This is a genomic window from Erwinia wuhanensis (assembly GCF_030484085.1).
GTDB classification, from domain to species: Bacteria; Pseudomonadota; Gammaproteobacteria; order Enterobacterales; family Enterobacteriaceae; genus Erwinia; species Erwinia aeris.
The window spans coordinates 382,434-440,104 of sequence record NZ_JAUJUH010000004.1; the positions used below are offsets into that span (position 1 = coordinate 382,434).

Here is a 57,671-nt window from a genome sequence, read left to right on the forward strand (position 1 = left end):
GCCTTATGATGGATGAGCCGCAGAAGGCCAGCTTGTCACATTGCGCGCGAATGATTTAGCCAAAGGCGCGCGCAAGACCAGCGCGCAGCACGACGCCCTGGTGGATAAGCTACGCGGCGATCGTAGCCATAACGCTGTTCAGGACCGGGCCGCTAAGGGTGAACCTGGCCGTCGCGCTTTTCGTCCAGGCCAAACAGCTTCAGCCGCGTCTCCGACGGCTGCGGGCGGCCAAAATAATACCCCTGGAACAGCGTGCAGCCTTCGATTTTCAGCTGCTCGAACTGCTCGCTGCTCTCCACCCCTTCCGCCGTGATTTGAATATCCAGGCTGCGGCTCATGCCCGTAATGGCCCGGATAATGGCCAGCGCCTCGCGGCTCTCTTTCATATCGTTGATAAACGACTTGTCGATTTTGATCTTATCGAACGGGAAAGAACGCAGATAGCTGAGCGACGAGTAGCCGGTGCCGAAGTCATCCAGCGCGATGCGCACGCCCAGCTTTTTCAGCTTTTGCAGAATGCGGATATTGACCAGGGTGTTGTCCAGCAGCACCGACTCCGTGATCTCCACTTCCAGCCGGTGCGGGGCCAGTCCGGAATCCTTCAGCGCCGCTTCCACTACCGACACCAGCGAACTGTTTTTAAACTGGAGCGGCGAAAGGTTGACCGCCACGCTCTGATGCGCCGGCCACTTCGCTGCCTCGCGGCAGGCTTCGTACAGCGCGAAGGCGCCAAGCGAGTGGATCAGCCCGGTTTCTTCCGCCACGGGAATAAAGTCCAGCGGCATAATCAGCCCCTGTTTCGGATGGTGCCAGCGCATCAGCGCTTCGTAGCTGATGATCTCCTGGCCCAGACTATCGGTAATCGGCTGGTAATACAGCTTGAGATGGCGATGGGTCATTGCCTCGCGCAGATCGGTTTCAATCATGCGGCGCTTGCTGGCGGCTTCGCCCATTTCGCTGGAGAAATGCTCAAAGCGGTTGCGGCCGTTGCGTTTGGCTTCGTACAGCGCCATATCGGCACAGCGCAGCAGCTCGGCGGGGGTGGTCAGACCGCCTGCGACAATAGAAATGCCGATGCTCAGCCCTACCGTCAGGCTATGTCCGTCGACGTTGAAGGTCGGACGGATCGCCTCAATCAGCCTTTGCGCCACCGCTTCGGCTTCCTGTAAATGCGTCAGGCCCGGCAGTACGATAGAGAATTCATCGCCGCCGTTGCGCGCCAGCGTATCCTGTTCACGCAGCACGCCGCGCAAACGGCTGGCGACGGCGCGCAGCAGATCGTCGCCGACCTGATGGCCCAGCGCGTCGTTGACGTTCTTGAAGTTATCCAGATCCAGACAGAGCGCCGCCGTCTGTTTACCATTATCGAAATCGCAGCGCAGCGCCTCGTTCAGCCGCTGGCTGAACAGCACGCGGTTCGGCAGGCTGGTCAGGTTATCGTGATGCGCCATATGATGAATGCGCGCATCAGCCGCGCGCTGATCGGTAACGTCGTCAGCAATCAGCAGCACGTAGTTAGTATGGGCGTCGTTGCCGTTAATAATCGAGGCCGAAGCGTTGATGATCCGTTCGCCGCCACGGGTACGCAACAGCTGCTCGTTTTTATGCACGCCTTCATTGCGCTGTGCGGCGGTCGCCAGCTGAGAAAAATAGCCGCTCAGCTCTGAGGGCATGTAATCGTCCAGCCTTTTGCCGGCAAGCTCCTTCATTTTTACGCCCAGCAGCTGCTCCGCTTTGCTGTTCAGCAGCAGCACCTCGCGCGATACCACGTCTTCCACTATCACGCAGCAGGGAATATTGCCGATAATGGTGTCGAGAAACTTCGACAGCGCGGCCATCTTATTGCTGTTCTGCTCTGCCAGATCTTTTGCCCGCAGGATCTGCTGTTCGTACTCGCGCAGTTCAGTGCAGTCGCGGGTAATTTTGGCAAAGCCAAGCAGGCGGCCTTCTTTAGTATGAATCGCTTCGATCACCACGTGCGCCCAGAAGGCGCTGCCGTCTTTGCGATAGCGCCAGCCCTGATCTTCAAAACGCCCAACGCTTTGCGCAATCGCCAGGTTTTTGTCGGGCAGGCAGGCAAAGCGATCCTGCGCGCTGTAAAAGCAGGAGAAGTGTTCGCCGACGATTTCCTCCGCCGTATAGCCTTTGGCGCGATGCGCGCCGGCATTCCAGTTCACCACATGGCCCTGGGGATCGAGCATATAGATGGCGTAGTCGGTGACGCCCTCCACCAGCAGACGGAACACCTGTTCTCTTTCGCGCTGTTCTTGCAGCACGCGCTGTTGTTCAGTGCAGTCGCGGGTGATTTTGGCATAGCCGATTAGCCTGCCATCGTCGTCGTGCACGGCGTCAATGACCACGTGCGCCCAGAAAGAGGTGCCGTCTTTACGATAGCGCCAGCCCTGCTCTTCGAATCGGCCGGTACGGTAGGCGGTTTTCAGGTTGGTTTCCGGGAGCTTAGCCAGCCGGTCTTGCGTGCTGTAAAAGCAGGAGAAGTGTTTGCCGACGATTTCTTCCGCCGTATAGCCTTTGGAACGCCTTGCGCCTTCGTTCCAGTTCACCACATAGCCGTCGGGATCGAGCATGTAGATGGCGTAATCGACCACGCCTTCGACCAGCAGACGGAATTTCTGCTCCTGGGCGCGCTGTTCGGCAAGCTGAGCCTGCTGTTCGGTGCAGTCGCGGGTAATTTTGGCGAAGCCGATTAGCCCGCCGTCGTCGTCGTGCACGGCGTCAATCACCACATGCGCCCAGAAAGCGCTGCCGTCTTTGCGGTAGCGCCAGCCTTCGGTTTCAAAACGTCCTTTTTCGCGGGCGATGGCCAGGCCGCGCTGCGGCAGACCTTTTTCTCTGTCTTCCGCACTGTAAAAACAGTCAAAATTTCTGCCGATAATTTCATCCGGCAGATAGCCTTTCGCCCGCTCCGCGCCCGCGTTCCAGTTGGCTACGGTGCCGTCAGGTTTCAGCATATAAATGGCGTAGCCGACCACGCTTTGCACCAGCAGTCGGTACATCACATCATTATTTTCGTTCATTTTCTTTCCGCCTGAGGGACGCTGCCCCGAAGAAGGCCTGGCCTGCAGATAAGCGGCCCTCCGCTGCAGGCCCGCCTTTTCTGAAGCAATCCCGCGCCGCTATTCCCTGTAAAACCTTGCTGTATCAGGCTCCGCTGCCTGAAAGTGCCTTATCGTTATCGGCCTCGTTTAAATAACATTCAGCATTTATTTTGCCGGGCCAGGGCGGGGAGGACTATGCAGGGTTGAACGCGTGGCTGCAACCCGCGATCGCTACAATCCCGGGATAAGATGTTTGCAGAATATTAAAATAATGGCCTGTAATTTATTAACGCTTCGCGACCGCTATTCACGTTAATGACTGGCGTAACGGAAACACCCGCCTGTTGCAAAGGCGGCGGTCAGACATCAGCGGATACAAAACCGGTAAGACCATTAACGAGTAATCGCGTTAGATGGTGGCCTTACCGTTCTGGAGTCGCTATGTTTAAATCCTTTTTCCCCCGCCCCGCGCTGTTCTTCAGCAGCGCCGCCGTCTGGTGCGCGATCGCCATTCTCGTCTGGTTTGCCGGCGGCAGGCAGTTTCTTACCTCATTCGCCCATGCCGGCCCGCTGCCAAATAACGCCTTGCGCTTTATCGCGCCTTCCGCCCTCGCTTTTTATCTTTATTATTTTGCGGCTTTCGCCCTGTTCGCCGGGTTCTGGCGCGTGTTCAGTCCGCATCCCTGGCAAAATTGGTCGGTAAACGGTTCGGCGCTGATTATTTTTGTAACCTGGTTTTCGGTGCAGATGAACGTTGCTATCAACGCCTGGTATGAGCCGTTTTACGATCTGATCCAGCGCGCGCTGACCCATCCCAATTCGGTACCGATCGCCACGCTTTATCAGCAGCTGATCGGCTTTCTCAGCATTGCGCTGATCGCCGTGCTGGTGGATGTGCTGAATATGTTCTTTATCAGCCACTATGTTTTCCGCTGGCGCACGGCGATGAACAACTATTATATGGCGCACTGGTCGCGGCTGCGCGGCATTGAAGGCGCGGCGCAGCGCGTGCAGGAAGACACCATGCGCTTCGCCTCGACGCTGGAGGATATGGGCGTCAGCCTGATTAACGCTGTTATGACGCTTATCGCTTTTTTGCCGGTGTTGATTGGGCTATCGGTGCATGTGAAAAACGTGCCGCTGCTGGGTGACCTGCCCTACGCGCTGGTGATTGCCGTGGTGCTCTGGTCGCTGCTGGGCACCGGGCTGCTGGCCGCCGTCGGCATCAGGCTACCGGGCCTGTCGTTTCGTAATCAGCGGGTGGAGGCGGGCTACCGTAAAGAACTGGTCTATGGCGAAGACGATCCCGCACGCGCCAGTCCGCCCACGGTGCAAAATTTGTTCGGGCTGATCCGTAAAAACTATTTCCGGCTCTACTTTCACTATCTCTATTTTAATATCGCCCGCTCGCTCTATTTGCAGCTGGACGCCGTTTTCGGCCTGGTGGTGCTGTTCCCTTCTATTGTCACCGCCGCCATTACCTTCGGGCTGCTCCAGCAGATCAATAACGTATTTGAACAGGTGCGCGGCGCCTTTCAGTATCTGGTTTATTCGTGGAGCACGCTGGTTGAGCTGTTGTCTATTTATAAACGTCTGCGGCTGTTTGAACAGGTACTGGACAGGGAAGCGGAGGGAGAGCTTTAACAGGGCGCGGAAGGAACCGCGCCCCGGAAGGGCCGCTTATTGTTGCGCGGCCAGCCTGGCGAAGACCTGCTCTACCGCGTAAGCGCCCGGATCCTTCACGCCGTGCAGGCTTTCCTGGTTAAGGTAAGACGAGCGGCCCGCCTGCGCTTTGCTCATCTGCGCCGTTTTTTCCGCGCCCGCTTTTGCCGCCTGCGCCGCCTCTTCTCTACTTTTACCCGCCGTCAGCGCGGCAAAGGCCGGATCCAGCGCGTCAATCATGGTGCGATCGCCCGGCCGCGCGCCGCCGTAGTGCTGCATCCGTTCCAGCCCGTAGCTCAGCGCCTGCGGCAGCGCCTCGCCTTCTTCCAGCTTCTGTCCGGCGGCGGTAAACATAATCGACATCAGCACGCCGCTGGATCCGCCCATCACCACCGCCAGCTCTTCGCCAATCAGCGTTAGCAGGTTTTCTGGCTCGTTCAGCGGCAGCCTGTTCGCTTCCAGCTCGGCGAGGATTTTTTTCGCCCCGGCGGCAAAGGTCGAGCCGGTGTCGCCATCGCCCACTTTGGCATCCAGCTGGTTAAGCTCGGTCTCCAGCTCTGCCAGCGTGCGGCAAACGGTAGCAACTATGGCGGCCGTTGATGCATTTTCCGAAGGCGCAAAATGCTGCTGCCGCGCGACTTTTTCGCCCTGGCGCGTATTAAGCGGCGCAGGCTTGCTCGCGGGCTGCCAGCCGCTGGCCTCAACCGGCGCCTGCAACGCTTCCGCCAGCGCGTCGGTCAGCAGCAGCGTCGACAGCGAAAAGCCTTTCATATCCAGCGCGCTAACCAGCGTCGCCGGGCCAATCAGTAGATCGACCTGTTTTCCCAGCGGCGAACGCAGCACCTCGCGCGTCAGCACCGCCATTTCCAGCGAAGAGAATCCGCCCAGGTTATTGATTAACAGCGCCGTTTTTTTATTGTCCGGATTGTGCTCCGCCAGCTTCGCCGCCATCAGCGCAACGATCTCGCGGCTGTCCTGCGTTTTCAGCGTAGAGGCGCCCGGTTCGCCATGAATGCCCATGCCTAACTCGCTTTGGCCTTCTTTAACCCGCTCGTCCCGCTTTTCGCCGGGCACATGGCAGCTGCTGAAGGCCAGACCAAGGCTGGCGGTGGCGGCAATGGCTTCGTTGGCCGCTGCCATCACCTCCTCCAGCGATTTTCCGCTGGCGGCGGCGTAACCGGCGACTTTATGGATCAGCGCCGTACCGGCAATCCCGCGCGGCTGCGGATTATCCGGCAGCGCGATATCATCGGTCACCATCACCAGCTCGACCTTAAAGCCCAGCTTTTTGGCTTTTTCCGCCGCCAGGCCGAAGTTCAGCCGATCGCCCGTGTAGTTTTTAACGATCAGCAGGCAGCCTTTTTCACCCGTGACGTTGATGATAGCGCTGAGTACCGCCTCCACGCTCGGCGAGGCGAAGATATCGCCACAGACGGCCGCGGTCAGCATTCCTTTTCCGACAAAGCCCACGTGGGCCGGTTCATGCCCGGAGCCGCCGCCGGAAATCAGCGCTACGTCCTTTTTATCCCAGTCGTTACGCACCACCACCCGAATATCGGGGCCGGCGTCAAGCAGGCTAAGGCTGTGCCACGGGTTGCCGATCAGCGCGCCTTCAATGGCTTCACTGACCAAATCGCTTTTTTGATGCATGAAAAACTGACTCATAAATCTGTTTTCTCCTGGCTGAAAAGAGCGGACTGAGTCACTAACTGTAGTTGAATTCCTGCGGCGGCCGCGCAGGAAACAGGCAGGGCAAGGAGAAAGGCAGTAACTTAAAATGGACGTGATTTCCCTTTTTTCAGCAACAAACGTTGGTAAAAGCTAACGGAAAAACAACAGAATATTTTATATTTTTTATCACTTTTTGCCGTGGGAGAGTCGTTGCCCTTCTGGTCGGGCCTCTGCGTACCCGCCACAGGAAAACTCCGAATAACCGAAAACAGTACCATGATTACTAAAGAATTTATTATTTCAAACCCCGGCATTATTCCTAATTGTTTCTCTGCGCTGGTTTTGAGATTGCAGTATATCAGTCAATTATTATACAGTTTTGGTTATCGTTCTGCGGCGTTCGGGAAAGCTTCTTTTATCCGACAGCGCTTTCCCCCTTAACGCAGACGATCCCCCTCTGTAGCAGGATAAGCTTCACCACGCCACCACCAGGGCGTTATGCGGAGCAGGTCGCAAGGCCTGCTCTTTTTTATCGCTGTTTTGGCTGTAAAAAGCCCGGAGGGGCCGCCCGCCTTAAAGCGTTATATCCGTGGAGAGAGCGTAAAACAGGCGTTGCCACCGCGTTTTCGGCCAGGCACCTGGGCAGGAGAATAAGGAAAGCGGGCGGGAATTGTGTTGTACCGTTTAAAAGTATACCGCTCAAAAGGCAGGCTCCGTCCGCTGCTCGCCAAAACACGGCGCGACCGAAGCCTGCATCACCGTTAGCGGAACACGCTGATCGCTTCCACCAGACGGGTGGCCTGATGCGTCATTCGGCCAGCCGCCTGCGCGCCTTCTTCCACCCGCTCGGCGTTCTGATGGGTGATATTGTCCAGGTCTTCTACCGCCAGGCTGACTTCGCTCAGCGCCGTAGCCTGCTCGGCGGTGGCGGAACTGATCTGCGCAATCAGCGAGGTCACGTTCTGCACCTGAGAAACGATATCCTCCATGGTTTTGCCCGCGTCGTTAACGTGGACGCTGCCGGACTCCACCTTCAGCGCGCTGTTCTCCACCAGGCTTTTTATTTCGCTGGCGGCCTTGGCGCTGCGCTGCGCCAGGCTGCGCACTTCTCCGGCCACCACGGCAAAGCCTTTGCCCTGCTCGCCCGCGCGTGCGGCTTCCACCGCAGCGTTTAGCGCCAGGATATTGGTCTGGAAAGCGATCCCATCAATGACGCTGGTGATGTTGGCTATCTTCTTCGAACTGTCGGCAATTTCCGCCATCATGCCGACCATATCTTTCATCACCACGCCGCCTTTGGTCGCGGCATCGCGAGTGCTGGCGGAAAGCGTATTGACCTGCTGCGCCGTGTCGGTATTGCTTTTTACCGTGGCGGTCAGTTCATTCATGGTGGCAGCCGTTTGCTGGACGTTGGCCGCCGCCTGCTCCGTACGACGGCTCAGCTCGTTGTTGCCGTGCGCGATAGCATCGCTGGCGCTCATCACGTTGACCGCCTGGCCGCTGACGTCTTCCAACAGCCAGCGGAACATCAGCCCCAGCTGCCCGACCGCCCGCAGCGTGGTGCCGATTTCATCCACGCGATCCATCTGGTCGACCTGCTGGCAGGCGCCGGTCGCCACGCTCAGCGCCTGTTTGCACAGCCGCTCGACGGGACGGGAAACCTGCTGCTCAAGCCAGCTCGTGGCCAGCAGCAGCAGCACGGCCATGATGGCGCTGAATATCGCCAGCGACTGGCCCGGTAGCCCCAGCGCCCAGACGCCCGCCACGGAGAGCGGCCACAGCGCCAGCAGCGCAGAGCGAATGCGCCAGCGCAGCGGCATGGTTTTCAGCAGCGAGGCCCAGCGCAGCGCCCCGGTACGCACCAGCAGCCCTTTATGGAAGCGCCAGCCCTTACGCTTGCCTTCGCGAAATTCTTTATACAATTTTTCAGCCTGCGCGATCTCCTGCGCGGCGGGACGGGTGCGAACGGACATATGGCCCTGTATCTTACCGTTGCGCACGATCGGCACGGCATTGGCGCGTACCCAGTAGTGATCGCCGTTTTTACGACGGTTTTTCACCAGCGCGGACCAGGGTTCGCCCTGTTGCAGCGTCGCCCACATATCGGCAAACGCTTCCGGCGGCATATCAGGATGGCGCACTATATTGTGAGGCTGCCCGTTGATCTCTTCCGGCGTAAAGCCGCTGACTTTGATGAATACGTCGTTCGCGTAGGTGATATGGCTGCTGGCGTCGGTGGTTGACATCAGCGTGGCGTTCTCATCAAACGCAAATTCCTGCTGTGTTACGGGTTGATTGCTGCGCATGGCGTAAATCCTTGAAGCGGTGACCAGGATTGGGCTTTGAGTGGATAAATTATCATTCGTTATATTTTCGGCCCGTTCCGCCTGAACTTTAGTTGCTAAAGCTAAATTCCATGCAAAGGTTAAAAAACCGCAAAGCCTTACGGACAGCCATCTGGCGAGAAAAGAACCGGTTCCAGCCGCCCGCAAAACCCTGTCGACGACAAGTCATTATTATGCAGAGATGTTTTAGTATGGTGAACGGATCACGCCCGCTGAAAGATCAAAAACGCCACCTTACGCCCGCGTTATAGCCCCAGCCTTTGCCGCCGTTGCCGTCGATTTCTTTCCGATAGTCCGCTTCCGCATAGAGCGACACGTTATTTTTAAAGACGGTGGTGGCGCCGACGCCGGCTTCCCACATCTGACCGAACTTACCGCTGCGGAAGCTCTGCTCAAGGCCGTCCACGCCTTTAGCGCCTATTGTGGTTTTAGCCTGACTGTCCCAGCCTTTGTAATAGTTGGTGCGCAGATAAGGCGTGTACTGGCGGCCGCTGTTATCGCTCCAGCGTCGATCCAGCTTCGCGCCGACGCGCCCAATGGTCTGGTGCGAATCGTCGTAGCTGACCGTCAGGTTATCCCTGTCGCTGAAGTTATCCAGCCCCAGATGCAGGTAAGTCAGCTGGGCTGAAGGCTCCAGCCGCAGCCCGCCGCCCAGCGCAAACGGATAGCCGCTCTCCAGCGAGGCGCTCCAGCCTTTGCCTTTGATCTTTGCCACGTTCTGCCTGCGTGCAATATCCGTTTCGCCACGATGCCAGCTGTAGGAGAGCGTGCCGTCCAGGTAGAAGCCGCTTTCCTGTAGCCAGGTGGCATAAAGCGCCAGCGTATCGCTGTCGAACGTGGTGCTGCTGTAGCCGTCGGCCGCGTCCGGACGGATGCGGCTGTTACCGCGTGTCCAGGCGACGCCGCTGCGCAGGCTGCCGTTGTCCCCATCCAGCTGCACGACGTTGCCGCCTACCTGCAGCGCGCTGTAATCCATATCCAGGTCGTAGCCGAAATTCTGGAAGCTCTGGCTGGTGCTGTAGCGCATGTTGGCGCCGGTATAGCGCAGGAACATTTCCCCGCCGGCCTCGCCCTGGCCCTGACGCAGCTCGCCCAGCCGGTTATGCAGATCGTTAAGCGTGGCTGCGGAATAGTACGCCAGCCCGGTCGGAGCGGAGAGATAAGCAGGCACCTGCGGCACTACCGCCGCACGGGAAACGCCGTTATTCCTGACGAGGCCGTTAGCCAGACGATAGTCGCGAAACTGGCTGCCGCTGCCGTCGACCTGCCGCTGGGCGGCATCGCTGCTGCCCGGCGCAAAGCTGTAGAGATCGTAGCGCCACGGCCCGGCTGCCAGATAGCCGCCCTGGAGCGCAAAGCTGTTGGCGCTGGCACTGCCTGCCACCTGTGCCAGCGAGATGCCTTCGTTCGCCTCAATAACGCCATTTTGATTAGCATCGTTCAGCGCGCCGGTGCTGCCTGCCGCTGGCGTGACGTTAATCAACGTGGTGCCGTTAACATCGCCGTTTACGCGCAGGATGTCGCTGCGCTGGTTGGCGGGCGCGCCGCCGCCGTTAAGCGCGCTGGCGAGCTTCAGCGTGCCGTTCAGCGAGTTCAGCGTGCCGTTGATGGTCAGCGTGTTGCCCGGCGATCCGGAGCCGTTGGTCAGATCCAGCGTACCGGCGTTATTCACCACCAGCGAATCGCTGGTGCCGCCTCTCAGTACGGGATCTACAAGGTTTCCGGCATAGAGCGTGGACTCGCGATCGATATTCAGGGTGCTGTGCGCCAGCTGCAGATTGTCGGTCAACGTCCAGTCGGTATGGTAGAAATTGATGGTGCTCCAGCCCGCGCCCAGGTTGACGCCCCGGCCTGCGTCGTCGCTGGCGAAGGAGCCGCCACGGGCCGCTATCTCGCTCAGGCTGAGCGTGCTGCCTTCGCCGCCCGCCGTGGTGATATGACTAACGTTAGCCAGGCTGACGTTCTGCACAAAGGCCTGGTTATCGATGCCGCTGCCCATCGTCAGGCTGCCGTTGAGGGTGCCGCCGGTCAGCGTCAGCGTATCGGTGCCGTTCCCCGTGTTCACATCGCCCTGCACCGCTCCACCGATCAGGGCGATCCGATCGTCCGTCGCGCCGCCCGCCACGATAACCGTATCGGCATATTGCGCGCCAATCGTGCCTTCGTTAACAAATACCGTGCTGCCGCCGCGCAGATCGATAACGGGCGCCACCGTACTCCACGAGAAGATGTCGCCCCGGTTTACCACTTCGCTGGCAGTCTGGCTGACAATTGCCGAACCGCCGCTTTCAGTGGTGATATAGATGTTTCCCTCCGAGATGACTTTCCCCGTGGTATTGGCGCGGATCCCTGTTCCGCCGCTGCCGACAAGGATCACCATGCTGCGTGGCACCAGCATGTCGGCCTGCGTGGTCGAGCCATCGGCATTAGCAAAGGTGTAGCCCGTTGCGCCGTCGGAAGGTTCGATACCAACGGAAAGCAGTGAATCGAAAGTGGTGGCGGAACGAATGCCGCTGCCGCTGCCCCGGGCATAGATATAGGTGTTGGCCAGGGAAATATTGGGGGTTTCCGCCAGGTTATTGATGGCGCTGCCGCTGCCGTTTACCGTCAGCGTAGCGCCGTCAATCGACAGCCCGGCGGCGCCTTCTTCCAGCAGAACGGCGTCGGCGCTGCCGTTGCCCGTAATGCTGTTACGGAAGATGCCGTCGCCATACAGCGCAAAATTACCGTTATGGCCCACGCGTACCGCTGCCGTACCGCCTGACTCCAGCTGGGCGCTTTCGGGAAAAAATTGCGCGGTGCCTTCGCTCACATCAAACGCGATACCGGTAGCAGCGACCAGACCGCCCTGCATCAAAAAAGAGCCGCCGTTTTGTATCCGTACGCCGGTGCTGTTGTCGCCGGTTAGTTTAACCAACGAAGCGTCTCCCAGCGTTATCCTCGCGCCGTTGGTTATCTGATAAGCGGTTGCGTTAGCGCCACCGCCAGAAACGCTGCCGCTATCGTAAACCGATGTACCTGCGCCGTCAGCGCGGATGCCGACGGCGCCTTCTCCCCCCAGAGTGATTGGGCCAGTGAGGTAGGCATAAGCGTTGCCGCCCGCCTCGCTTCTTAACCACACCGCCGTATTGTGGGTGTCGCCTGACGGCCCGGTGCTGCCGTTAACGTTGACGATCCCGTCCGAGTAAACGCTGGCAAAGCTGCCGCTGCTGGCGATCGCTTTGATCCCGGTGCCGTTATCGCCATTCAGATTGATCGTCCCGGCGTTGCCGACCAGCCCGCCGCTGCCGGAGTCGATCGCCAGCAGCGCGATATTCTCCTCCGGGCGAAAATCCGCCTGACCGTTAACGTCAATCACGCCGTTATTTTGCAGGCGGGCGTTCGGGCCATTCACCACCTTCATGGCGGTGCTGTTCTGAGTTTGTGCACCCAGTACGATATGCCCGTCATTTACGGCGCTGCCATCACCAATCATATTAATGCCGACGGCGCCGGACAGCCGGGTATCGAAGGCTTCATCCGTCAGAGCATTTTGCGGCGATCGCCCCAGCCAGAGCGTGCCGTCCACAGCATTGGTGAAGCTCGCCTGCGGGCCGTTAACGAACACGCCGCTGGCGCCGTCCGCCGCGCCTGTATTAATGTTGCCGTTATTGATCGCGCTGCCGCTAAAAATCCCCAGGCCAGTGCCGCTGCCTGCGATGTTGATGACGCCGTTATTGGTGAAACGGCTGCCGTCCTGTAGCCGTACCGCGTTGCGGCTTTGGCCGACCGTGCTGCTGTCCACGCCGCTGCCATCGGCATTATTGAAGAAGCCAGCATTAATAACGCCGTTATTAACGCCGGTACTGCCGCTAAGCAGATCCAGCGCGTTGCCATCGGTGATGCCGTTACCGGTACTGGCGACCTTACCGTTGATAATCGCGGTGCCGCCGTTTGCAGCCAGCACCGCGCTGCTGGCGTTCGCCACCTCCAGCGTTTTATTAACCGTAACCCTGGCCTGCGCGCCGTCTGCGCTGAGCACCACCAGTTCGCCAATCGGCTGCGCCGCTTCGTCATCCGCATCCTGCGCCACTATGCCGTAAACGATTTGCCCGCTGGTGAGAGTTACGGCTTTATCCAGCTCGTCACGGTAGCTTTCGGGATTGAGCTGGCCCGTTTCCAGCTGCCCGATAAGCCAGTTGTTATAGTTTTTAAAATCATCAAAGTTGGTCACGTTGAATCGCGTGATGACGTTATTTCTGGTGGCGACGCTGAATTCGCCTTTGTAATCAGCCACGCTGTCTACGGGAAGGGTGAGGTAAGGCCCGCCAGAAGGTGGAAGCGCAGCGGTAAAGGTCAGGCGGTTATCGCCATTCCAGTTCATGTTGCCGCTGCCGGTGGCGGCAAAAAGCCGACTCTGTTTGGCCGCCATGCGCCAGCCGTTGGTTTCTGACGTCGTTGCCGCACCGGACTGGCCGATTGCCACGTTAATGGTGCCTTTACTGACCTGCGCCACGCGGGCGTTAATATATTGCCCGCCTTTGACGTCAACATAGTTTGGCAGCGGCGTATCCAGCCCGAGCGGCGGTATTTCGACCATGCTGGCGGAATTAAAAACGTCAAAGGGACGATAGCCGCCGTTCTCCCAGTCCGGGACATAAATGGTGTAACCGCCTGTACCGGGATCCAGGCCCGGCCTTTCTGCCAGCGACAGGTCAGGGTTATTCACACGGCCCTGTAGCTCTCTCAGCGTAAAGCTTTGCTCGCCGCTCAGCCCCGGCGAAAACTGCTGGTTGCCGCTAAGCGTTTGCGTGGAGCCGTTGCAGACGCAAAAAGCGCCGACTTTATTATCATTAACATAGGGTGAAAAGGGTTTCAGCGTCGCCGCCTGGCTGTAAAAAGCAGGCGCTATCGCGCCCTGTGCCGCAATAAGGCTTAACAAAAGGGGATGTAATTTAAACAAGGATATTTCCTCCAGAGCTGAAGAAAAAAGTAAAAAACATCTCGCCGTAAAAATGCGATTGCAGACGGCAGGCGGCGTGACGAATAATTAAAAATTGTTAATAACAATCACATCACTACTGAAAAGAAAGATCCATATAAAGTTATGGCGGCAAACGACATCCCCAAAAAAATAAGAATAGTGCCGTAAATAATCATATTAATTACCGGCCCTTTATTAAACTCTACAGGCCTGATTGCTAAAAGGAATCGCCGCCTTTTCAGGCTTAACGTAAAATATAATTATAGTCTTGACAAATAAATGCAGCTCACGATAAGAGAAAAAATGAGAAGATAAAATTTAACGGTCAACGCCATAAATATTTACTATTAAAAATCAGTATGAAACGTTATTCAGCGGCGACTTAAATAATCTCATTTATGATTACGAAACCGCATAACCGCTGCGTTTGCGCCTTGCAAAAAACAAAAAAAATGGCCCGAAGGCCATTTTCATTTTTGCTGTTCTTCCGCGCCGGAGCGATCAGGAAGCGGATGCCAGACGCGCCTCGTAGGCCACTGCCTGTTTGGCATCGAACTGGTTTTCCCACTTGGCGATCACCAGCACTGCCAGCGCGTTGCCGACCACGTTCAGCGCGGTACGCGCCATGTCCATGATACGGTCAACGCCGGCGATAAACGCCAGGCCTTCCAGCGGAATGCCTACGCTGCCCAGCGTAGCCAGCAGCACCACAAAGGAAACGCCAGGCACGCCCGCGATCCCCTTTGAGGTCACCATCAGCGTCAGCACCAGCACGATCTCCTGACCGATAGAGAGGTCAATGCCGTACAGCTGCGCGATAAAGATCGCCGCGATGCTCTGATAGAGCGTGGAGCCGTCCAGGTTAAACGAATAGCCGGTCGGCACCACAAAGCTGGTGATGGACTTAGGCGCGCCGTAAGCCTCCATTTTCTCCATGATCTTCGGCAGCACCGTTTCGGAGCTGGAGGTGGAGTAAGAGAGGATCAGCTCATCCTTCAGGATGCGCATCAGCGTGGTAATGCGCAGCTTACAGATGCGCGCGACCGTTCCCAGCACCACAAAGGCAAAGAACAGAATGGCGACGTACACCAGGATCACCAGCTTAGCCAGCGGCCACAGCGAGGCGAAACCAAAGTTGGCGATAGTCACCGAGATCAGGGCAAACACGCCAATCGGCGCGTAACGCATAATCATATTGGTGACTTTAAACATGGTTTCCGAGGTGGAACGAAACACCTTCACCAACGGCTCGCGATGTTCCGCAGGCAGCGATGACAGCCCCAGACCAAACAGCACCGAGAAGAAGATGATCGGCAGCATCTCGCCTTTCGCGATCGCCGCGAAAATATTCTGCGGGATCAGCGACAGGATAGTGGTCACCAGGCTGTGCGGGCCGCCCTGAACCTGCGCCGTCGTGGCTTCATACTTAGAGATGTCCACCGTTGCCAGCGTCGACATATCAATGCCGTAGCCAGGTTGAAACACATTCGCCAGGGTAATCCCTACCACAATGGCAATGGTGGTTATCACTTCAAAATAGAGGATGGTTTTGACGCCGATCCGCCCCAGTTTTTTCGCATCGCCCACGCCGGCGATACCGACGATCAGCGTGGAAATCACGATGGGAACCACAATCATCTTGATCAGATGGATAAAGATATCCCCGGCAGGACTAAGAATGTTAGCGATTAACCATTCACGATCCTCCGGTTGATTATGCAGTATCGCGCCAACGACGATCCCCAGTACCAACGCCGTCAATATTTGCCAGGCAAGGCTGAATTTTGCAGCTTTCATAATAGTTTTTTCCTTAACAAAACCCGCTCTCCGCGTCTTTAATGCGGAGCGATCACTCTCAAGGGAAGCAGGCCGATGTCGGCGAATGCGCGGATAATGGATGGTTGATACCTGATTTGCAGGCGCGTAATCAGTACCATTTTCACGGGTATAAATGCAACCCTAAGTGATATACGGCTAAACTATCATCGCCGAACAGGATAAAGCTCTGGAATCGACGTGTACGACTAACTCTTTGTTATAATTAGCAATATATCTCCATACTTGCGCATAGCTATGCAGTTGCTCGCCAGACGCCAGGCGAACAGCCAGGTTTAGTTGTGCGCCTTTTGTACAGCCCGTTTGCGTTATGCGGCGAATGAGTGGGCGACGGTTGCAGAAAGTTCCACCGTATTACGGCAACTTTTTGACCATTTTCATCACCTGACGTTATGGCGTGATCCATGGCGCAAAAAGCAAACAAAGCCCGGCGGCTCGCTCCATCCAACCTTTGATTGACATATTATTAACATCTTCAAGGAGAGTAGCCATGAGCCAACAACACCGACATCCCGTTCCCGCGAATATCGCGGAAAATACGCTGATCACTGCCCAGCAGTATCAGTCGATGTACCAGCAGTCCGTACAGGATCCCGAGGCGTTCTGGGGCGAACAGGGTAAAATCCTCGACTGGATAAAACCGTACACCCGCGTGAAGAACACCTCATTTGCGCCGGGCAATATTAATATCCGCTGGTTTGAAGACGGCACGCTCAATCTGGCGGCCAACTGTCTGGATCGCCACCTGCACAGCCGGGGCGACCATCCGGCGATTATCTGGGAAGGCGACGACGCCAGCGAAAGCAAGACGCTGACCTTTCGCGAGCTGCATCGCGAAGTCTGCCGCTTCGCCAACTCGCTGAAAGAGCTGGGCATAGGTAAAGGCGACGTGGTGGCGATCTATATGCCAATGGTGCCGGAAGCCGCCGTCGCCATGCTGGCCTGCGCGCGTATCGGCGCGGTGCACTCGGTGATTTTTGGCGGTTTCTCGCCGGAAGCCGTGGCCGGACGTATCGTCGACTCCGCCGCGAAGCTGGTGGTGACTGCCGATGAGGGCATTCGCGCCGGGCGCGCCATCCCGCTGAAGAAAAACGTCGACGAGGCGCTGGCTAATCCCAGCGTCACCACGGTAAGCAACGTGGTGGTTTTCCGCCGCACCGGCGCGGATATCGACTGGCACAGCCGCGATCTGTGGTGGCACGAGCTGGTGAACAAGGCCAGCGCGCACCACCAGCCGGAAGAGATGGGCGCGGAAGATCCGCTGTTTATTCTTTACACCTCCGGCTCCACCGGCAAGCCTAAGGGCGTGCTGCATACTACCGGCGGCTATCTGGTTTACGCGGCGACCACCTTCAAATACGTTTTTGATTATCATGCCGACGATATCTACTGGTGCACCGCCGACGTCGGCTGGATCACCGGCCACAGCTATCTGCTTTACGGCCCGCTGGCGCTGGGCGCGACCACGCTGATGTTTGAAGGCGTGCCTAACTGGCCGAAGCCGAGCCGGATGGCGGAAGTGGTGGATAAACATAAAGTCACGCTGCTATATACCGCGCCTACGGCAATTCGCGCGCTGATGGCGGAGGGCGACAAGGCCATTAGCGGCACCGATCGCTCCACGCTGCGTATTCTGGGTTCCGTCGGCGAACCGATTAACCCGGAAGCCTGGGAGTGGTATTACCAGAAAATTGGCAATAGCCGCTGCCCGATTGTCGATACCTGGTGGCAGACGGAAACGGGCGGCTTTATGATCGCGCCGCTGCCTGGCGCGACGGAGCTGAAGGCCGGTTCGGCCACCAAACCCTTTTTCGGCGTGCAGCCCGCGCTGGTCGATAACGAAGGCAACGCGCTGGAAGGTGCCTGCGAGGGCAACCTGGTGATCGTTGACGCCTGGCCAGGCCTGGCACGCACGCTGTTCGGCGATCACGAGCGCTTTGAACAGACCTACTTCTCTACCTTTAAAAACATGTACTTCAGCGGCGACGGCGCGCGGCGCGACGAGGACGGCTATTACTGGATCACCGGCCGCGTGGACGACGTCCTGAACGTTTCCGGCCATCGGCTGGGCACGGCGGAGATAGAATCCGCGCTGGTGTCCCATCCTAAAATCGCCGAGGCGGCCGTGGTCGGCATTCCTCACGCCATTAAAGGCCAGGCCATCTACGCCTATATCACGCTGAACAGCGGCGAAGAGCCGACGCCCGAGCTTTACAGCGAGGTGCGCAGCTGGGTGCGTAAAGAGATCGGCCCTATCGCCACGCCGGACGTGCTGCACTGGACGGACTCCCTGCCGAAAACCCGCTCCGGGAAAATTATGCGCCGTATTTTGCGCAAAATTGCCGCTGGCGATACCACCAATTTAGGCGATACCTCGACGCTGGCCGATCCGGGCGTGGTGGAAAAACTGCTGGAGGAGAAACAGGGTATTGCCATGCCCTGAAAATAAGCAAAAGGCAGTATAGCTTTATCGGGCAGCGTAATGATTATCACGCTGCCCTTTATTTATCAGCTTCCCGATGATGAGGCATTACCGGCGCGGTCGCTCAGTCAAGCCGGATCTCATAACAGCTCTTGCAATTATCTCTGGAGACTCTGTGATGAACGATAGATATCAGCGGATTGAAAAAAGCGCGCGCTTTAAAGGGCTGGTCAGAAAACGCCAGGCCTTCGCCACGCTGCTCTCGGTAATAATGCTTATTCTCTACGTCGGCTTTATTTTATTAATCGCCTTTGCGCCAGGCTGGCTGGGTACGCCGCTTGACGCTAATACCAATGTGACCCGTGGTATTCCGATTGGCATTGGGCTGATCGTTATTTCTTTTCTTTTAACCGGTATTTATGTCTGGCGAGCCAATGGCGAATTCGACCGCTTAACCAAAGCGCTGCTGGATGAGGTGAAAGGATGAAACTTTTCCTTTATTTCGCCCTGCTGCTGCCTGTTTCCTCCCGCGCCGCCGATGCGATTAGCGGCGCGGTTGAAAAACAGCCCACCAACGTTGAAGCGATCGTGATGTTCCTGATCTTCGTGGCCGCCACGCTGGGTATCACCTGGTGGGCCTCCAAACGCACCCGTTCGCGCAGCGATTATTATACCGCAGGCGGCAATATCACCGGTTTTCAGAACGGCCTGGCGATGGCGGGCGACTTTATGTCCGCCGCCTCATTCCTGGGGATCTCCGCGCTGGTTTATACCTCCGGCTACGACGGCCTGATCTATTCGCTGGGTTTTCTGGTCGGCTGGCCGATTATCCTGTTTCTGATCGCCGAACGGCTGCGCAACCTGGGACGCTATACCTTTGCCGACGTTGCCTCCTATCGTCTGAAACAGCTGCCTATTCGCACGCTTTCCGCCTGCGGCTCGCTGGTGGTGGTGGCGCTCTATCTGATTGCGCAGATGGTCGGCGCGGGTAAGCTTATCCAGCTGCTGTTTGGCCTGGACTATCACGTCGCCGTGGTGCTGGTGGGGATCCTGATGGTGCTGTACGTCCTGTTCGGCGGCATGCTGGCGACCACCTGGGTGCAGATTATCAAGGCGGTGCTGCTGCTGTTCGGCGCCAGCTTTATGGCAATCATGGTGATGAAAACCGTGGGCTTCAGCTTTAATAATCTCTTTACCCAGGCGATGGCGGTGCATCCAAAAGGCGTGGCGATCATGCGTCCCGGCGGGCTGGTGCACGACCCGATTTCCGCGCTGTCGCTCGGGCTGGGGCTGATGTTTGGTACGGCCGGCCTGCCGCATATCCTGATGCGCTTCTTTACCGTCAGCGATGCCCGCGAGGCGCGTAAAAGCGTATTTTACGCCACCGGTTTTATGGGCTACTTCTACTTCCTGACCTTTATTATCGGCTTCGGCGCTATTCTGCTGGTCGGCGCTAATCCGGCGTTTAAGGATGCCACCGGCCTGCTGATTGGCGGAAACAATATGGCGGCGGTGCATCTGGCCGATGCCGTTGGCGGCAGCCTGTTCCTGGGCTTTATTTCCGCAGTGGCCTTCGCCACGATTCTGGCGGTGGTCGCCGGGCTGACGCTGGCGGGCGCGTCGGCGGTATCGCACGACCTTTACGCCAGCGTGGTGAAAAAGGGCCAGGCCACCGAGAAGCAGGAGCTGCGCGTCTCGAAAATCACCGTGCTGGTGCTGGGGGTGGTCGCTATCGCGCTGGGTATTCTGTTTGAGAAACAGAATATCGCCTTTATGGTCGGGCTGGCCTTCTCGATTGCGGCAAGCTGTAACTTCCCGATTATTCTGCTGTCGATGTACTGGTCGAAACTGACCACAAGAGGTGCGATGGCAGGCGGCTGGCTGGGGCTACTGACGGCGGTCGTGTTGATGATCCTGGGGCCAACGGTGTGGGTGCAGGTGCTGGGCCACGCGAAGCCGGTCTTCCCCTACGAGTATCCGGCGCTGTTTTCTATGCTGGTCGCCTTTATCGGCACCTGGCTGTTTTCCGTAACCGACCACTCGCAGGAAGGCCAGCAGGAGCGGCAGCGTTTCCAGGCGCAGTTTGTGCGTTCGCAAACCGGCGTGGGCATTGAAAGCGGGAAAAGTCACTAAGTAGCGATCTGCAAGGCGGAGCGGCCACCCGCCTTGCAGCGCAGCAACGCGCCGCACTCAGTAGTAGTTCAGCACCACCACCACGCTATCCTCAATGCGCTGGGCCACTTTCGGCGTTCCGGTTGTTTGCATATACAGCGCCTCGGTTACGCCGCTGGTAAAAACCTTTAGCCCCTCAAGTTTTTTACCGCTTTCATCCAGGATCTGCTGCTCGAGCACGTTCCCCGCCGATGCCTGCTGCGTAATCTCCACCGTAGTCGACGGCACCGTTTTGCATATTAACGTGAGGTCCCCTACCTTGTGGTTACGGTTAATGGGCTCGCCGACGATAACCGTCCCCAGATCGTTGGGGTAACTCACCAGCTCTGCATGGCAGTCATCGATCGGCGTGATCGGTATGCCGCCGCTGCAGCGTGCGTCTTTGCCCAGGCCATCCCATCCTGACCAGCAGGCGCTGTAATCGCCTTCCTGTACCGGTACGCTTACCGTTTGCGTTAAGCGGTATTGCGCGACTTTTATCCGACTTGCTGGTTCGTCGGTGGCGTTCTGGCATTGTTGTACGGTTGGCGCGCCGCCGGGCGCATCGCTCATTCCGATAAACGTGGCGGCCACTTCAGGATCGCGGACGGTAAGGCCATAGATATGGAACACAAGGTCACGATCGTTGCCTCTGCTGGAGCAGAGCCAGACATCGGTGCCGGCCTCCACCGTAATCATATTGTTTCTGACCGTCAGGCCGGTCGTGACGCCCGGCACGGAATTGTAGTACCACGCCAGCGCCGACGTTGAAAAACAGATCAGGCTCAGCGCGAACATAATCCTTTTCATTTTATCTCCTTGTTATGAGCCAGCCAGCACCCCGTACGGCGGCGGCGGGCTGCGTCGGTTCAGGGGTATTCGATGATGTAATTCAGGCTGGCGGTGAATTCTCCCGCCGTCGGCGGCGTCGCGCCGTCCGCCCGTAGATAGGCCTGCATCGGGATAACGATATCAGCAGCATTCAAAGACAGCGTCAGGCCCGGCGAGGCGGCATTGACCGCCAGCGGCGCGCCCCGCACATTTTCGATGCCGATAACGATGCCGGTAGCGGTACTGCCTGCATCCGGTTGCAGCATCCCGTTACTGTCCCCATTCCCGCGCAGGAAAACTTCAATTCGGCCTGGCGTTGTTGCATCAAACTCGCAGTTTTCCAGATGAACGGCAAACGGGTAACGCGGGCTTTCCTGCGAGTTCTGCAACATGTTCAGCGTGACGGCCGCCAGCGGGAGCGTAATGTATTCATCGCCGGGCCGTATCGTACAGGGGCTGAGATTTTCAACCAGCGTACCGCTGAATTTGGCCTTCACTGCTACCTCTACAGGCGCGGCATAGCCGAGCGCAACGCACAGCATCATCCCCAGGCCTGACCACAGGCAGCGTAATAATCCCCTTTTCATTCGTAGACCGCCTTAATTGTCGCCGTCGCCTCAAAGTATCCGGGCGTTAACGAGGCCGCCGTATTTTTCACCAGCACGGCCATCAGAACGGGGGGATCCGTGCCATCAATAGCAAACGAGGTGTTTACCGGCTGGAGTTTACCGTCGTTCATTATTTTAATGGCCAGGCCGGGCTGGACATACAGCATCCCCTGGCCAAAATCTGCGCCCGTGCCGTCGATTTGCAGCGTTACCGCATTTTTACCCTGCTGCTTGCAGCTAAAGTTATAAGCAATCTCGCTCTGGTAATTAGTGCCGTTGATTTTTGCAATATCTACCTGATCGCCAAAGGAAACCTCAACGTTTTTGCCTTCATTAAGCTGACAGGAGGCAGACTGCACCACGTTGGCCGTCATGGTGAAGGTAAATACCTCCGGCGCTGCCGTCACCCGGCCTGAAAATAGCGTTAATCCTGTTAGCGTGCAGAGCACCGCTTTTGCAAAGGTGGTTGTCCTGTCCATCTGTTTATTCCTGCCGCCGTTTATCACGACTTATCCAACATAAACCTGCCGCAGCCCGAGCAAAACGCGGTTAAGCAAAGAAGCGTTGCGCGGCTGCTCTGGCGAAGCGGCAAAACTTTATGCGCTTAGCCAGCGGGCCTGACCGCCGTGGCCTTACAATGATCCCCGCTACAGGTAAACTGCAACTGCGGACGGGCGCCGTAATCGTTGATATAGGTGAGCAGCGGGCGGCTCCCCAGCGCTTCAGCGCTGACCTCAAGCACGCCTTTACTTTTCGGCGCGATCATCAGCGGCTTGAAATCATTGATGGCGCTATTCCTGGCGGCGTTGCGGCCATCGATCAGCGTCACGAAATAGGGCGTGGGATTGTTTACCTGATAGCGATCGCCGGCGCGAGTCAACGTCAGCTGCTCCTGAAAGGGCACCGCGTTTCTTTTGGGCACCAGCGCCTGCGGGCGATAAAATAATTTTACCTTTGTCTGCAAGGCAAGCTGGAGCGTATTGGGGCGTTCGGATCGCGGCGGGATCTCACGCAGATTAAAGTAGAACAAGGTTTCACGATCCTGCGGCAGCGCGCCCACGGAAGGCAACGTCTCTATTTTTACCTGGCTTTTGCTGCCCGGCTCAATGCGCTGTACCGGCGGCAGAGCAGTCAGCGGCTGCTGGATTTTTTTACCCTGGCTATCTTCTATCCAGCCCTGCGCCAGATAGGGTAATTGTTTATTATCGTTACTGACGACCAGGCTGACAGACTTTTGGCCGCCCTCAAAAATCACGCGTGTACGATCGAGCGAAACAGCGCCATAGCTTTGTGCAGCCACCAGGACGGAGAGTAAAACGGCGATGCGTGATAAACCTGCTTTATATGATCTCATTTTTTCCCCTTACACCATGTCAACTATCAGCGGCAGCCCTGCGCGGTTTATAACAGGCGGCACGGCAATAAAAGACGCTGAGAAATATCACCGGACAAGCTCTCCGGCAGTTTAAATTCGCACTGCTCTTTGCCGCTCCAGCTTACCCGCATCGTTATGCCTGGCTGGATACCGCTCAGATAGATGCTGCCGTCGTCATTCACAATGCCCACTTCCTGACGCTGGCTGTTTTTTACCGTAGCGCCAAACGGCGGGGCTTCGCCGTTTTCCAGGCGCAGTACCGCCATGGTTTTGCTCCCGGTCACCACTTTAAAGCCACCGTAGCCAATCGCGCCTTCGGTTAAGGTGCGCTGGATAACCGAAGCGCTCGCTTCAGCATTGTCCGGCAACGCATTGATATCGATACTGATGCGGTTACGGTAATAGCTGCTGATATCCGCGATAACGGCTTTGCCAAAGTGGTTACTCAAGGTATCCGCGCCGTAGCTTTTTACCGGAATATCCTTTACCGCGGTGTCGATCAGCATTCTGGTGCCGCCCGGCCTGCTGGTACGATGCAGCGCCGCACCCTGTGCGGTAGCCGTTACGCCGCCCTGCGCCGAAAGGCTTAAAGCTGAATAGCTGTTGCCCTGATAGCTGGCATTAACGTTTATCCGCGCTCTGTCTCCCTGATAGGTGTAATAGCCGCTTGCCAGCGTCTCCTGACCGGCAACCCCGCCGCTGATTTGGTAGTTGTTACGCTCATCCATCGTATTGAAGTAGCTGGCCTGATGACTGTTATTACCCTGATTAAAAGATCCGTTGTAATTCAGCGTGCCGCTGTTGCCCCACGGTAGAGACAGCGACAGGTAAATACCGTCATCATTGCTGCCGTCATATTTATTACGCCAGGCGGTGGCTGACAGACTGACGTTACGCAAGCGCCCGGCGTCAAAATATTTCGTCGCCGTCAGGGTAAAACGGTCATTGTCCGGTTTGTCCCACCAGGTCTGATGGGAGTAATTGAGATAAAAGCTTGCCCGCCAGTCGCGCAGCTGCTGGCTGAAGATGGCGGTATACATCTCTTTACCGTTGCCGTAGGCCCTGCCGTATTTATGCGCGTTAAGGTAATCCTGCATACTCATATAGCCCTGCTCTGAATAGCGGTAGCCTGCAAAGGTCATTTCACTGTCGGTTTCGTCGAACCTTTTTGAGTAGCTGACGCGCCACGAGGCCCCTTTCTGCGTATCCGGCAGCGGATCGGGCAAACGCCGGGCAAACGCCTGAGTAAAATCCAGAGAGAGCGCGCCGAAAGCCATCAGATCGCGCCCTGTGCCCAGCGCCAGCGCCTGGTATTCCTCACTGGCTATCGTCCCGCCGTACAGGGACCAGCCGTTACTGACGCCCCATGAGAACTCGCCGTTTACAAACCCCTCGCCTTCCATATGGTGCTGAGTGTTGGAAGGCCTGCCCGCCGCCAGCTTGTAGCGCACCATGCCCGGCCGCGTCAGATAGGGCACGCTGGCCGTATTGATGCTGAAAGTTTGTACTGAGCCATCCTGCTCTTCTACCCGCACATCCAGCTCGCCGCTGATCGTTTCGTTGAGATCCTGAATACGAAACGGCCCGGCGGCGACCCGGGTTTCCTTGATGACCCGCCCTTTCTGGCTGATCACCACTCTGGCGCTGGTTTTCGCTATCCCGCTGATTTCCGGGGAATAACCACGCAGATTAGGCGGCAGCATATTGTCATCAGACCGCAGGCTCAGCCCGGTATAGGTAAAACTGTCGAAGATATCTGAAAAGAGCGCATGTTCGCCCACGCCCAGCCTGGCGTGCCTGTGCGGTAAAGCGCGCCAGGCATAGAAACGCGTCCAGTCCCAGTTAAGGTTATTACTGGCCTGATTGTCATAGCGCCCCTGCCAGTCGGCACGCAGGCGCCAGGGACCAACGTTGGCCCCAGCCGTCCCGTTGCCCGTGAACGTGTTGTCCGTCTTCTTCTCGTGCTCATGTCGGGTCTGGGCACTGGCGTAATAATCGAACAACAAGCCGGGTATCCCCTCATCCCACTGCGCTGGCGGATCCCAGTTGGGCGCGCGGTATTCCAGATAAATTTGTGGGATAGTTAAATAGAGCGTATTGGTGCCTAAATCAGCGCGCTGGCTCATACCCGGCAAACTGTCGGTATTCAGACACTGGCCCTCATGCCACCACGTTAACTGCGGGCGTAGCTCAGGCTTCAGGCCAATAAAATTGACCAGAGCGGCAGTCAGACAGGGCTTACTTTCTTTTTCATTATCTTCTGTCGTAAACCAGTCTACTGACTGCTCGGGGAGCTCATTATCATTAATCTGAAGTTTCAGAGTGTAGTTACCGGGCATGATATATCCCGCCTGAGAAAAACGGCTGAGATCGATGTTCGCTCTGTCTTTCACATCTAAAAGATCGGTATTAAATTCTATTCCACGTGCCTCGACAGACCGCGCGAAACAGCAAAGAATCAGCAGGAAAATGGCATGCCACAGCCATAAAATATCTTTTTTTAATATAATATTCACTGACATCGGCATCCTTACGAGAAGTTAATCCCTGGGTAAGCCTTTCATAACCGATTTAATAATTTTTTGTCGGAGGAATTAAGCATGGAAATAATTCCGCCATTCTGCCGACAAACATGAACCTGTTTTGCCGTTGTTCCCCAGGCAGAAAACACTCCCGGCAGAAACGCCGGGAGAGGACAAGGTCCGTCAAATCGACTTATTGATATGCAAGTGTGAAATCAGCAATACTCTGGAATTCGCCAGGCGTTACGTCTTTGCCATCACCTTGCACATAGGCAGAAAAACTCAGCGTATTATAGCCAGTCTGCAAAACCTGCTTAGCGCTCGGACTGCCGAGCTTGAGCACTGCGCCAGTACCATCAGTGATGGCGATACTCGCGCCCTTAACTGTCCCGGTCATGCCCAACAGACCGGTAGTGCTTTCCGGTCCGCTGAACGTGGCCGTTACCGCTGCGGCGGTCGCAACCGTACAGTTTTCCAGTTTAATCTGGAAAGGACGGGGATCGGAGGTTCCACCATCCTTCAGGGTAACAGTCGAGATTTGCCCAAGAGGCACGTCCTGATAAACAGAGTCAGGATTAATTGAGCAAGGAGACTCAATGACGGAGCCAGAAAAAGTCACTGAACCATGTCCCTGGTCGGCATAAGCTACAGAAGTCATGCCGAAAATGGCGATAGCTGACAGTACGATTTTATTCAGTTGCATAAAGTACATTCCTTTGATTATAAACCTTTCCGTTTATCGGATGATAAATGTTTATTTATAACATCATTTTCTTTGCTGAAAAAAAGCCAACCTGTAAAAACAGATAAGTTAATAATGCATTAACGGCGCTTGAGTTTATTAATGGCCATTTACATTGTCAGGTAAATAGAATCCGTAATAAATACCTGCTCAGGGCGGCAAGATTATTCTTACAGAAGACATTTCCAGATGAAAGGTCTTTTTTCTTAAAAAATGACAGAAAAAAATGAAAGTTTAGACAGGAAGGTGTTACTGGCGATAAATGCTAAAAAATCGTCGAACAGAGATGCTCTTCAGAATAAAAAACCAAATAAAACCCATTTTGCACGCCGTCACTCTATAAATGACAAATGTAAAAAAAGAAGAAACAAACGGGGCGGTTTAAATATATAGCATTTATCTTTGCCGGAGTATTAAAAATATCAGGCAAGCTCCTTAATATAAGCTGCTATATTTTAATATATATCACCTGTTTGAACATTAGCGGCAACAACTTTATAAACCTTGTTAAAAGTTCAGCATAATAAGCCTGTTCCCGGCCTGTATCAGGGCATCAGCCGTACCGGGAGCAGGCAGGTCCGGCCAGAAGCCGGACACATTCAGCGGCGGGCCACCCTTTACAGGTTGCCGCCTTTGGCATCAGAAATGCAGGGATGCACCTACGTATGCGCCGTCAGCAATGACGTTGTCTTTACGACCGTCTTTGCCGTTCATCGCCAGGTACTGATAGCCCACGCGCACGTCAACCAGGGAGATTGGCTTAAAGCTCACGCCAGCGGAAGCTTCCTGGTAGTCATCAATGTGGCTGGAGAAAGAATCCGGCGAGTAGTAATACTGGCCAAATACGTTGAACATATTGGTGACTGGAACGCTTGCGCCAATGCCGACCGCAACGGCATAGCCGTCTTTGCTATCGGTTGGGTTAGTGGAAATCGCTTTCACGCCAGGCGTGATAAAGATATCGCCCAGACCCACATTGTAACCCAGACCCAGGCTGCCCATGCTGCCGTCGTGATCGCTGCGCAACCAGTTACCGGTCAGCGCCAGACCAGGCGAGTCAGCGCCCATGCCCGCGTGTACATTAGTATAATCACGACCTACGTCGACACCGCCTTCAATCGCCTGCGCTGATCCGGCCAGCGCCAGCAGCGCCAGAGCGCCTGCGGTAGTTGCCACTGCTTTCATTTTATTCTCCTGATGAATTTACTTACGCCGTTTCCCGACGGCAGCGGAGGATAGATCATCAACAGAGGAAATAAAATGAGAATGCGACGAATCTTAGGGCTTGTTTAGTAAATGTTGCTGTTAGGGGGCGAACATGCAGGCTTCAAACCAGCGTCCACATCAGGCGGCCAATCAGCGGCGCGATAACCACTGTCACCACGCCTGACAGCATCATCACCAGGCTGGCGACCACGCCCTCCTCCTGACCAATTTCATAGGCGCGAGCGGTGCCTGCGCCGTGTGAGGCCGCGCCAAACCCGGCACCTTTCGCCAATCCCTGCTTGACGGCAAGCCGAATAAAAAGCAGATCGCCGACGGCCATGCCGAATACGCCGGTGATCACCACAAACAGCGCCACCAGATCGGGCTGCCCGCCCAGCTGCTTCGCCGCCGCCAGCGCAAAGGGCGTAGTGACAGAGCGCACCGCCAGACTACGCTGGATTGCCTCCGGCAGCGTCAGCAGCCTTGCCAGCCATACCGAGCTGCAAACGGCGACCAGCGTGGCGGTCAGCACGCCCGCGCTAAGCGACAGCCAGTGGCGGCGGATAATCGCCATATTTTCATAAACGGGCACGGCGAAGGCCAGCGTAGCCGGGCCAAGCAGCCACAGCAGCCAGCGGTTTTCGTCGATATAGTTCTGCCAGGAGATATGGGTCAGCAGCAGCAGCGCCACCAGCACCATTGGCGTCATCACCAGCGGCATCAGCAGCAGCCTGTGCCAGCGGCGGTAGAGACGTTTATTGAGAAAATAGACCAGCAGCGTCGCCAGCAGACAGAGCAGGCTGATAAAAAAGTTATTCACCCTGACGCTCCTTTTTTCGTGCCGCCAGGCGCATTTCAAAACGATAGACGCGATCCACCACCAGCGCGGTAGCGGAAAGCACCAGCAGCGTACTGATCATAATCACCAGCATAATCCGCCAGCCGTCCACACGCAGCAGCTGCAAATAGTTAACCACCGCCACCACGGCAGGAATAAAAAACAGCAGCATTTCCGCCAGCAGCCAGCGCGATCCGGCTTTCACCCAGTTCAGCGGCAGCACCCGCAGCATAATCAGCGCCAGCAGCAGCAACATGCCCACGATATTGGCGGGCAACGGCAGCCGCAACCAGTCAACCAGCCGCTGCGCGGCCAGAAAAAAAGCGATATACAGCACCACCTGTAACGGAACCTGAATACGTTGCTGCCACGTGCTTTGCGGGCGTATCGCCAGCTTCATGATGGGTCTCTCTCTGAATAATGCGTAAAGAGAGTATAAAGCCGTACCAAAGGGTGAAAAAAATGACTTAATATTATCTGAACTATGCCTTACAGGAATGTTTATGGACGTCAGAGCCCTGCGTTATTTTGTGGAAGTGGTGCGCCAGCAAAGCTTTACTCGCGCGGCGGAGCAGCTGTACGTCACGCAGCCGACCATCAGCAAAATGCTGCGCCAGCTGGAGGATGAACTGGGCTGTACGCTGCTGATCCGTGAAGGACGCAAGCTGCATCTGACCGATACCGGACAGGCCGTTTATCAGCGCGGACTGACTATCCTTCAGGAATTTAAGCAGCTGGAAGCGGAAATCAGCGATATCAACGACCTGAAAACGGGCGAGCTGCGGTTAGGCATTCCGCCAATGGTGGGGATGCAGATTGCCGGTTCGATCTCCGCTTTCCGCCAGCGTTATCCCGGCGTCGAGCTGAAAATTTCCGAATTCGGCGGCCTGACCGTGCAGCAGGCAGTGCTTTCCGGCACGCTGGATATTGCGATGACCGCGCTGCCGGTAGCGGAAGATCTGCCGCTGAACGCGCTGCCGCTGATGAGCCACCCGCTCTGCGTGCTGGTGCCGAAAACCCGCGAATGGCTGCGCCGTACCCATATTCCGCTGGCCGAGCTGGCCGGGCATCCTATCCTGATTTATAACGAAGAGTTTTCGCTGAACCGCCAGCTGATGCGTGCCTTCCAGGCCAGCGGCTTTACGCCGCAGATCGCGGTACGCAGCGGCCAGTGGGATTTTCTCGCGGCGATGGTACAGGCCGGTATGGGCGTGGCAATCCTGCCGGAGCCGATCTGCCAGCGGCTGGATAAAAGCCATCTGCTGTGGCTGCCGCTGGAGTCGGAGCTGGTCTGGCAGCTGGGCCTGATCTGGCGGGAAGGCAGCTACCTCTCAAAGAGCGCGCAGGCCTGGATCGCCTGCTGTCGCCAGTTCTGGCCGGGTCAGACGCCAACGCTGTCGGTATAAAAAACGGGGGCGCTGGCAGCGGCCCCGGAGACGCTAAACAGGCGCATTTTTACCTGTCTTTTAACCTTATTCGTTCTGCCTCTTACGGATATTGCTATTCAGCTTGTCTGCTGCCTCTGCGTTCTGGAAAAGAATGCCGAAGAAGATATAGATCGGCACGGATGAAAGCGTATGACTTCATCAGCAATAATTAGCAGAACTGTTACGTCAGAGACTGGCCTGATATTTACCAGACCCAACCCTGAGCCTTAAAGCGCGTTTTCCTGCCGTTTACAAAACAAAAGCAAAAGAAAATAGTATTAGCCTGGCGGAACCTCTCATTTCATCAGAACAGCAGCAAGCAGAATAAACCACCGGTTACCCCCCTTATCATAATATTTACTTTTCCTCCAAAATATAATTACCGTTATATGAAGAATTTATCTTTCGCTGTACGGTTGAATAACATCAGATGACAGAGGCGATTTTCTTAACGCAGCATGACGAACATAAATTAAGCTGATAAACTAACAGAAAACCGGGCAATAGCGCTCGTTGACCAGCAAAAGGAATATTGCATGTCACCTTCTCTACAGGCTTTACGCCTGCCCTTCGATGTTTTTCAGACGCAGAAACGCATGGATGATTACGGTGCCGATGATATGCAGTGCGGCGATTTAAGCGAGCTGCAGCTGAAGAACTTCTATCGGCTGGAGAAAGTATCCGGTCAGTACGATCCCTGGCGGGCAGAGAGAACGGATTTCCCCATCAGTAACTACGGGATTATACGCCATAAAATGCGTCGTCAGGACGTGGCGGGCAGGCTCTTTGATGAGTTCCGACGCGACGCGACTCCTTTCTCTTTCATGGGGCACCGCAGCTTATTTCTGGCTATGGTTAACCATTTTCAATATGGTGGAGGCAACGCCTTTTCCAGTAATGAACTGAATAGCGCCTACCGGCGGCTGATTATGGGCGAGCGCTTCAAGCAAAACAGCTCTGTCAGCCGAATCAGAAATTTTATTTCCCGAACGCTAATAACTAATAAGGGAACGTTCCCCGATGACTTAAAGCACGATCTTACCGTTGAAATTGCTAACAGCTTCTTACCCCATTTCGATCGCTGGCAGGATAAGATTAATGGCCTGGGCATGTCTGTTCATGGTATCTATGCTACGCAGATCATCCTGAAATCCTTAGAAACGAACGGCTATGATTACAGGGCTGTGCTGCAATATAAAGGACAGGACCATTTTGGTCTGGACGAACGAGACATTTTAGATCCTCGTTTTCATTCGCTAAATATATTTCGCATCTGGTTTATATTACAACGTTGGCAAAACTTCGCGTACAGACCCTTTTTTACCAATATGGAAGCGGTTGTCACTCTAACGGGAAATTAGCCATGAAGCCGGTTAAGAATATTTTCCCAGCTTTTGTTATCGTTGCCTGGCTGTATGCCATTTTTATGCTGTCGCAGCCGGTGGAGATTATTGCAGTTCATCAGGATGATCTTCTGGTAAGAAACTTTCCTCTTACCGATAAAGGTAAAATTAGCTGGTGGAAAAAAAATTCGGCTATGTTGAAAGCAAAATATGCGCTTGATGCTGGAAATTCTACCATCAATATTTGGGATTTTGGCGAGGGTTATCAGACCGAAACGCCGGATAAAACCACCTTCTTTCCCAGTCATGATACCGACTATTTGCTTTGTTTTGACGATATGAACGTACCGGAACGCTGTATCAGAAAAGAAAATTTCCTCATGTATCTACATCAAGCGGCGGATGGCTCAACATGGTATACAGTTGAGGGCGGCGTATATTACCAGAAAGAAAATGGCCCTTTAGTAAAGCATGAAGACTAAACGCGTTACAGCAGCAGTAGCCATAAAAAAGACCGCGAGCCGGGCGGCTCGCGGTCTTCCCGCTACTCTTCTTTCTCGATCAGCAGCGTTTCCAGCAGGTCGAGATCGTGCAGCATCTTCTGCATGGTTTCGTTGCTGATTTTCTGCGTGGCGCGCAGGTGATACAGCTCGCCGCGCTCGGCGCGCAGCGCGGTCAGACGGAAGCGGCGCTCCAGATTTTCCGCATACAGCGCCCGCTCCAGATCGTCCTTACCGTCCACGCGACGACGCATATTGCCAATCACTCGCGACGCGATTTCTTTGACCAGGTCAGCGTCGATATTCTCTTCGGTATCGGCCGCCAGCCGCTCTTCCATCTTGTGCAGGCTGTCGATAGCCGTTTCCGCCATCGCCGCGCGCGCCATCTGGATCTCATGGCGGTGCGCCGTCTTATCCCTGCCTGCCACGCCGCGCAGCAGCAGCGGCAGCAACACTACGCCGACCAGCAGCGAAAACAGGATCACGCCCATTGCCAGGAAAACCAGCTCGTAGCGCGCCGGGAAAGCGTCACCATTGGTCAGAAACAGCGGAATGGACAGCACGCCGGCCAGGGTGATAGCCCCGCGTACGCCGGCAAAAGAGGCAATCAGCAGCTCACGCAGGCTGTAGCTGCTGAACTCCATTGGACGCTTTTTCAGCAGGCGCTGGCTAATCAGGCGCATCGTCCATAGCCAGGCGAAGCGGACGATCATCAGCGCGGCGTAAATCAGCACCACCGACAGCACCAGCATCCACAGATCGACGTTAGGATCGGCCTCTGCCTGAGTCACGGACAGCTGTAAAATGTCCGGCAGCTGTAAGCCCAGCATCAGGAACACCATGCCGTTAAAGACAAACTCCAGCATCTGCCAGACGCTGTTGGCACGCAGACGCATCGCCAGCGGCGCCTGACGGATAATGCCCGAACGGGTAATGGTCATGCCCGCCGCAACGGCGGCCAGGATCCCCGATACGCCGATATGTTCGGCAATCAGGTAAGAAGCAAAAGGCAGCAGCAGCAGCAGCACCGTCTGCGTAGCCGGATCGTCACCGCTCCAGCGGCTGAACAGACGCAGCGACTTGCCGTACAGCCAGCAGATAACAATACCGGCCACCAGACCGCCGACGGCAACCTTTACGAACTCCAGCGACGCGCCAGAAACCGTGAACACCATGGTGCCCATCGCGACCGCAACGGCAAACTTCAGCGACACCAGGCCCGAAGCGTCGTTCATCAGCGCCTCGCCCTGCAGTATCGACATAATTTTTTTCGGGATGCGCCCTTCTCCGACAATCCCGGAGAGCGCCACGGCATCGGTTGGCGACAGCACGGCCGCCAGCGCGAAGGCGGGCAGCAGCGGAATACCCGGCACCAGCCAGTAGATCAGATAGCCAATGCCGACCACGGTGATCAAAACCAGCACCAGCGCCAGGCCGATAATCTCGCGTCCGTGATGCAAAAACTCGCTGGTTGGCGTCTTCCAGCCGTCAGCAAACAGCAGCGGCGGAATAAACAGGACCAGGAACAGCTCGGGATCGAAGTCGACGTGCAGGCCGAAAGTCGGCCACGCCAGCAGCGCGCCCATCACAATTTGCACCAGCGGCAGGGGGATTTGAAAAGGAATAATGCGTGCGGCTACGCCAGAGAGCGAGACCACCAGCGTGAGGATGAGAATAGTAAAAAAGATTTCCATGTTGTCCTTTCATAGCTTCCAGATAGCGACAAAAATATCAGGCTCGGAACAAATAATGCCCTGTGTAATAGTAAAGCAAAAATGGGATGGCTTGAAAAAGCTGATGTGTGCTATTGCGTGGAAAAAAGCAAAAATTCGGAACGGAGGCCGGAAAAACCGGCCTCGTAAAAGGGGATCAGATAGCCCAGCCGCCGGCGTAAAAAGCGACCAGCGCGATAGCGATAACCACGGTGCCGACGTTGAGCTTGCGCCACTCGCCCGCAAAGATGCGGCCAATGACCAGCGAGCCGAAGCCCAGCATAATACCGGTAACGATATTGCAGGTCAGCACGATGAACACGGCGGCCAGCAGGCCGGACATGGCGTCAACAAAATCGCTGAAGTCGATTTTAGAAACGTTGCTCAGCATCAGCAGGCCGACATACATCAGCGCGGGCGCGGTAGCATAGCCCGGCACTAAATAAGCCAGCGGCGACAGGAACAGGATCAGCAGAAACAGCACGCCTACCACGATAGCGGTCAGGCCCGTTTTACCGCCCGCCGCCGTGCCCGCTGCGGATTCGATATACACCGCCGCAGGCGAAGCGCCGATAAGGCCGGAAAAGATGCTGCTGACCGAGTCGGTGGTCAGCGCTTTGCCGCCGTTCAGGATCTGATGATCTTTATCCAGCAGGTTCGCCTGGCCTGCTACCGCGCGGATGGTGCCGGTGGCGTCAAACACGGCGGTCATCACCAGCGCCAGCACGCTTGGCAATACCGCAGGCTTCAGCGCGCCCAGAATATCCAGGCTGAACACCAGCGAGTGGCCCTGCGCATCCGACAGTGAAGGCATGGCAAACAGCCCCTGATATTTTACGGCCGGATCGAAAATCAGTCCGAGCACGGAAATGGCGATAATAGTCAGCAGGATCCCGCCCGGCACGCGCAGCTTTTCCAGACCGAAGATTGCCGCAAGGCCTGCCAGCGTCATCAACACGGGGAAGGAAGCGAAATCGCCCAGCGCGACCGGCAGTGCGCCAGGTACAGGGTTTTTTACGACCAGGCCCACGCCGTTAGCGGCAATCAGCAGCAGAAACAGGCCGATGCCGACGCCGGTGCCGTGCGCCACGCCCATTGGCAGGTTGCGTAAAATCCAGGCACGGATGCCGGTTGCAGAGATCAGCGTAAACAGCACTCCCATCAGGAATACGGCTCCCAGCGCTACGGGCACGCTGATATGCTGGCCCAGCACCAGGCTGAAAGCCGTGAAGGCAGTCAGCGAGATCGCGCAGCCGATTGCCATCGGCAGGTTCGCCCACAGCCCCATAATGACCGAGCCGAAGCCCGCCACCAGGCAGGTAGAGACAAAAACGGCAGCGGGAGGAAAGCCCGCCTTGCCGAGCATGGACGGCACAACAATCACCGAATAGACCATGGCGAGGAAGGTGGTAAGTCCGGCTAAAATCTCCTGGCGGACGGTACTGCCGCGTGCAGAGATTTTAAACCAGGCGTCTAACGTTCCGCCGGTCTGATGATGAGTCGACATAATGGAAATCCCCTGAACTTTCTTATGAATTATCGATGCCTGATGGCGGGTTGGTACCACGTTTACATCCCTGATAGCGCTATTGCAGATCGCCAAAACTTCGTAAAGAAGCCGCGATCGGAAAAAAGCAAACGTTTAACCCGACAGGCATAATGCCCTTTTTATAAAGGCAAACGATTATCCTGCCTTTAAGGCCGCCTTTTCAACTGCTGATGCCGGGAAGGCGGCAGATTTTCGTCTCTTTTACGTCCGCGCCTGCCTGAGCAGACTTTAGCTGGCTCGCCGACAAGCGCGGTCATAGCACTTTCTTATGGTCGCGGGCGCGATGAAACGTCAGGGGCCGCCGCGCGATGATTCATTCAAGAGTGAGCGCACCGCCTTTTTGCAGCGCCCGCTGCCAGGCCGCACGGCTTTGGACTTTCTTCAGCCAGCCCTGAATGGCAGGGGAGTCGCCTGCGCCGCCGCGCGCGCTGAGCGCCTGAAGCGGAAAGCTCATCTGCACGTCGGCAATGCTGAAGCGCGACCCCGCAAACCATTCGTTGCCCGCAAGGTGTTGCTCGATAAATTCGCGATGGGTGGCGAGCTGCTTATCCAGGAACGCCTTCTGCACACCCTTGCCAAAGGCGCGGCCCACCGGCCGCAGCAGCCACGGCACCGGCGCCTCGCCCATTCGGCTGAAAATCAGCTTCATCACCAACAGCGGCATCAGTGAACCTTCCGCATAGTGCAGCCAGTAACGAGACTCGATACGCTCATCTTCCGTGGTGAGTTTCAGACGATTTTCTGCGTCATAGTGCTCCGCCAGGTATTCCAGGATTGCGCCGGACTCTGCAATCACCCGATTTCCATCGGTGATCACCGGCGATTTGCCGAGAGGATGCACTTTTTTCAGCGAATCGGGCGCCAGCATCGTTTTTTCGCGCTGGTACAGTTTGATTTGATAAGGCGTTTCCAGCTCTTCCAACAGCCAGAGAATACGCTGCGAACGGGAGTTGTTCAGGTGGTGAACGGTGATCATGACCTTTCCTTGTGCGTAAACGAAGTGCTATCAGTATAGACGGCCTTATTTACGTTCAGGCTCCAGCAGGATTGCGCCCGTGCCGCGCTCGCTCAGGCGGTCATCCGGGTTGCGCAGCGGACAGTCCTCCATCGATAAACAGCCGCAGCCGATACAGCCATCCAGATCGTCGCGCAGTCGGATCAGCGTATCAATGCGGCTGTCCAGCTCCTCGCGCCATTTACGGGTCAGCAGCGCCCACTCTTTAGGCGACAGCCGCTTGCCCGGCGGAAACTGCACCAGGTGCTCGCCGATGGTCGCCAGCGGGATGCCGATCCGCTGGGCGATTTTAATGACCGCCACCCGGCGCAGGACATCGCGATGATAGCGGCGCTGGTTGCCGCCGTTGCGAAAGCTGACGATCAGGCCTTTGCTTTCATAAAAATGCAGCGTCGAGACGGCGACGCCGCAGCGTGCGGCCACGTCGCCGGGCGTCAGTTCGCGCTTGTTCAGTACGGGATTTTTTTTCATTTTGCGCTTTACCTCAAGTTAACTTGAGGAATTATACTCCAGCCCTTAAGAAGGCGAACCCCTCTTTTTCGCCATAGCGATCGGCCGCCAGCCCCAGGGAGAAGACCAGTATGCATGATGAGATTATTCACGCGCTTACCGACTGGATTGACAGCAATCTGGACAAAACGCTTTCTATCGATGACGTTGCGGCGCGATCCGGCTATTCGAAATGGCACCTGCAGCGCATGTTCCGCGCCGTGACCAAACAGACGCTGGGCAACTATATTCGTGAGCGTCGCCTGACGCTGGCCGCGAAAGAGCTGCGCCAGACACAGCGTCCGGTGTTTGATATCGCCATGCAGTATGGCTATGACTCGCAGCAGACTTTCTCGCGCGTTTTTCGCCGCCAGTTTTCCCAGACGCCGACGGCCTGGCGCAACACCATGCGCCGTCAGCAAAAGCGTCCGCTCTATTTTGACTGCTCTGAATTCCCGTCAGCGGTCAGCACCAACGGCTAAACGCTTTCGCACTCCAGCGCCGCCGACGCCTGCCGCCTGCTCCAGAGCGCGGGCGAAAAATACCAGCCGCCGCCCAGCGCTTTGATGTGGTACATCGCCGCATCGGCCTGGGCGATGGTCGCCTCGCCGGTATGATGATTTTTCGCCAGCGCGATGCCGATACTCAGCGACTGGGTAAGGATCGTGCCGTCGTCCAGCCTTATGGGTTCACGCATCGCCTCAATAACGCTTTGCGCAACGCAGCCTGCCTGCTCGCCGCTGTCAATCGCTAACAGCAGTACCGCAAACTCATCCCCGCCTAGCCGCGCCACCAAATCGCCTTTGCGCAAGCGTGCGCGCAGGCGCTGTGCGGTAATGGTCAGAACCCTGTCGCCAGCAGCATGGCCGTAGCGATCGTTTACCTCTTTAAAACGGTCGCCGTCGATAAACAGCACCGCCACCCGCGCGGCGGTCAAAGGATTGTCCAGCTGTTTGTGCAGCTCCTGCTCAAAAGCCGTGCGGTTTGGCAGGCCGGTTAACGCATCGTGCCGCACCTGATGGGCCAGCGTGGCATTCTCGCTTTGCAGATGGCGCTGCCAGTCGGCCAGCTCGTCCAGCAGGCTGTTAAAGTCGCCGCTCAGCTTGTTTAATTCGGCAATAGAAGAAGAAGGCACGCGCAATGAAAAGGCTCGTCGCCTGCGTACTTCATGCGCCACGCAGGCGATGTTTGACAGCGCGCTGACGATGCCTGAATGCATTCGGCGCGACAGATAAAAGGCCAGCAGCGCGGAGAGCAACATGCTGCATCCCAACCATGTCAGCGCCTGATAAAGATAATGCATTACCCGACATCCATCGCCGGTCAGCCAGATGGTGCCAATTTCTTTACCGCCGCGCAGGACGGGGATCTGCACCGGTTTGGGAAATAACCAGCGCGATACCAGCTCGCTGAAGGCGCTCTTGTCGCGATTATCGTTTGCAGCCCAGCTTGCCAGCAAACGGCGATCCGCATCGAGGATCCTAGCCTGGCCAAACTGTGTTTTCGCGCCGATAGCCTGGAGGATAGCGCGCGCCGCTGCGCCGTCGCCTGTCGCTACCGCCTGCCCGGCGCTGTAGCTGATGGTCGTCGCCAGCAGCTCGGAATTGTTTTCGGCGTAGTTACGCAAAGCCAGCACCGAAAGCAGCGAGAGTGAAATGCCGCTGAACGTTAGCGAGACAAGAATAATAGTTAAATGAATACGCCGTAGCGACTTGCGTAGCGTAGGCAGCGGCTTAGCTGCCGGTTGCGCGGTAATGTTTCCCGCGGGACGGTCATGATCCATGATTCCTCCCACGCCAACCGAACGGATCTCCGCTCATGCAGCGCTTCTGCATTGGGGGCTTGCGTTGGCGACCGCCCGTAGCAGTAACGCTGCCGGGACCAGGCTGCTGCCCCGATCTGAGGTAAAGAGCAAGCTGCACGCGAGGGGAATGTTGTTTGCGGGCAAAAAATGGCTTTTCGACCCTGAACAGCCACAGGCAAACAGGCAGGCTCCGGTTATCTGACGTAAAATTCCTGCTATTGCCATCCTGTGCGCGTTTACCGCTGATAGCTTATGCAGGAAATAAAATGGCAAAAATTAGTTTTCAAAAATCCTACAACTCCTCTTCATCCCATACAACTTTTAACAGGTCAGATTCATCCCAAAGGAGCCAACTATTGCCAGATAATTTGGCATAATTCAGCGAATAGATAAAAATAACGGCGCGGAGAAATAAGTTAAAAGCGCTAAGGCAATTTCGGAACGGTGGGCGAAATGATGTAAATTACTCTCATTCCTTGTCTCAAAAATAACCTGAGTTTGAACGTAATTTAAAAAGATATTAACTTTTTCAGGCGCTATTTAACGCCCGCCGCGCAATATCACCGCTAACTTACGGGAAATAAATGTGATTATTGTGCGCGATCAAAAAACGCCCATAAGCGGTCTTAAAAGTGTTCAAAACTCGCCTGACGCAATGCTATAATGTGACCGTCATCACACTTACTCCCTGTATCCGCCCCGATGAAAAGCAATCCTGGCCTTTTCGTCCGGACAGATGACGCTTTTTCTATTGCCAGGCCTGATTGACGCGGAGTTTCAGAGATATGGGTACCTTAACCGCTAGCCTGGTGCTGATGAGATGGGAACTGGTTAGTGCAGTCATGATGTTTCTCGCCAGCACCTTTAACGTAAAATGTCGTCAGTCCAGCCGCAACGGCATGGCCTTCATTTTTACCGGCGTTGGCATAGGCATGTCGTGTTGGTTCGTCACCGGCCTGTTAGGTATCACGCTGAGCATGGATAACCTGCTTAACTTCTGGCATATCACCAAAGACGTGTTTGTCGATGTCATGAGCCATACGCCAGCCGATTATCCTCTGCCATAAAAGCGTAAAGCCGCATGAAGATCATGCGGCTTTCGTCTTTATACTTTCTTCAGCGTCCCGGCCATCGCCGCCGCTTCGCCGCCAATCGCCTTCAGCGTTTTTGGCTTACGTTCCTGTAGCCACATGTCGCCCATCATCTTATCCAGCCCCTGATCCAGACCGGTTACCATGCCTGCGCCCGGCGTGAAGGTCAGCTCGCCGAAGTAGATTTGCCCTTCGCTGATATACCAGTCAACGCGCACGTAATCGAAGTCGCTGGCCAGCTTTTTGCTCAGCGCCAGCGCTTTTTCCAGCGTTTCCAGGTCGCCGCTGATATCCAGCCCCGTATCACGGATCTTATAGAAGCAAGATTTCAACGTGTTAACGTAGAAGTTCATCGACAGCGGCGCATTACCGCAGCGATTATAGATAATCTGCAAAACGTACTCGAAAGTACCGTCTTTCTTGTTAAACATGTGAAACTTGTAGTCAACGGCGGCAAATTTACCGTCGCCGACGTACTGCTCAACCAGAATGCGCGGCTTGATATAGCGATAGTGGATCTCACGCGCTTCGTGCGAGAAATCCCGGCTCAGCCACTCTTCGCAGCGCTTGATCAGCAGCTGTTTCTGCAAACAGTCCGGCTCTTCCAGCAAAATCTCCACCATGCCTGACCCGTGATTGGGCTTCACCACGGTGTTCTTCAGCGAGCTAAGCCCCAGCAGCGTGACAGGATCGGCTGTTTCATGCAGCAGCGGGATTAAATATTCATCCCCAATGGTCTGAGAAATATAGTCACGAACCAACAGCTTATCGGACAGCATGCCATAACGCAGGTAGTCGCCGGTGACGAATTTGCGGTACAGAACTTTCTCATTAAACAGTTTCGGCTGGTGTATGTTGGGTAATTTTTTAAATTTATGCAGATAATAAATTCTGTCCTGGTAGGACCAGGGCATTTTTTTGAAAAGGAACAGGAAACCTTTTCTTATTTCTGCTTTGAGTTTTAGCATTTTCGACCTCATTTGCAGGCTTTATAATTGTTTGAGGAAAAATTTCTTCAAAATAGCGTTTTCTCGCCATCCGAAATCGCGACACCCGCGTCTCATTTTTCCCGGCAGACATAAAAAATCCGTCAGCTGCTTTACCCGTTTATGCAGTTTTCCTGCGCACGGTCTCTGCTTCCTGCAAGGCAACACCAGATTCATGCCTCTGGCGTCAGAAGAGAGAAAACTGACTGACGAAAAGCCCGTTAAGGACGCGCTGAGCAGATTCCTGCTTGCGGTAGTGCCCTTCGCGGGACGACAACTCCATTTTTACTGAACAGAGCGGCCTGCGGCCGTCCTGGGTTTTATTACTGTTTCTTCTGCGCCGTCGACGGCGCGCTTTCCTGCCGCTCCGCCTGGGTGGCTGATTGACCATCCTGCAGCCACATCTTGCCCATCATTTCGTCCAGCCCGTGCTTCAGCACCGGCATCAGGCCTGCGCCTGGCGTAAAGGTCAGCTCGCCAAAGTAGACGTCGCCCTGGCTGATATACCAGTCAACCCGTACGTAATCGAAATCGCTGGCCAGCTTTTTGCTCAGCGCCAGCGCCTTCTCCAGCGCGGCCCGGTTGTGGCTGATATCCAGTCCGGCAGTATCAAAGCGGCGGTAGAAGCAGCTATCAAGATTATTGACATAGAACAGCATCGACAGCGGTTGATTATCGCTACGGTTAAACACCACCTGCAGCACATACTCAAAGTGGCCGTCCTGCTTGTTAAACATATGAAACTTGTAATCAATCGCCGTAGACTTATCGTCTCCTACCCGCTGCTCAACCATGATCTGCGGTTTGATATAGCGGTAATGGATTTCACGCGCTTCGTGCGAATAATCTTTTGTCAGCCACTCACCACAGCGTTCAATAAGCTGATGTTTTTCGACAAAATCAGGTTCTTCTACAAAGACTTTAACCATCCCTGAACCGTGATTTGGCTTAATGACCGTATCTTTTAGCGTTTCCAGCTCAAACAGCGTCTCAGGATTATCCGTGGTGTGTAACAAAGGGATCAGGTATTCCTCACCAATCTTGTGGGAAATATAATCCCGCACCAGGATCTTATCTGATAACGCGGCGTAACAATCGTAATCGCCTTTAATAAACTTGCGAAACAGTACCTTTTCATTAAAGGAATAGGGATGACGAATATGCGGCATCCGTTTAAACCGATGAAAATAATATAATCTGTCCTGGCAAGACCACGGCATAATTCGGATGCAATTCAGGGCGGCCTTTTTAAGTTGTTTTTTTGCGTCTACCATTTTCTTACTCACCTATAGGTTTTGTAGTTGAGTGAGGAAAGCTGCATCTTAAGAATGACCCCATTCTTAAAGAAATAATTCATTAGCGTCAGGGATAACAGTTCCGTGACCAGCACGCTCCACGCGGCACCCGTCAAGCCCCAAAAACGAATGAAAAACCAGTTGGTTACTACGCTGACCGCCACCAGTAAAATAATTTTCACCAGCAGATAATTAAAACCGCCCTCTTTCACCATGTAGCGATAGGCTACGGTACCCATTGCTGAAAAGCAGGTCGCCAGAGAAAGCAACGTGACCAGATCGCCTGATTGCTGATAGTCATGACCGTAAAGCAGGCTGACAATTTTTTCGCCGAACAGCGCAACAATCAGCAGCATAAACAGTGAAACGGCCATAACGTAGCCGTTAAGCCTGGCGGCCAGTCTCAAAGCTACATCCGCCCGCTCGCGGAAAATTTCCGAGAAGCTGGAGGTGATAATCGCCACCGGGATAAATATCCATGAGGCAGAAATCGTATTCGCAGCGGTAAACAGCCCAAGCTCGTGTGCCGATCCCACGCCGACCAGGAAAAACTGCGCCAGCTTCACCTGAACAGAAATAAACACGCTGGAGATCGCCAGCGGCAGTCCCGCATGGAACAGATAGCGCAGATAGCTGCGGTGCTTGCGCCTGGTTGGCGGGCTGATGGTGTTTTTTTGATAAAACATCGTCCGCTTAATCAGGTACGGCACCAGCGTCACCGCAACAATCGAGAAGGACAGCAGTAGCGGATTAAGCTTGAACCACGCAATAGCAAAGCTAATGGCGAAACTGATAATCATTCCCGTTGCGTTCGCAACCGTGTTCATCCGCGATTCCAGTCGCGCATTGTTATAAACGCTAAAAATATCCTGGGTCACGAAAATAGCCGACAGAAACGACGCCACGGCAAAAATCAAAAAATTTTCACGCATCTCCAGCCAGACCCACGCCAGCACCGGCAAAGAAAGTAATAATAACAATGCCATACGCAGCTGTTTTGCCACGGCCATCAGCCGCAGGCCTTTCGCCGCGCTTTTGCTGATGCTTTTAAACAGGATGGTTTCCGTACCAAAAATCGCTACGGTTTGAACAATGGAAAAAATGGATGCAGAAAATGCGATTTGCCCAAAAACAGATGGCCCAAAAGATTTTGCAACATAGGATGTAACAAAAATTACACCAAAAACCGAAACCACCTTCTCTGACATCATCCAGGCAGCGTTCGTAACGACACTGTGTTTCATTGAAGCTTCCTTCGTAGAACTAATAACTTATAACGAAAGTCAGTACATCCTTGTCTATCACAGAGAAAATAAACCTGGCCTGGGCCTGGCAAAATAAGCGTCCGGAATATTATTTTACGGGCGATAGCGCACCGCTCTTATTTAAAAGATTTTATTTTATCAGATCGTTTTTTTAACGAACCGTCTGATTCTTCCTGGACTTGATACTGGTTAGCAACCCACCTCAGCACGAACAACGCTGGAGAATATCTTGGCACAGTTTTTTTCTTCCGCCTGCTGGATCATTCTGAATTACTAACTGGCCTTGCTGCTGGCATGAATCGAATTTATAACAAAAAGCGCTTTATCGAAAGCTAACCAGGTGCTTTGCAAATAAAATAGGAGAAATCCCATGATGATATTTATTCATAATCCCTTAACTTAAAGCCTGCAATTCAAATCGCGCACTTAACGTCGCTGTCCTGATTAATGGATAAATTAGATCCATTCTTTAGTGCAGCCATTCTCATCACTTTATAGTTAAGAAAGGTAATAGCATCCATGAGAAAGTCACGATATACAGAAGAGCAAATCACCAGTGCCATTAAAGCATCTGAATGCGGCGTAAAGGTTAAGGAGATTTGTGAAGAACTGGGGATTTCTGAGGCCACATTCTACAGCTGGAAAAAGAAATACGCCGGGCTATTCTCGGAAGAAGGAAGAAAAATCAAGGAGTTAGAAGAGCGCGTACACAGTATGGAACGCGAACTCCAGATGCTCTCTTCAGATAAAGAAATGCTGCAGAGCGTATTGAAAAACTTCTTTACTACCAATGATAAGCGTCAGGCGGTTAATTTTCTTCAGGATACTTTTGATATCGGCACGCGCCGGAGCTGCCGCTTGCTGGATATTAGCCGCAGCGTTTATCATTATCCTTACAACTGTGAGAATCAATAATTGCGACGCAGTGCGCAATTTTTTTACTGTTCAGGACCAAATTAAAATATTCCGATCTTTAATTAAAAAGTACCGTTCCTTTTTATGGCGACCTGATTCGGTGATGAGTTTATTCCTATAAACCCGCCTCACCAGGCTACCACAATTGATCGTCACCAGAAAAATTATTTTACTTTCATACAGTTAAGAGCGCATTTATCTTTTTGGTCAACGATAAATGCGCCAATTCTGACATAAAACCTTCTTACAGATCGACCCGAAAACCCGGCATCTACTTCAGTAATGATAATACTTATCAGTTTACGAATGGTTTACAGTTCTCACTGTTCTCTGCCGTTCGCCATGCGTCCTTTCGCGTGAAAACCCCGCCACTCCGGCCTCCTCCGTTTCGCTACCCTGCTTTCAAGACCAACGATAATGCAACAGACCTTAACATTCCTGACCTTTACGACCGACATTGATGTGCAGAGTTAATCTTTTCCTGTGATTTATTAATGTATCCATCTGCCGGGCATCGTCCTTTCTTCCGTTTCTGTTCATTAAAATTTGAGTTAAAAATGGTTTGTTGCTGCTAAAACAGTCTCAAAAAAGAAGCAATATTGAATGTGTAGTAAGAATTGACTGTGTTTGAAAATAACCAAATCCGATTAGCGATTATTCTTATAGCGGAACAATCGGTCACTGTGTCATAGCGGTCTTTGATGGAAGCCGCTTTTTTTCCTCACCGCATCGGAAAAAAAACGTGATAAAAATCACACATGGAGCTAAAAACTTCCGGAAATTACAGCCAGCGGCAATAAAAAAAGAGCACGAAAAGCGCTCTTTTTTTTACCTTAATCAAAATAGTTTGCCAAAGGCTGTGCCTTTTTCGGCCAGTCTCTTAAGAAAAGACGGATTTCTTAACCGGTTCAGGTTGGATACGTGTCGCCAGCACTACGCCCGCTATCAGGGCCAGAATGCCGCAGACCGTTACTGCTGAAGGCCAGCCCTGCCTTAATAAAAAGGTGTAGGCCAATGCCGCCAGCGTTTCAAAAACAATCAGCGGGCCAACCAACACGGTGGGTAAACGCTGGCTGGCTTCGTTCCAACACAAAGCGCCCAGCCAGGAGCAGAACAGGCCCAGCGCGATCATTAAGGCGATAAAAAGAGCGGGATGGGGGCCAAAAGGCAGCGAAAAGTCGGGACGGGTAACGTGCAGCTGAATGCTCACCAGCAAATAGCCCACCAGTGCCAGCGGCAGCGTGGCTATGCCTTGCGCCGTCGCCCAGGTCGTCGCGCTTTTCTGCGGATGCGCGCGTAACCAGCGAGCGTTGCGTAGCGGATACCATGTCCAGCAAATCATCGCCATTACCGCCAGCCCTATGCCGCTCAGATAACGTGGCAGATCGCCATGCTGAGCGCTATCCTGCCATTCCGCAACGTTGACGCAGCCTAATCCCAGCGCGATCAGCAGCAGTACCGGCACCAGCTTTCGCCACGGCAGCCGCCCTTCATGGTGCCCATAAAACAGGTTAGCGCTGACGGAAATAACTACCGGCAACGTGCCGATAATCATACTGGAAACGGGTGCGCCGGTACGCTGAATAGCACTGGCTAAAAAGGTGTAATAAAGAAGGTTACCGATCAGCGCCAGTTTGAGTGCTTCTTTCCAGTCGCCGCGCGACAGCTGACGCAACCGGCGTCGATCCTGCCACGCCAGCGGCAGAGCAATCAGGCCGAAAGCCACATAGCGGCCTACCGACTGTAGCGCGCCCGGGTAATCCGGCACCAGCAGAGGCACCACAAAAATAAGTCCCCACATCAGTCCCGCGCTCAGGGCAAAAAAGACACCAGCAAACATAAACAGCGATCCCGTTAATTAAAGCGAAAACGCTATTCTGACGCGCCGTCAGGGGAAAAGATTGTAGCAGATTGCGCTTAGCCTCTTATCTGCTTCTGATAGCGCACCGGGGTAGTGCCGTAGCGGTTAGCGAAGCTGCGGGTCAGATGAGCCTGATCGGTCAGGCCTACCGCCAGCGCGACGTCAGCGGCCGGGCGGCCCGAGGCCAGCAGCTCTTTTGCGCGCCACAGGCGAAACGCCATCAGCATCTGATGCGGCGTAACGTGATACTGCGCCTTGAACTGTCGTTGAAAATGCCAGGGACTGAGCGAGGCCAGCGCGGCCAGCTCGTTCAGGGTGATATTGTCAGCAAGGTTGTCGCGTAAATACTCTTTTATGAGGTCGAAGCGGTGCCTGGGCGCGGCTGCCATCTTATCGCCAATCCGGGCGCAGGGACGCAAAAGGTCGATCGCTGTCAGTAAAATGCCGTCTCTCGCCAGCGGATCCCGCACCTGCCAGAGCATAGCCAACAGCGCGGAAAGCTGGGCCGCTCGAGGCGGATCGAAGCACACCGCCTCGGTAAACCACCAGCCCTGCTCGCCCGTTATGGCGGCCAGCCGCGCCGGATCGAGATAGAGCATACGATACTGCCACCCTTCTTCGCTGGCCGATTCGCCGGTATGCAGCTCGTCCGGATTCATTAACACCAGCGATTGCGCGGGTGCCGTATGCACAGCGCCGCGATAGCGAAAACGCTCCGCGCCTGCGTCTATCGTGCCGATGCCGAACGCCTCATGCGTGTGCGGCTCAAAGGCGTAGCGCGAAATATGCGCCTGATAAAGCTCTACGCCCGTCAGGCCATCAAGCTGGCAAAAGCGGGCGCGATCTTTTTCATCATTAAACTGCGCGGGAACACCCTGCAAGCCAGCCTCCGGAAAATTGAGCGAGGAACCCTCTTCTGCTTAATACAAAAGTATAACGTTAGCAGCGAACGTCATCCTTAATTTGTCTGTTTCCTGCAATTGATTTGGCATAAGTGATTAATAAATTAAACATTCATTCAACCAACAAGCAATGCTCTTAACTTGTAAATCGTCATTTACTCAATGTTGAGGTTGCCGGTGTTCAACTGAGTTTTTTCCACTGGAACGCCGAAGATGTCCGATATCACACTTACGTCAGGTCAGGAGAGCAGCCTGACCCTTTTTCTGTCGCTGGTTACGGGCAGGCTGAAACCGGGCAAGCTGTGGTATGACCGGGAATATCGCCTCAAGTATTTGTTCCGCTCGCTCGCCTGTCCGCGGCAGACCCTGAAACTGACCGATGCGATTATTCATGAGCCGGTGATGCGTGAAATACTGGCCGTCCAGCATACGCTGCCGAGCAAGATCCATCGCCCCTATCTCTATGGCGGCATGCCGGTGGCGGATCGGGCCGGGGCGATTATCGCGCACTACCGATTCGCCAGAGACCTGCCTTACTCTGTCTTTCGTCAGGCGCTGCTCAGCCAACAAGGGGCGGAGCTGCTGCGTTTTGCAGGCAAAGGTGGCGAAAGCTTTTCCATTACCATGGCCTGTACCGGACGCTGTGAAAGAGAAGGCGAGGTCAATCTGTTTTTCAGCCAGGACGGGATCAAGCTGGCGATAGTGACCTTTGCTGTAACCGAGCAGCAAGGTGAAAAGGTAGCGATCGTCGGCGGTATTCAGGGCGCGCATCGCGATACGCCGCACGAGCTGATCCGTTCGGCGACCAAGGCCTGCTATGGTTTATTTCCGAAACGCCTGCTGATGGAAACCCTGGCGCTGTTCTGTAAGGCAACGGGGATTTCGCAGATCCAGGCCGTCAGCGACACCGGCCATATTTTCCGCAGCTGGCGCTATCGCCTGAAAAAGAAGAGTTTGTTTCATGCCAGCTATGACGAATTCTGGCAGACGCTTAACGCTGTGCCGCTGTCGTCAAAACTCTGTCGCTTGCCGACGACGTTTGCACGCAAGCCGCTGGAGGAGATAAGCAGCAAGAAACGGTCGGAGTATCGGAAACGCTACGAGCTGCTGGACGCCCTGGCCGGGCAGTTCACCGCGCATATCCGCTGAGCCGCGTGCCACAGGTGACCGTACCGGCCCGCGTGCGGTTCACCTTAGCGGCTTTCCTTTACCACATCATCAATTTTCCAGCCGTCGCGATCTTTGCGCATCGTGACCAGCAGCAGCTGACGATCCTCTGGATCCTTGCCCAGCGCCACGTCGCCGGAGGCGGTTTCGCCGTTGACGGTAAACCGGCTAACGCTGACGTGATCCACCCAGCTGTCGCTGTAATCCTGATCCTGCAAAAAGAAATCGTCGTCCATGCCGTCAGGGCTTTTGATCAGCACGTTGATCTTTTGCAGCAGCTGCGGCGTGACATACTGATTTAACACCGGATCGTGCTCGTCGATCGGGCTTTCATCCTTGCTCAACGCGTTAAGATACCAGCTGTAAAAATCCTGGCTTACCTTTTGCGGATCCTGTTCCGCCGCGCCGGCCTGCGACGCCAGTAGCGCTATGCCCAGCGCCAGTATCCATTTTTTCATCAACAAATCTCTGCCCGTTACGCTTTTACGTGGCGGCTCCACGCTGCCGGTTAATTTACCTTTTCATCGCCCTGAATGAACCCGTTTCCGCATTATTTTTGGTAAATGTTTATACCGTGTCGCGCCGTAGCCAACGGGTCATGACTTTAGCCAGGGCAGCAGGCGCCGCAGCGGCCTGATAACTGCAACAGCCTGCAAATCCGGACGACAAATGCGAGCCATGCCGAAGTCCTCAATGTTTTTCCGCTGCGCCGTCAAAAAACAGTGTCCGCTTTTTTTATGTGGTTATAAGATTATCGCGCTGCCGCAACTCCTGTCTTAATTATCGTAAGCGTCAGCTTTGCCGTTCAGACCGCAATGGAGAGCAAACAGATGGAAAGACGAGTCACCAGGCTGGAAACCGATGTCGGGCATATGCAGGAAGCTATTCAGGAAATCAAAAGCGACATCCGTGAGTTTAAAAAAGAGGCGCGCATGGATTTTCGCCTGCTGTTCGGCGCAATTGTGACCACAACTCTGGGGCTGGCTTTGCTGATAGCCAGGGGTTTTGCCTGGCTGTGACGCGGCCTGCCCGCTGGAGCCAGGTTATCCTTTACAAGCCGGGCCGGTTTCTGGCGGCAGCGGGTGCTGCTGATGCTTTATACCGCCCTCTCCTGGTGTTTCATGCTTAGCGCTATGGCGCGTCCCGGCGCGGCGCATTTTCCCGCAGCAGACCGCCGGGATCGGGCGCAGGATAGTCGGCATCAATGCGTAACGGCGCGGCATAGCGGCTCTGCCACAGCTGCTCATAAAGCGCATCCAGCCGCGCCGCCATGACGTCATCATTCAGCACCAGCTCCAGGTTGCGTGAATTATCAAAGTAGCCGCCGCTCCAGTTACTGGTGCCTGTCCAGGCCAGTTCGCCGTCGATGGTCATGATCTTACTGTGCACGACGCGGGCGTAGGGAATAAAACCGCTGCTCGCCTCCGGTATCGTCACGATTTTTATCGTTACGCCCGGCACCAGCGCCAGACTTTTCAGCCAGGCGATATCGGGCTGTTTGGTATTCCAGTTGGCGACCATCAGCTCGACCTGTACGCCGCGCGCCGCTGCTGCGCGCAACGCATTGTCGATAACGGCATAAAAGGGGCGAGTGCGATTTTCGCCAAACGACAGCGGCGCATATTCCATTACCTGCACCCGAATACGCTTTCTGGCGGAAGCAAGCAGCTGCGGCAGCACCAGCTGCGAATCAGGAATACCTGCCGGATTCCAGGCGCGCGGGCTGGCGACCAGATAACGGCCGGCGCGAAGATCGGCAGGCAACGCATCCGTACCGGTTTCGGGCACCTTTTCGCCCGCCTCCAGCAACGGCTGCGCGGCCCAGTCGTGATTAAAGATGGCGGCAATTTGCGCTACAACAGGTGCGTCGTTAATCAGCAGACCGGTTTCCTGGATATGCTCCAGCGCCCGCCAGTCAAAGTTCTGACTGCCGACAAAGCTCTGCTTACCATCCACCAGCAGGTATTTGGCATGAATAATACCGCCAGCCAGGCGGGCGAAAGGCATAATGCGCAAGGTCAGTCCCGGAATGGCTTTCAGCTGCGCCAGCGTTTCCGGCGTGCTGAGCTTCAGCCCCTTTTGATCCATTAAAAAACGAATTTTTACGCCGCGTTCGCCAGCCTGCCGCAGCGTCTGGATCACCTTATCCAATCGCGAACCCGGCTCGTTGGCCACATAGAATTGTGCAATATCGATCTGCGTACGGGCGCTGGCGAACATCTCTTGCCACACCACGGCACTGCTGCGCAAATCTGATGCCGTCAGGGTGGTTTCGACGGGCGCATCATAAACCAGTTCATAACCCGCGATAGCGAAATTTGCCTCACCGAGCGGGCTGAACAGCAGCAGCCCGCCGCACAGCAGCCGTTTGCACCGCTGCGCAAGATCACGCATAGCGGCGCACGCCATTGTCCTGCGGCCCGGCAACAGGCCCGGCCCGCTGTACGGGCGTAGCCGCCCGCAACAGCAGCACCTTAAGTAATTCATTAATGCGCTCCATACGGTTCTGCAAAAAGTTATTGCTAACCAGGCAAACCAGCGCGATAGCGATGCCTAATCCGGTGGCGTACAGCGCGGTGCCCATCCCGGCGGAAACCTGGCTGGCGTCCGACACGCCTGCCGCCGCCAGCGCTTTAAACGTGTCGATAATTCCCATTACCGTGCCCAGCAGCCCCAGCAGCGGCGCGGCGGTCACCACCGTTTCCAGCAGCCACAGGCCGCGCGTCATGGCCGCTTTGCTCAGCAGATACTGCGCGTCGACCTCGTCGCTGAGCGCCTCGGCGGAAGCCTGCGCTTTACGTGCCAGTACGGGCTGCACTGCGCGCAGCGGCACGCTGCTGCGTCGGGTTACGCTTTCCGGCAGCGCGTGCGTTTCCGTCGTCAGTACCGCCGCCAGCTGGCTGGCCTGCCGCCGCGTCCACGCAAACCAGATAGATCGTTCAATAATAATCACCAGCGCTGCCGCCAGCGAGAAGTACATGACATAAAAGATTGCATCGTGCATCAGGGTTGCATTCATCTTCTTCTCTCTTTCGGTTAAAAAGTGGCTTCCAGCGAAACGCTGTAGGTACGCTCTACGCCAACATTGTAATAAGGCGTGGCGGCGCTAAGACCGTTACGCGCATCGGCGTTAAATACCGTAGTGCGCGCCGACGTCAGGTATTCCTTATCGAGCAGGTTGAGGATGCCGAACCGCAGCGCGGCGCTTTTGACGATCTTTTTATCCACTGGCAAATAAACGCCTGCCGCCAGATCGAACACCGTTCTGCCGCCCACTTTTTCATCGTTGGTCATATCGCCGTAAAACGCGCCGACATATTTTCCGCTGACGCTGCTGTAGTAGCGGCCATCATCGTAGCCCAGCGTCAGGTTCAACAGATTTTTGGGCGAGTTGGGCAGCTGCTTGCCGCTGGTCGGCAGAGAGATATCTTCCCGCGTGACGTTATCTTTCTGCTCGGAGTCGGTATAGGTGTAAGACGTGTAGTAGTTGAAGTTATAGGGCAGCTTGCCGCTCCACTCGACCTCCAGCCCCCGGTTTTCCACCTTGCCGACGTTCATCATCTCGTAGTCGCCATCCGGGTTGGTGGTGGAAATCTGACGGTCGGTATAGCGCAAATAGAACAGCGTGGCGCTGAGCAGCATATCGTCTTGCTGAAAGCGCCAGCCCAGCTCATGGTTCCAGCTCAGCTCCGGTTTAGTATTAATCGAATCGCCGACGTTATAGAGCACGTAGTTTTGCGGTGTACGCATATTGCGCGTCAGGTTGTAAAACACCTGATTCTGCTGATCGAGCCGATAGCTGGCGCTGAAGTTCGGCAGGAACTTGTGATAGGTGGCGTGGCGATGCTCCGGCGCGTTTTCCAGGCTGCCTTTGTTTTCGCCGCGACGATCGACGTGCTGCCAGGCCAGACCGCCGACCAGCGTCCAGTCGGGCGTGACGAACCAGCTATCCTGTAGCCAGATTTTTTGCGCGGGCGTGATGGTATACTGGTTGCGGCCCTGCACGGTGTTGCCGTTGGCATCCTTTACCTGTCCGGCACCGTTCGGATCGCCCCACAGATCAGCTGGATTACCGTCGCTCTTGATCGCCACATAAGGCTGCGTTTGTAGCTGGCGAGCGCGTTCATACCAGTAGCCCAGATCCAGACTGTGCTGCTCGTTGATATCCCACTTCAGTTTAGTCGTGATGCCGGGCCGCCAGGTTTGTGTCCACGACGGACGGTAATAAATATTGCTGGTCAGGTTGCTGAGATCGTACTGGCCCGCCTGATCGGACGTTGGCCCCAGCGTGCTGGCGCTCTGGCCGGTAAAGCTGCCGCCGTTGCCCCAGTAATAGTAAGGCTGCAACGTCAGCGACAGGTTATCCTGCAGCTGGAGTTTCTGCGTAAAGCTGAGGGTGAAATTCTCGAACGGGTTACGGTTCAGCTTGTAGTATCTCGACAGCTGACCACGGCTATTGTACTGCGGCGTAGCGGGATAATCGTTGGCGTAGCGTCCGTCCTGTTCAAACTGCGCCTTGCTTAACGTATTGTAATTGGCGTTTTCCTGACGGTTATACTTCATAATCAGGTTGCTGCTGTTGCCATTTTCCGCCTCGAAGAGCGAGTTCATCTCAAATTTATTGGAATATAAGCGTCCTTCGCCGCGCCATTTTTTCGCTTCGGTATGCGAATAAGAGAGCCAGTTACTGAAGCCGTTATATTCGCCGGTTTCCAGACGGGCGAATGTTTTACTCAGATTGTTACTGCCCAGCGTCTGCTTCACAAAGCCGCCGAAATCTTTTGCGGGTCTTTTGGTCACCAGACCGATATTGCCGCCGCTCGATCCAATATGGGGGCCGTCTGCCTCGGACGAGCCCTGCGTCACAAACACCTCTTCGATATTTTCCGCGTCGCCCACCAGATTAGGGTAAACCGCGTAGTTGCCGGAGTCGTTAATTGGAATGCCGTCGATCGACAGGCCAATCTGATCGGAGTTCATGCCGCGCATGGTGTAATCAACGCCGCTCAAACCGCTGGCGTCGTTGCTGTTAACGTTCAGGCCGGGCGTATATTTCAGTCGATCCAGCGCGTTTCCCGCCATATCCGCCTGCTTCTGCATCGCCTCTTTAGTAATGGTAGAACGTGCTTTCGCCGACTCTTCCTGCACCATCATGCCGCCGCCCAGCGTCTCGCCCTGAACATTAATGGCACCGACATCGGTACTCTCTGCTGCCTGTGCCGCCATTGATAAGGCCGACATCACCGCAAGGCACACCCCGGAACGTATAAAAATGCTCATTATTATTTCCTGTTTTGATGTTGGGCGTTCACGGCGCCCGATAATTCAGCGTGGCGGTAAAGCGCCTGCTGTTTTGTCCGGCGAAGGCGTCGGCCGGGAACGGCTTGACCTGCCTGATATTTTGTAAGCTGCCCAGCGCGGCGCGATTAAGCAGCATATTGCGAGCTTTACTGCTGATGCCGGAAGCCAGTACGCGACCGCTGCGATCGACTTCCAGCCAGATTTCCACGCTGCCTTCCGGGCGTTCCAGCGAGGCCTGACGGCCGGTGGGATAGCGTTTTTGTGCCTCCAGATCGTGACGTAGCTCTGCGATCCAACCGTTTTCGATGGCGCCGCTGTTGACGCGCGGCGCGACGGGTTTGGGCGTGGCGACCGGCGACGCGGCGGGTATCGGCCTTGCAACGGCGGTAGGTTTAACCGAAGTACTGGCTGGCTCGATCGCCTTTTTCGGTTTTGGCTTTGGCTTCGGTTTGGGCTTCGGCGGCGGCGCAACGGGTTCAGGCGAGGAGAGCGTAGGTTCCGGCGGCGTTTCCACTACGGGCTGAGGCTCGGGTTCCGCTGGTGGTTCGGAAGGCGTTTCAACCGGCGGTGTCTCAACCGGCGGTGTCTCAACCGGCGGCGTTTCAGCCGATGGGGGTTCCACCAGCGCCAGTTCCATGGTTGATTCGTCGTAGCGCGGTTCAATTTTCAGCGTGGCGTGCTGGTTCATCAGCACCCAGCCAGCCGCCATCAGCACGGGCAGCCAGCTAAAAGCATGGCGAAAACGATAGACGGCGTACATGTCATAGTTTCCGTGTTGCGATAGAAATAGCGGTAAAGCCGCCCTGCCGCAGGCTGTCCATTACGGCAATCAGCCGCTCGACGGGCACGCTTTTATCGCTGTTAAGCACGATCGCCGTTTTCTGGCCGTTTTCCTGCTGCGCTTTCAGCCGGTTAACAAGCGTTTCCGGCGTCACCGGCTGTCCGTCCAGCTCCAGACGGTTATCCGTGCCCAGCGTAACGATGGCGTGCTGCTGCGGTTTTAACTGCTGCGCGCTGGCCGCGCCCGGCAGCTGGGTTTTCATTCCCTGGGAAGGAATAACGTTCAGGCTGATCAGAACAAAAAACACCAGCAGGAACATCATCACGTCAATCATCGGGATCAGTTCAATATGGGCTTTATTTTTGACAGGTTCATTCCAGCTACGCATCAGGCTCCCCCTCTTTTTGGAAGGCCAATATAGAAGCGGAATGTTTATTTTTAGTTACACTTTTAAGATAAAACGGTGGATCATTACGATTAACTTACATATTAGTGACGGAAGGAAATTAAAAACGGGTGAACGGGGGGTTTTGCGAGGGGCATCTGAAATCGAAAAGAATTATCTCTCAGAATACAGGCTTAAAGAAGTGAACACAGTGCAAATGTAATAATTAAACTATTGATAATAAAGTTATTAATGAAAAAACCGCGCGTAAAACTTAGCGCTTTGCCAAAGCCGAAAGGCTTGTTATCACTCTCTGGCGGGAGTAACGTCATCAGGCCATTCATTACCATTTAAGGAAGAATATGAAACTCTATTACTCTCCCGGCGCCTGCTCGCTGGCCCCGCATATCGTCCTGCACGAAACTGGCCTGGCGCACGAGCTGGAGGCGGTAGATTTAAAAACCAAAACCACCCGCAGCGGCAAAGATTTTCGGGCCATCAACAGTAAAGGCTATGTGCCCGCGCTGGCGCTGGACAACGGTAGGGTGATGACTGAAGGCGCGGTGATTTCACAATACCTGGCGGATTTAAACCCTGAAAGCGGCCTGCTGCCTGCGCAGGGCGAAGCGCGCTACGCCGTGCTGGAGTGGATGAGCTTTATTTCTGCCGAGCTGCATAAGACGCTGGCGGCGCTGTTTAACCCGGCGGTAAAAGGCGAGTGGAAAGATGCGGTGGTTGCTCAGCTGACGCGCCGACTGAACTGGCTGGAAAATGAAATCGACGGTAAAACCACGCTGACCGGCGACCGCTTCACTATTGCCGACGCCTATTTGTTTACCGTGCTCGGCTGGAGCAAAGTGGTTGGATTTAGCCTGGACGACTGGCCTGCGGTGCAGCGTTACCTTGCCAACGTCGCGGAACGGCCCGCCGTGCAGGCCGCGCTGAAGGCGGAAGGCCTGATCTGAATAGCTGCGCGGAGCGAGGTTAACCTGCGCAACCCGCGTTCATCCGGCCTTTTGCGTACGGCAAAAGGCCGGGCGGACAGCGCTACGCAGGTTTCCCGGCCCGTTCGGTCGCAGGCAGCAAGCTGGCCTTCAATCTGGATGTAGAAACAGAAGTCCGGGCCGTATCTGCCACTGCCCATCTTCGTTAGCCTTCAGGAATAAATATGCACCTACACCAAGCAACGCCGCTTATCCCGTCACGTGCGCTCAGCCTGCTGGCCGGACGTGACGTCTGGCTAAAAATGGAGGCGTTTCAGCCGCCCGGCTCTTTTAAAATCCGCGGTATCGGGCTGGCCTGCCAGCACTATTTACACCAGGGTGCCGAACGCTTTGTCTCTTCTTCCGGCGGCAATGCGGGCATGGCGGTCGCCTGGGCCGGTCGCCAGCTGGGCGTACCCGTTATCGTCGTCGTGCCTGAAACCACTTCCGCGCGCGCCGTCGAGCTGCTGCGTCAGGAGAACGCAGAGGTTATCGTACACGGCGCGTCCTGGCAGGAAGCCAACCACTACGCTCAGTCGCTCTCAGGCAGCAAGGATGCTTTTCTGCACCCGTTTGACGATCCGTTGCTGTGGCAGGGCCATGCCACAATGATCGATGAAGTGGCCGCTGACGGCTGTAAACCTGACGTGGTGATCCTGTCTGTTGGCGGCGGCGGCCTGCTGAACGGCGTGGTGGAAGGGTTGCAGCGCAACGGCTGGCACGATGTCCCCGTGATAGCGGTGGAAACCGAAGGCGCAGCCTCCTTTCATGCGGCTCTGCAGGCCGGTCATACCGTGGAGCTGGCCGCTATTAACAGCGTGGCCGGTTCGCTGGGTGCAAAGCGCGTCAGCGAGCAGTCTCTACGCTGCGCCGCTACGCATCCGATCCACAGCGCGCTGGTTACCGACAGCCAGGCTATCGCCGCGTGCAGCCGCTTCCTGAACGATCATCGCGTGCTGACCGAGCCAGCCTGCGGCGCAAGCCTGGCGGTTATTTACGATAGCCATCCGCTGCTGGCGGCTTTCCGGAAACCGCTGGTGATTGTCTGCGGCGGCGCTACCGTTACGGCGGAACAGCTGTGGCATCTGTCCGAAAAGCGCTAAAGGCTGTAAATGCGTCTGGTAATGCGGGCAGAAAACGCTAATCTTCTGATTTTGTTAATAACAGGACAGAAGAAGCGCTATGGCAGATCGCGAGCATGACTATCAGGTGACCGTGGAGTGGACCGGCAACAAAGGCCAGGGCACCGAAAATTACAAGGCCTACGACCGCCAGTTTAAGGTGGTAGCCGACGCTAAAGCAGAGATAGCCGGCTCCGCCGATCCCGCTTTTCTGGGCGACGCCAGCCGCTGGAATCCCGAAGAGATGCTGCTGGCTTCCGCTTCCGCCTACCATAAACTTTGGTATCTGCACCTGTGCGCCGAGGCGGGCATTAGCGTGCAAAGCTACTGCGACAGGGCGGAAGGCACCATGCTGGAAGCCAGACGCGGCCGTTTTACCCGAATTGTCCTGAAGCCGCAAATCACGCTACGCGCGGGTGACGATATTACCCTGGCGGCAGCGCTGCACGAAAAAGCGCATGAGCAGTGTTTTATCGCCAACTCGCTGAACTTTCCGGTACTTTGCGAGCCGACTATCAAACACGCCTGAGTGAAAAACGACGTTAACCCAACCGGAGAAGTCATGAACCCTTATTTTACGGAAGTTATCGCTGCCCACGTGGCGATTGAAAACTGGCTTGGTCAGGGTAGCGGCGACATACAGGCGCTTTTAAATCGCTTCAGCGCGGACTTTGTGATGATCCCTCCTGCCGGTCGCTGCATGGATATGGCCAGCGTGAGCGACTTTTTTCTGGCGCAGCGCGGCGGCAGGCCGGGGCTGGCTATCGTGCTTGAGGAACTGACGCTGGTGGAAAGCTGGCCCGGCGGCGCGGTAGTACGCTATCTTGAACGGCAGACCCGGCCAGACGCAGCCGCCACCGCGCGCTGGTCAACGGCGGTGTTCCGGCTGATCGACGGCCATCCACAGTGGGTTTCCCTGCACGAAACCTGGCAGGGCGCGTAACCAGCGCGCCTTAGCTCGCGCTTTGGCAGTCCGCGTCCGGGATCGGCATAAATTCCGCGCATCACCGGTACGACGTCGGCCAGGCGCTGCACAAGGTAAAACGCGTCCTGAAGCCGGGCGGTAAATTTATCCTGATGGATACCGCCTCGCCCGGTCAGCCGGTACTGGATGTCTGGCTGCAAACGGTGGAGATGCTGCGCGATCCTTCTCACGTACGCAATTACTCGCAGGGTGACTGGCTGAAGATGGCGAACAAAAGCGGGATGATCGTTAACCGGCTGGTGATGGATCGTCTGGATCTGGCGTTCGCTTCGTGGATCGAAAGAATGCAAACGCCGCAGACGCTGACGCAGGCGATCCTTTTGCTGCAGGAAAAAGCATCCGCCAGCGTGAAGCGCCATTATGCCCTCCAGCCGGACGGATCCTTTAGCACCGATACCCTGATGTTTCAGGCACAATAGCCCTGTTCTGCTTTGTTTATCCTCAGCTTGCTGATGCGTTTGAGCGGCATTTTTTCATCTGCCCGCCAAAACGCATTACGCTGCGGCCTTACAAACGCCGCGTGCCGGTCAGCTTTTGCGCTTTTTATAACCGTAGCAGGCTCATTC

The 57,671-nt window shown here is 55.4% G+C and carries 46 protein-coding genes and 1 pseudogene; 17 read left to right on the top strand and 30 right to left on the bottom strand.

Translation table 11 applies throughout. The features are described from left to right. Nucleotides 1–152: 152 nt before the first annotated feature. Entirely contained in the window at nucleotides 153–3,035 is a 2,883-nt protein-coding gene (locus tag QZH36_RS12395) for an EAL domain-containing protein (RefSeq protein WP_301252137.1), read from the bottom strand. A gap of 462 nt (nucleotides 3,036–3,497) precedes the next feature. Between QZH36_RS12395 and sbmA the strand changes: the two genes are divergently transcribed. Further along, nucleotides 3,498–4,700: a peptide antibiotic transporter SbmA gene (gene sbmA / locus QZH36_RS12400; protein WP_253456047.1), complete on the top strand. Its 1,203-nt coding sequence runs from the start codon at nucleotides 3,498–3,500 to the stop codon at nucleotides 4,698–4,700. 36 nt (nucleotides 4,701–4,736) lie between these two features. Here sbmA and QZH36_RS12405 read toward each other — a convergent pair whose 3' ends face one another. The 4 genes from QZH36_RS12405 to gltP form a co-directional block, all read right to left on the bottom strand. Further along, on the bottom strand, nucleotides 4,737–6,383 hold the full coding sequence (locus tag QZH36_RS12405) for a dihydroxyacetone kinase subunit DhaK (RefSeq protein ID WP_253456050.1): 1,647 nt from the start codon (nucleotides 6,381–6,383) through the stop codon (nucleotides 4,737–4,739). A 767-nt stretch (nucleotides 6,384–7,150) separates the two neighbouring features. Further along, entirely contained in the window at nucleotides 7,151–8,695 is a 1,545-nt protein-coding gene (locus QZH36_RS12410; protein ID WP_253456056.1) for a methyl-accepting chemotaxis protein, read from the bottom strand. A 259-nt stretch (nucleotides 8,696–8,954) separates the two neighbouring features. Beyond that, on the bottom strand, nucleotides 8,955–13,676 hold the full coding sequence (locus QZH36_RS12415) for an autotransporter outer membrane beta-barrel domain-containing protein (RefSeq protein ID WP_301730337.1): 4,722 nt from the start codon (nucleotides 13,674–13,676) through the stop codon (nucleotides 8,955–8,957). 522 nt (nucleotides 13,677–14,198) lie between these two features. Then, complete coding sequence (gene gltP, locus QZH36_RS12420) at nucleotides 14,199–15,494, bottom strand: glutamate/aspartate:proton symporter GltP (protein ID WP_125290230.1); 1,296 nt, start codon at nucleotides 15,492–15,494, stop codon at nucleotides 14,199–14,201. A 529-nt stretch (nucleotides 15,495–16,023) separates the two neighbouring features. Between gltP and acs the strand changes: the two genes are divergently transcribed. The 3 genes from acs (at nucleotide 16,024) to actP (ending at nucleotide 20,088) form a co-directional block, all read left to right on the top strand. Continuing rightward, a complete protein-coding gene (gene acs / locus QZH36_RS12425; protein WP_301730338.1) occupies nucleotides 16,024–17,976 on the top strand; it encodes an acetate--CoA ligase in 1,953 nt (650 codons plus the stop codon). A gap of 157 nt (nucleotides 17,977–18,133) precedes the next feature. Further along, nucleotides 18,134–18,442, top strand: coding sequence for a DUF485 domain-containing protein (locus QZH36_RS12430; protein ID WP_301730339.1), 309 nt, complete (start codon nucleotides 18,134–18,136; stop codon nucleotides 18,440–18,442). Beyond that, nucleotides 18,439–20,088: a cation/acetate symporter ActP gene (actP, locus tag QZH36_RS12435; protein ID WP_125290227.1), complete on the top strand. Its 1,650-nt coding sequence runs from the start codon at nucleotides 18,439–18,441 to the stop codon at nucleotides 20,086–20,088. The genes QZH36_RS12430 and actP overlap by 4 nt, the downstream gene beginning before the upstream one ends. Before the next feature lie 57 nt (nucleotides 20,089–20,145). Here actP and QZH36_RS12440 read toward each other — a convergent pair whose 3' ends face one another. The 9 genes from QZH36_RS12440 to QZH36_RS12480 form a co-directional block, all read right to left on the bottom strand. Then, on the bottom strand, nucleotides 20,146–20,916 hold the full coding sequence (locus QZH36_RS12440; RefSeq protein ID WP_301730378.1) for a hypothetical protein: 771 nt from the start codon (nucleotides 20,914–20,916) through the stop codon (nucleotides 20,146–20,148). Between the two features lie 59 nt (nucleotides 20,917–20,975). Beyond that, complete coding sequence (locus QZH36_RS12445; RefSeq protein ID WP_301252126.1) at nucleotides 20,976–21,524, bottom strand: fimbrial protein; 549 nt, start codon at nucleotides 21,522–21,524, stop codon at nucleotides 20,976–20,978. Beyond that, nucleotides 21,521–22,024, bottom strand: coding sequence for a fimbrial protein (locus QZH36_RS12450; protein WP_301730340.1), 504 nt, complete (start codon nucleotides 22,022–22,024; stop codon nucleotides 21,521–21,523). Before QZH36_RS12450 ends, QZH36_RS12445 begins: the two co-directional genes overlap by 4 nt. Before the next feature lie 125 nt (nucleotides 22,025–22,149). After that, a complete protein-coding gene (locus QZH36_RS12455) occupies nucleotides 22,150–22,899 on the bottom strand; it encodes a fimbria/pilus periplasmic chaperone (RefSeq protein WP_301252124.1) in 750 nt (249 codons plus the stop codon). Nucleotides 22,900–22,946: 47 nt separating this feature from the next. Beyond that, on the bottom strand, nucleotides 22,947–25,448 hold the full coding sequence (locus QZH36_RS12460; protein ID WP_367652772.1) for an outer membrane usher protein: 2,502 nt from the start codon (nucleotides 25,446–25,448) through the stop codon (nucleotides 22,947–22,949). A gap of 187 nt (nucleotides 25,449–25,635) precedes the next feature. Further along, nucleotides 25,636–26,145, bottom strand: a complete 510-nt coding sequence (locus QZH36_RS12465; RefSeq protein ID WP_253456081.1) for a fimbrial protein — start codon at nucleotides 26,143–26,145, stop codon at nucleotides 25,636–25,638. 678 nt (nucleotides 26,146–26,823) lie between these two features. Then, the gene (locus tag QZH36_RS12470) at nucleotides 26,824–27,369 is read right to left on the bottom strand and encodes a YfaZ family outer membrane protein (RefSeq protein ID WP_253456085.1); all 546 of its coding nucleotides are present in this window, start codon (nucleotides 27,367–27,369) and stop codon (nucleotides 26,824–26,826) included. Nucleotides 27,370–27,511: 142 nt separating this feature from the next. After that, nucleotides 27,512–28,210, bottom strand: coding sequence for an LrgB family protein (locus QZH36_RS12475; protein WP_253456088.1), 699 nt, complete (start codon nucleotides 28,208–28,210; stop codon nucleotides 27,512–27,514). After that, nucleotides 28,203–28,628 carry a CidA/LrgA family protein gene (locus QZH36_RS12480; RefSeq protein WP_301730341.1) on the bottom strand — a complete coding sequence of 142 codons (426 nt, stop codon included), beginning with the start codon at nucleotides 28,626–28,628 and terminating at the stop codon, nucleotides 28,203–28,205. Before QZH36_RS12480 ends, QZH36_RS12475 begins: the two co-directional genes overlap by 8 nt. Nucleotides 28,629–28,731: 103 nt before the next feature. On the opposite strand from QZH36_RS12480, the gene QZH36_RS12485 reads away from it, so the two are divergent. The 3 genes from QZH36_RS12485 (at nucleotide 28,732) to QZH36_RS12495 (ending at nucleotide 31,480) form a co-directional block, all read left to right on the top strand. Then, nucleotides 28,732–29,634: a LysR family transcriptional regulator gene (locus QZH36_RS12485; RefSeq protein ID WP_253456093.1), complete on the top strand. Its 903-nt coding sequence runs from the start codon at nucleotides 28,732–28,734 to the stop codon at nucleotides 29,632–29,634. Nucleotides 29,635–30,191: 557 nt separating this feature from the next. Then, complete coding sequence (locus QZH36_RS12490; RefSeq protein WP_301730342.1) at nucleotides 30,192–31,016, top strand: DUF3289 family protein; 825 nt, start codon at nucleotides 30,192–30,194, stop codon at nucleotides 31,014–31,016. Between the two features lie 2 nt (nucleotides 31,017–31,018). Further along, entirely contained in the window at nucleotides 31,019–31,480 is a 462-nt protein-coding gene (locus QZH36_RS12495; protein WP_301730343.1) for a DUF943 family protein, read from the top strand. Nucleotides 31,481–31,542: 62 nt separating this feature from the next. Here the strand turns inward: QZH36_RS12495 and QZH36_RS12500 are convergent, their stop codons facing one another. The 4 genes from QZH36_RS12500 to soxR all read right to left on the bottom strand — a co-directional run bounded on the left by QZH36_RS12500 (nucleotide 31,543) and on the right by soxR (nucleotide 36,245). Continuing rightward, nucleotides 31,543–33,192, bottom strand: a complete 1,650-nt coding sequence (locus QZH36_RS12500; protein ID WP_253456099.1) for a Na+/H+ antiporter — start codon at nucleotides 33,190–33,192, stop codon at nucleotides 31,543–31,545. Between the two features lie 175 nt (nucleotides 33,193–33,367). Beyond that, nucleotides 33,368–34,717, bottom strand: a complete 1,350-nt coding sequence (locus QZH36_RS12505; RefSeq protein WP_253456102.1) for an NCS2 family permease — start codon at nucleotides 34,715–34,717, stop codon at nucleotides 33,368–33,370. A gap of 355 nt (nucleotides 34,718–35,072) precedes the next feature. Continuing rightward, nucleotides 35,073–35,735: a glutathione S-transferase family protein gene (locus QZH36_RS12510; protein WP_301252118.1), complete on the bottom strand. Its 663-nt coding sequence runs from the start codon at nucleotides 35,733–35,735 to the stop codon at nucleotides 35,073–35,075. Nucleotides 35,736–35,780: 45 nt separating this feature from the next. Further along, on the bottom strand, nucleotides 35,781–36,245 hold the full coding sequence (gene soxR / locus QZH36_RS12515) for a redox-sensitive transcriptional activator SoxR (protein WP_301730344.1): 465 nt from the start codon (nucleotides 36,243–36,245) through the stop codon (nucleotides 35,781–35,783). A gap of 110 nt (nucleotides 36,246–36,355) precedes the next feature. Between soxR and soxS the strand changes: the two genes are divergently transcribed. Beyond that, a complete protein-coding gene (gene soxS / locus QZH36_RS12520; protein WP_125290210.1) occupies nucleotides 36,356–36,745 on the top strand; it encodes a superoxide response transcriptional regulator SoxS in 390 nt (129 codons plus the stop codon). Here soxS and dgcN read toward each other — a convergent pair. Then, the gene (dgcN, locus tag QZH36_RS12525) at nucleotides 36,742–38,046 is read right to left on the bottom strand and encodes a diguanylate cyclase DgcN/YfiN (RefSeq protein WP_253456109.1); all 1,305 of its coding nucleotides are present in this window, start codon (nucleotides 38,044–38,046) and stop codon (nucleotides 36,742–36,744) included. The two genes, soxS and dgcN, sit on opposite strands and share 4 nt — an antisense overlap. Nucleotides 38,047–38,852: 806 nt before the next feature. Here dgcN and QZH36_RS12530 point away from each other — a divergent pair. After that, nucleotides 38,853–39,134 (top strand): YjcB family protein, encoded by a 282-nt coding sequence (locus QZH36_RS12530; RefSeq protein WP_125290208.1) that lies wholly within the window; start codon nucleotides 38,853–38,855, stop codon nucleotides 39,132–39,134. 38 nt (nucleotides 39,135–39,172) lie between these two features. Here QZH36_RS12530 and QZH36_RS12535 read toward each other — a convergent pair whose 3' ends face one another. From QZH36_RS12535 to QZH36_RS12545, 3 genes are all read right to left on the bottom strand, one after another. Further along, the gene (locus QZH36_RS12535) at nucleotides 39,173–40,126 is read right to left on the bottom strand and encodes an ATP-grasp fold amidoligase family protein (protein ID WP_253456112.1); all 954 of its coding nucleotides are present in this window, start codon (nucleotides 40,124–40,126) and stop codon (nucleotides 39,173–39,175) included. A gap of 341 nt (nucleotides 40,127–40,467) precedes the next feature. Beyond that, nucleotides 40,468–41,313, bottom strand: coding sequence for an ATP-grasp fold amidoligase family protein (locus QZH36_RS12540; protein WP_301730345.1), 846 nt, complete (start codon nucleotides 41,311–41,313; stop codon nucleotides 40,468–40,470). A gap of 113 nt (nucleotides 41,314–41,426) precedes the next feature. Further along, nucleotides 41,427–42,683 carry an MATE family efflux transporter gene (locus QZH36_RS12545; protein ID WP_301252115.1) on the bottom strand — a complete coding sequence of 419 codons (1,257 nt, stop codon included), beginning with the start codon at nucleotides 42,681–42,683 and terminating at the stop codon, nucleotides 41,427–41,429. Between the two features lie 540 nt (nucleotides 42,684–43,223). Between QZH36_RS12545 and QZH36_RS12550 the strand changes: the two genes are divergently transcribed. Next, nucleotides 43,224–43,619, top strand: coding sequence for a transposase (locus QZH36_RS12550; RefSeq protein ID WP_125290204.1), 396 nt, complete (start codon nucleotides 43,224–43,226; stop codon nucleotides 43,617–43,619). An 880-nt stretch (nucleotides 43,620–44,499) separates the two neighbouring features. Here the strand turns inward: QZH36_RS12550 and QZH36_RS12555 are convergent. Together QZH36_RS12555 and QZH36_RS12560 are read right to left on the bottom strand one after the other, a co-directional pair. Further along, nucleotides 44,500–45,459, bottom strand: a complete 960-nt coding sequence (locus tag QZH36_RS12555) for a DMT family transporter (protein WP_301252114.1) — start codon at nucleotides 45,457–45,459, stop codon at nucleotides 44,500–44,502. A gap of 77 nt (nucleotides 45,460–45,536) precedes the next feature. Next, nucleotides 45,537–46,361, bottom strand: a complete 825-nt coding sequence (locus QZH36_RS12560; protein ID WP_253456124.1) for an AraC family transcriptional regulator — start codon at nucleotides 46,359–46,361, stop codon at nucleotides 45,537–45,539. 234 nt (nucleotides 46,362–46,595) lie between these two features. Here QZH36_RS12560 and QZH36_RS12565 point away from each other — a divergent pair, with 234 nt between their 5' ends. Beyond that, complete coding sequence (locus tag QZH36_RS12565) at nucleotides 46,596–47,531, top strand: VirK/YbjX family protein (protein ID WP_253456127.1); 936 nt, start codon at nucleotides 46,596–46,598, stop codon at nucleotides 47,529–47,531. A gap of 44 nt (nucleotides 47,532–47,575) precedes the next feature. Here the strand turns inward: QZH36_RS12565 and QZH36_RS12570 are convergent, their stop codons facing one another. Next, the gene (locus tag QZH36_RS12570; protein ID WP_253456131.1) at nucleotides 47,576–48,007 is read right to left on the bottom strand and encodes a DUF3828 domain-containing protein; all 432 of its coding nucleotides are present in this window, start codon (nucleotides 48,005–48,007) and stop codon (nucleotides 47,576–47,578) included. Between the two features lie 372 nt (nucleotides 48,008–48,379). Here QZH36_RS12570 and QZH36_RS12575 point away from each other — a divergent pair, with 372 nt between their 5' ends. Then, the gene (locus QZH36_RS12575; RefSeq protein ID WP_253456134.1) at nucleotides 48,380–48,568 is read left to right on the top strand and encodes a hypothetical protein; all 189 of its coding nucleotides are present in this window, start codon (nucleotides 48,380–48,382) and stop codon (nucleotides 48,566–48,568) included. A 112-nt stretch (nucleotides 48,569–48,680) separates the two neighbouring features. Here QZH36_RS12575 and QZH36_RS12580 read toward each other — a convergent pair whose 3' ends face one another. From QZH36_RS12580 to QZH36_RS12600, 5 genes are read right to left on the bottom strand one after another with little or no spacing between them, the layout of a single operon-like run. After that, on the bottom strand, nucleotides 48,681–49,943 hold the full coding sequence (locus tag QZH36_RS12580) for a phospholipase D-like domain-containing protein (protein ID WP_301730346.1): 1,263 nt from the start codon (nucleotides 49,941–49,943) through the stop codon (nucleotides 48,681–48,683). Beyond that, the gene (locus tag QZH36_RS12585) at nucleotides 49,936–50,568 is read right to left on the bottom strand and encodes a MotA/TolQ/ExbB proton channel family protein (protein WP_253456141.1); all 633 of its coding nucleotides are present in this window, start codon (nucleotides 50,566–50,568) and stop codon (nucleotides 49,936–49,938) included. Before QZH36_RS12585 ends, QZH36_RS12580 begins: the two co-directional genes overlap by 8 nt. 17 nt (nucleotides 50,569–50,585) lie before the next feature. After that, nucleotides 50,586–52,829: a TonB-dependent receptor family protein gene (locus QZH36_RS12590; protein ID WP_301730347.1), complete on the bottom strand. Its 2,244-nt coding sequence runs from the start codon at nucleotides 52,827–52,829 to the stop codon at nucleotides 50,586–50,588. Between the two features lie 28 nt (nucleotides 52,830–52,857). Continuing rightward, entirely contained in the window at nucleotides 52,858–53,610 is a 753-nt protein-coding gene (locus QZH36_RS12595) for an energy transducer TonB family protein (RefSeq protein WP_301252108.1), read from the bottom strand. Between the two features lies 1 nt (nucleotide 53,611). Beyond that, nucleotides 53,612–54,019 (bottom strand): ExbD/TolR family protein, encoded by a 408-nt coding sequence (locus QZH36_RS12600; RefSeq protein ID WP_301730349.1) that lies wholly within the window; start codon nucleotides 54,017–54,019, stop codon nucleotides 53,612–53,614. A gap of 359 nt (nucleotides 54,020–54,378) precedes the next feature. Between QZH36_RS12600 and gstA the strand changes: the two genes are divergently transcribed. The 5 genes and pseudogenes from gstA to QZH36_RS12625 all read left to right on the top strand — a co-directional run. After that, complete coding sequence (gstA, locus tag QZH36_RS12605; protein WP_253456153.1) at nucleotides 54,379–54,981, top strand: glutathione transferase GstA; 603 nt, start codon at nucleotides 54,379–54,381, stop codon at nucleotides 54,979–54,981. A 203-nt stretch (nucleotides 54,982–55,184) separates the two neighbouring features. Further along, nucleotides 55,185–56,102 (top strand): pyridoxal-phosphate dependent enzyme, encoded by a 918-nt coding sequence (locus QZH36_RS12610; RefSeq protein ID WP_301730350.1) that lies wholly within the window; start codon nucleotides 55,185–55,187, stop codon nucleotides 56,100–56,102. Between the two features lie 79 nt (nucleotides 56,103–56,181). Further along, nucleotides 56,182–56,649: an OsmC family protein gene (locus QZH36_RS12615; RefSeq protein ID WP_301730351.1), complete on the top strand. Its 468-nt coding sequence runs from the start codon at nucleotides 56,182–56,184 to the stop codon at nucleotides 56,647–56,649. 33 nt (nucleotides 56,650–56,682) lie between these two features. Next, nucleotides 56,683–57,063 (top strand): DUF4440 domain-containing protein, encoded by a 381-nt coding sequence (locus tag QZH36_RS12620; protein WP_253456161.1) that lies wholly within the window; start codon nucleotides 56,683–56,685, stop codon nucleotides 57,061–57,063. A gap of 53 nt (nucleotides 57,064–57,116) precedes the next feature. Beyond that, nucleotides 57,117–57,524, top strand: a pseudogene (locus tag QZH36_RS12625) (class I SAM-dependent methyltransferase); the annotation flags it as partial. Between the last annotated feature and the right edge of the window lie 147 nt (nucleotides 57,525–57,671).

Bases quoted from the DNA above. Each gene is read 5' to 3' on its own strand.
- QZH36_RS12550 (WP_125290204.1), top strand. From the start codon at position 43,224: ATGAGAAAGTCACGATATACAGAAGAGCAAATCACCAGTGCCATTAAA.
- QZH36_RS12405 (WP_253456050.1), bottom strand. From the start codon at position 6,383: ATGAGTCAGTTTTTCATGCATCAAAAAAGCGATTTGGTCAGTGAAGCC.
- QZH36_RS12610 (WP_301730350.1), top strand. From the start codon at position 55,185: ATGCACCTACACCAAGCAACGCCGCTTATCCCGTCACGTGCGCTCAGC.
- QZH36_RS12540 (WP_301730345.1), bottom strand. From the start codon at position 41,313: ATGCCGCATATTCGTCATCCCTATTCCTTTAATGAAAAGGTACTGTTT.
- QZH36_RS12570 (WP_253456131.1), bottom strand. From the start codon at position 48,007: ATGAAAAAATGGATACTGGCGCTGGGCATAGCGCTACTGGCGTCGCAG.
- QZH36_RS12575 (WP_253456134.1), top strand. From the start codon at position 48,380: ATGGAAAGACGAGTCACCAGGCTGGAAACCGATGTCGGGCATATGCAG.
- gstA (WP_253456153.1), top strand. From the start codon at position 54,379: ATGAAACTCTATTACTCTCCCGGCGCCTGCTCGCTGGCCCCGCATATC.
- QZH36_RS12495 (WP_301730343.1), top strand. From the start codon at position 31,019: ATGAAGCCGGTTAAGAATATTTTCCCAGCTTTTGTTATCGTTGCCTGG.
- QZH36_RS12465 (WP_253456081.1), bottom strand. From the start codon at position 26,145: ATGCAACTGAATAAAATCGTACTGTCAGCTATCGCCATTTTCGGCATG.
- soxR (WP_301730344.1), bottom strand. From the start codon at position 36,245: ATGAAAAAAAATCCCGTACTGAACAAGCGCGAACTGACGCCCGGCGAC.
- QZH36_RS12440 (WP_301730378.1), bottom strand. From the start codon at position 20,916: ATGAAAAGGATTATGTTCGCGCTGAGCCTGATCTGTTTTTCAACGTCG.
- QZH36_RS12565 (WP_253456127.1), top strand. From the start codon at position 46,596: ATGTCCGATATCACACTTACGTCAGGTCAGGAGAGCAGCCTGACCCTT.
- QZH36_RS12555 (WP_301252114.1), bottom strand. From the start codon at position 45,459: ATGTTTGCTGGTGTCTTTTTTGCCCTGAGCGCGGGACTGATGTGGGGA.
- QZH36_RS12500 (WP_253456099.1), bottom strand. From the start codon at position 33,192: ATGGAAATCTTTTTTACTATTCTCATCCTCACGCTGGTGGTCTCGCTC.
- QZH36_RS12590 (WP_301730347.1), bottom strand. From the start codon at position 52,829: ATGAGCATTTTTATACGTTCCGGGGTGTGCCTTGCGGTGATGTCGGCC.
- QZH36_RS12395 (WP_301252137.1), bottom strand. From the start codon at position 3,035: ATGAACGAAAATAATGATGTGATGTACCGACTGCTGGTGCAAAGCGTG.
- acs (WP_301730338.1), top strand. From the start codon at position 16,024: ATGAGCCAACAACACCGACATCCCGTTCCCGCGAATATCGCGGAAAAT.
- QZH36_RS12485 (WP_253456093.1), top strand. From the start codon at position 28,732: ATGGACGTCAGAGCCCTGCGTTATTTTGTGGAAGTGGTGCGCCAGCAA.
- QZH36_RS12535 (WP_253456112.1), bottom strand. From the start codon at position 40,126: ATGCTAAAACTCAAAGCAGAAATAAGAAAAGGTTTCCTGTTCCTTTTC.
- QZH36_RS12450 (WP_301730340.1), bottom strand. From the start codon at position 22,024: ATGGACAGGACAACCACCTTTGCAAAAGCGGTGCTCTGCACGCTAACA.
- sbmA (WP_253456047.1), top strand. From the start codon at position 3,498: ATGTTTAAATCCTTTTTCCCCCGCCCCGCGCTGTTCTTCAGCAGCGCC.
- gltP (WP_125290230.1), bottom strand. From the start codon at position 15,494: ATGAAAGCTGCAAAATTCAGCCTTGCCTGGCAAATATTGACGGCGTTG.
- actP (WP_125290227.1), top strand. From the start codon at position 18,439: ATGAAACTTTTCCTTTATTTCGCCCTGCTGCTGCCTGTTTCCTCCCGC.
- QZH36_RS12455 (WP_301252124.1), bottom strand. From the start codon at position 22,899: ATGAGATCATATAAAGCAGGTTTATCACGCATCGCCGTTTTACTCTCC.
- QZH36_RS12620 (WP_253456161.1), top strand. From the start codon at position 56,683: ATGAACCCTTATTTTACGGAAGTTATCGCTGCCCACGTGGCGATTGAA.
- QZH36_RS12580 (WP_301730346.1), bottom strand. From the start codon at position 49,943: ATGCGTGATCTTGCGCAGCGGTGCAAACGGCTGCTGTGCGGCGGGCTG.
- QZH36_RS12615 (WP_301730351.1), top strand. From the start codon at position 56,182: ATGGCAGATCGCGAGCATGACTATCAGGTGACCGTGGAGTGGACCGGC.
- QZH36_RS12600 (WP_301730349.1), bottom strand. From the start codon at position 54,019: ATGCGTAGCTGGAATGAACCTGTCAAAAATAAAGCCCATATTGAACTG.
- QZH36_RS12430 (WP_301730339.1), top strand. From the start codon at position 18,134: ATGAACGATAGATATCAGCGGATTGAAAAAAGCGCGCGCTTTAAAGGG.
- QZH36_RS12530 (WP_125290208.1), top strand. From the start codon at position 38,853: ATGGGTACCTTAACCGCTAGCCTGGTGCTGATGAGATGGGAACTGGTT.
- soxS (WP_125290210.1), top strand. From the start codon at position 36,356: ATGCATGATGAGATTATTCACGCGCTTACCGACTGGATTGACAGCAAT.
- QZH36_RS12410 (WP_253456056.1), bottom strand. From the start codon at position 8,695: ATGCGCAGCAATCAACCCGTAACACAGCAGGAATTTGCGTTTGATGAG.
- QZH36_RS12585 (WP_253456141.1), bottom strand. From the start codon at position 50,568: ATGAATGCAACCCTGATGCACGATGCAATCTTTTATGTCATGTACTTC.
- QZH36_RS12505 (WP_253456102.1), bottom strand. From the start codon at position 34,717: ATGTCGACTCATCATCAGACCGGCGGAACGTTAGACGCCTGGTTTAAA.
- QZH36_RS12510 (WP_301252118.1), bottom strand. From the start codon at position 35,735: ATGATCACCGTTCACCACCTGAACAACTCCCGTTCGCAGCGTATTCTC.
- QZH36_RS12490 (WP_301730342.1), top strand. From the start codon at position 30,192: ATGTCACCTTCTCTACAGGCTTTACGCCTGCCCTTCGATGTTTTTCAG.
- QZH36_RS12445 (WP_301252126.1), bottom strand. From the start codon at position 21,524: ATGAAAAGGGGATTATTACGCTGCCTGTGGTCAGGCCTGGGGATGATG.
- QZH36_RS12470 (WP_253456085.1), bottom strand. From the start codon at position 27,369: ATGAAAGCAGTGGCAACTACCGCAGGCGCTCTGGCGCTGCTGGCGCTG.
- QZH36_RS12595 (WP_301252108.1), bottom strand. From the start codon at position 53,610: ATGTACGCCGTCTATCGTTTTCGCCATGCTTTTAGCTGGCTGCCCGTG.
- dgcN (WP_253456109.1), bottom strand. From the start codon at position 38,046: ATGGATCATGACCGTCCCGCGGGAAACATTACCGCGCAACCGGCAGCT.
- QZH36_RS12460 (WP_367652772.1), bottom strand. From the start codon at position 25,448: ATGCCGATGTCAGTGAATATTATATTAAAAAAAGATATTTTATGGCTG.
- QZH36_RS12480 (WP_301730341.1), bottom strand. From the start codon at position 28,628: ATGAAGCTGGCGATACGCCCGCAAAGCACGTGGCAGCAACGTATTCAG.
- QZH36_RS12545 (WP_301252115.1), bottom strand. From the start codon at position 42,683: ATGAAACACAGTGTCGTTACGAACGCTGCCTGGATGATGTCAGAGAAG.